The sequence below is a fragment of the Tahibacter aquaticus genome (assembly GCF_004363655.1).
GTDB classification, from domain to species: Bacteria; Pseudomonadota; Gammaproteobacteria; order Xanthomonadales; family Rhodanobacteraceae; genus Tahibacter; species Tahibacter aquaticus.
The window spans coordinates 1-57,671 of the sequence record NZ_SNZH01000017.1 but is presented as its reverse complement, the minus strand read 5'-3'; the positions used below and the strand labels follow the sequence as shown (position 1 = coordinate 57,671).

The 57,671-nt window shown below is 65.4% G+C and carries 50 protein-coding genes, 1 pseudogene and 1 riboswitch (1 of these 52 running past the window's edge); of the genes and pseudogenes, 27 read left to right on the top strand and 24 right to left on the bottom strand.

Annotated features, from left to right (window positions below; translation table 11 throughout):
- Positions 1–404, bottom strand: partial view of a heat-inducible transcriptional repressor HrcA gene (gene hrcA, locus DFR29_RS23055; protein WP_133820999.1) — the beginning only. The gene continues 655 nt to the left of window position 1, outside the view; only the first 404 of its 1,059 coding nucleotides appear in the window; its start codon is at positions 402–404; the stop codon falls past the left edge of the window.
- Between the two features lie 105 nt (positions 405–509).
- Between hrcA and recN the strand changes: the two genes are divergently transcribed.
- Entirely contained in the window at positions 510–2,183 is a 1,674-nt protein-coding gene (gene recN / locus DFR29_RS23050) for a DNA repair protein RecN (protein ID WP_133820998.1), read from the top strand.
- A 24-nt stretch (positions 2,184–2,207) separates the two neighbouring features.
- Here recN and DFR29_RS23045 read toward each other — a convergent pair whose 3' ends face one another.
- Entirely contained in the window at positions 2,208–3,758 is a 1,551-nt protein-coding gene (locus tag DFR29_RS23045; protein WP_166654282.1) for a radical SAM/SPASM domain-containing protein, read from the bottom strand.
- Positions 3,759–4,359: 601 nt separating this feature from the next.
- A riboswitch (cobalamin riboswitch) is annotated at positions 4,360–4,567 on the top strand.
- A 143-nt stretch (positions 4,568–4,710) separates the two neighbouring features.
- Here DFR29_RS23045 and btuB point away from each other — a divergent pair.
- From btuB to cobT, 8 genes and pseudogenes are all read left to right on the top strand, one after another.
- On the top strand, positions 4,711–6,567 hold the full coding sequence (gene btuB, locus DFR29_RS23040) for a TonB-dependent vitamin B12 receptor (protein ID WP_133820996.1): 1,857 nt from the start codon (positions 4,711–4,713) through the stop codon (positions 6,565–6,567).
- An 81-nt stretch (positions 6,568–6,648) separates the two neighbouring features.
- Positions 6,649–7,233 (top strand): hypothetical protein, encoded by a 585-nt coding sequence (locus tag DFR29_RS23035; RefSeq protein WP_133820995.1) that lies wholly within the window; start codon positions 6,649–6,651, stop codon positions 7,231–7,233.
- Positions 7,233–7,847, top strand: coding sequence for a cob(I)yrinic acid a,c-diamide adenosyltransferase (cobO, locus tag DFR29_RS23030; protein ID WP_133820994.1), 615 nt, complete (start codon positions 7,233–7,235; stop codon positions 7,845–7,847). Before DFR29_RS23035 ends, cobO begins: the two co-directional genes overlap by 1 nt.
- 45 nt (positions 7,848–7,892) lie before the next feature.
- Positions 7,893–8,789: an adenosylcobinamide-phosphate synthase CbiB gene (gene cbiB, locus DFR29_RS23025; RefSeq protein WP_133820993.1), complete on the top strand. Its 897-nt coding sequence runs from the start codon at positions 7,893–7,895 to the stop codon at positions 8,787–8,789.
- Positions 8,782–9,744 (top strand): annotated as a pseudogene (cobD, locus tag DFR29_RS29750) (threonine-phosphate decarboxylase CobD); the annotation flags it as partial. The gene cbiB and the pseudogene cobD, both read left to right, overlap by 8 nt.
- Positions 9,745–9,825: 81 nt before the next feature.
- Positions 9,826–11,319: a cobyric acid synthase gene (locus DFR29_RS29745; protein WP_208113694.1), complete on the top strand. Its 1,494-nt coding sequence runs from the start codon at positions 9,826–9,828 to the stop codon at positions 11,317–11,319.
- A complete protein-coding gene (gene cobU, locus DFR29_RS23015; RefSeq protein ID WP_133820991.1) occupies positions 11,307–11,822 on the top strand; it encodes a bifunctional adenosylcobinamide kinase/adenosylcobinamide-phosphate guanylyltransferase in 516 nt (171 codons plus the stop codon). Before DFR29_RS29745 ends, cobU begins: the two co-directional genes overlap by 13 nt.
- On the top strand, positions 11,822–12,877 hold the full coding sequence (gene cobT / locus DFR29_RS23010; protein ID WP_133820990.1) for a nicotinate-nucleotide--dimethylbenzimidazole phosphoribosyltransferase: 1,056 nt from the start codon (positions 11,822–11,824) through the stop codon (positions 12,875–12,877). Before cobU ends, cobT begins: the two co-directional genes overlap by 1 nt.
- A 154-nt stretch (positions 12,878–13,031) precedes the next feature.
- Here cobT and DFR29_RS23005 read toward each other — a convergent pair whose 3' ends face one another.
- Positions 13,032–13,712 carry a hypothetical protein gene (locus tag DFR29_RS23005; protein ID WP_133820989.1) on the bottom strand — a complete coding sequence of 227 codons (681 nt, stop codon included), beginning with the start codon at positions 13,710–13,712 and terminating at the stop codon, positions 13,032–13,034.
- A 123-nt stretch (positions 13,713–13,835) separates the two neighbouring features.
- On the bottom strand, positions 13,836–14,042 hold the full coding sequence (locus tag DFR29_RS23000) for a hypothetical protein (RefSeq protein WP_133820988.1): 207 nt from the start codon (positions 14,040–14,042) through the stop codon (positions 13,836–13,838).
- A 35-nt stretch (positions 14,043–14,077) separates the two neighbouring features.
- Between DFR29_RS23000 and DFR29_RS22995 the strand changes: the two genes are divergently transcribed.
- From DFR29_RS22995 to DFR29_RS22985, 3 genes are all read left to right on the top strand, one after another.
- Positions 14,078–14,275 carry a hypothetical protein gene (locus DFR29_RS22995; RefSeq protein ID WP_133820987.1) on the top strand — a complete coding sequence of 66 codons (198 nt, stop codon included), beginning with the start codon at positions 14,078–14,080 and terminating at the stop codon, positions 14,273–14,275.
- 48 nt (positions 14,276–14,323) lie between these two features.
- Positions 14,324–14,839 (top strand): hypothetical protein, encoded by a 516-nt coding sequence (locus DFR29_RS22990; RefSeq protein WP_133820986.1) that lies wholly within the window; start codon positions 14,324–14,326, stop codon positions 14,837–14,839.
- Between the two features lie 75 nt (positions 14,840–14,914).
- Entirely contained in the window at positions 14,915–15,160 is a 246-nt protein-coding gene (locus DFR29_RS22985; protein WP_133820985.1) for a hypothetical protein, read from the top strand.
- Between the two features lie 164 nt (positions 15,161–15,324).
- Here DFR29_RS22985 and DFR29_RS22980 read toward each other — a convergent pair whose 3' ends face one another.
- From DFR29_RS22980 to DFR29_RS22970, 3 genes are read right to left on the bottom strand one after another with little or no spacing between them, the layout of a single operon-like run.
- Positions 15,325–16,527 carry a sensor histidine kinase gene (locus tag DFR29_RS22980; protein ID WP_133820984.1) on the bottom strand — a complete coding sequence of 401 codons (1,203 nt, stop codon included), beginning with the start codon at positions 16,525–16,527 and terminating at the stop codon, positions 15,325–15,327.
- On the bottom strand, positions 16,524–18,041 hold the full coding sequence (locus DFR29_RS22975) for an ATPase domain-containing protein (protein ID WP_133820983.1): 1,518 nt from the start codon (positions 18,039–18,041) through the stop codon (positions 16,524–16,526). The genes DFR29_RS22980 and DFR29_RS22975 overlap by 4 nt, the downstream gene beginning before the upstream one ends.
- The gene (locus DFR29_RS22970; protein ID WP_133820982.1) at positions 18,038–18,466 is read right to left on the bottom strand and encodes a hypothetical protein; all 429 of its coding nucleotides are present in this window, start codon (positions 18,464–18,466) and stop codon (positions 18,038–18,040) included. The genes DFR29_RS22975 and DFR29_RS22970 overlap by 4 nt, the downstream gene beginning before the upstream one ends.
- A gap of 745 nt (positions 18,467–19,211) precedes the next feature.
- On the opposite strand from DFR29_RS22970, the gene DFR29_RS22965 reads away from it, so the two are divergent.
- Entirely contained in the window at positions 19,212–19,412 is a 201-nt protein-coding gene (locus tag DFR29_RS22965) for a CsbD family protein (RefSeq protein WP_133820981.1), read from the top strand.
- 247 nt (positions 19,413–19,659) lie between these two features.
- On the opposite strand, the gene DFR29_RS22960 is transcribed toward DFR29_RS22965, so the two are convergent.
- Positions 19,660–20,649 carry an LLM class flavin-dependent oxidoreductase gene (locus DFR29_RS22960; RefSeq protein ID WP_133820980.1) on the bottom strand — a complete coding sequence of 330 codons (990 nt, stop codon included), beginning with the start codon at positions 20,647–20,649 and terminating at the stop codon, positions 19,660–19,662.
- A 177-nt stretch (positions 20,650–20,826) separates the two neighbouring features.
- On the bottom strand, positions 20,827–21,732 hold the full coding sequence (locus tag DFR29_RS22955; protein ID WP_133820979.1) for a LysR family transcriptional regulator: 906 nt from the start codon (positions 21,730–21,732) through the stop codon (positions 20,827–20,829).
- A 131-nt stretch (positions 21,733–21,863) separates the two neighbouring features.
- Here DFR29_RS22955 and DFR29_RS22950 point away from each other — a divergent pair, with 131 nt between their 5' ends.
- Positions 21,864–22,727, top strand: coding sequence for a pirin family protein (locus DFR29_RS22950; protein ID WP_133820978.1), 864 nt, complete (start codon positions 21,864–21,866; stop codon positions 22,725–22,727).
- Positions 22,728–22,773: 46 nt separating this feature from the next.
- On the opposite strand, the gene DFR29_RS22945 is transcribed toward DFR29_RS22950, so the two are convergent.
- Both DFR29_RS22945 and DFR29_RS22940 read right to left on the bottom strand, forming a co-directional pair.
- Complete coding sequence (locus DFR29_RS22945) at positions 22,774–24,009, bottom strand: hypothetical protein (protein WP_133820977.1); 1,236 nt, start codon at positions 24,007–24,009, stop codon at positions 22,774–22,776.
- Between the two features lie 213 nt (positions 24,010–24,222).
- A complete protein-coding gene (locus DFR29_RS22940; protein ID WP_166654281.1) occupies positions 24,223–25,704 on the bottom strand; it encodes an NHL repeat-containing protein in 1,482 nt (493 codons plus the stop codon).
- Positions 25,705–25,849: 145 nt separating this feature from the next.
- Between DFR29_RS22940 and DFR29_RS29375 the strand changes: the two genes are divergently transcribed.
- The 4 genes from DFR29_RS29375 (at position 25,850) to DFR29_RS22920 (ending at position 31,442) form a co-directional block, all read left to right on the top strand.
- Positions 25,850–26,446 carry an ECF-type sigma factor gene (locus DFR29_RS29375; RefSeq protein ID WP_166654280.1) on the top strand — a complete coding sequence of 199 codons (597 nt, stop codon included), beginning with the start codon at positions 25,850–25,852 and terminating at the stop codon, positions 26,444–26,446.
- Positions 26,443–29,208, top strand: a complete 2,766-nt coding sequence (locus tag DFR29_RS22930; RefSeq protein ID WP_133820974.1) for a serine/threonine-protein kinase — start codon at positions 26,443–26,445, stop codon at positions 29,206–29,208. The genes DFR29_RS29375 and DFR29_RS22930 overlap by 4 nt, the downstream gene beginning before the upstream one ends.
- A 61-nt stretch (positions 29,209–29,269) precedes the next feature.
- The gene (gene sbcB, locus DFR29_RS22925) at positions 29,270–30,718 is read left to right on the top strand and encodes an exodeoxyribonuclease I (RefSeq protein ID WP_133820973.1); all 1,449 of its coding nucleotides are present in this window, start codon (positions 29,270–29,272) and stop codon (positions 30,716–30,718) included.
- Positions 30,719–30,758: 40 nt separating this feature from the next.
- On the top strand, positions 30,759–31,442 hold the full coding sequence (locus DFR29_RS22920) for a DUF2461 domain-containing protein (protein ID WP_133820972.1): 684 nt from the start codon (positions 30,759–30,761) through the stop codon (positions 31,440–31,442).
- Between the two features lie 264 nt (positions 31,443–31,706).
- Here the strand turns inward: DFR29_RS22920 and DFR29_RS22915 are convergent, their stop codons facing one another.
- Positions 31,707–32,627 carry a hypothetical protein gene (locus DFR29_RS22915; protein ID WP_133820971.1) on the bottom strand — a complete coding sequence of 307 codons (921 nt, stop codon included), beginning with the start codon at positions 32,625–32,627 and terminating at the stop codon, positions 31,707–31,709.
- 124 nt (positions 32,628–32,751) lie between these two features.
- Complete coding sequence (locus DFR29_RS22910) at positions 32,752–33,267, bottom strand: hypothetical protein (RefSeq protein ID WP_133820970.1); 516 nt, start codon at positions 33,265–33,267, stop codon at positions 32,752–32,754.
- A 409-nt stretch (positions 33,268–33,676) separates the two neighbouring features.
- Here DFR29_RS22910 and DFR29_RS22905 point away from each other — a divergent pair, with 409 nt between their 5' ends.
- Positions 33,677–34,534 carry a hypothetical protein gene (locus DFR29_RS22905; protein ID WP_133820969.1) on the top strand — a complete coding sequence of 286 codons (858 nt, stop codon included), beginning with the start codon at positions 33,677–33,679 and terminating at the stop codon, positions 34,532–34,534.
- Positions 34,535–34,543: 9 nt separating this feature from the next.
- Positions 34,544–35,767, top strand: coding sequence for a DUF4785 domain-containing protein (locus DFR29_RS22900; protein ID WP_133820968.1), 1,224 nt, complete (start codon positions 34,544–34,546; stop codon positions 35,765–35,767).
- Between the two features lie 229 nt (positions 35,768–35,996).
- Here DFR29_RS22900 and DFR29_RS22895 read toward each other — a convergent pair whose 3' ends face one another.
- The 3 genes from DFR29_RS22895 to kduI are packed head-to-tail and all read right to left on the bottom strand — an operon-like array spanning position 35,997 to position 38,727.
- A complete protein-coding gene (locus tag DFR29_RS22895) occupies positions 35,997–37,112 on the bottom strand; it encodes a cupin domain-containing protein (RefSeq protein WP_425598883.1) in 1,116 nt (371 codons plus the stop codon).
- Complete coding sequence (kduD, locus tag DFR29_RS22890) at positions 37,113–37,871, bottom strand: 2-dehydro-3-deoxy-D-gluconate 5-dehydrogenase KduD (protein ID WP_133820967.1); 759 nt, start codon at positions 37,869–37,871, stop codon at positions 37,113–37,115.
- Between the two features lie 7 nt (positions 37,872–37,878).
- Complete coding sequence (kduI, locus tag DFR29_RS22885; protein WP_133820966.1) at positions 37,879–38,727, bottom strand: 5-dehydro-4-deoxy-D-glucuronate isomerase; 849 nt, start codon at positions 38,725–38,727, stop codon at positions 37,879–37,881.
- A 184-nt stretch (positions 38,728–38,911) separates the two neighbouring features.
- On the opposite strand from kduI, the gene DFR29_RS22880 reads away from it, so the two are divergent.
- Positions 38,912–41,218 carry an Orn/Lys/Arg family decarboxylase gene (locus tag DFR29_RS22880; protein ID WP_133820965.1) on the top strand — a complete coding sequence of 769 codons (2,307 nt, stop codon included), beginning with the start codon at positions 38,912–38,914 and terminating at the stop codon, positions 41,216–41,218.
- A 22-nt stretch (positions 41,219–41,240) separates the two neighbouring features.
- Positions 41,241–42,143 (top strand): cation diffusion facilitator family transporter, encoded by a 903-nt coding sequence (locus DFR29_RS22875; protein WP_133820964.1) that lies wholly within the window; start codon positions 41,241–41,243, stop codon positions 42,141–42,143.
- 411 nt (positions 42,144–42,554) lie between these two features.
- Here the strand turns inward: DFR29_RS22875 and DFR29_RS22870 are convergent, their stop codons facing one another.
- The 5 genes from DFR29_RS22870 to DFR29_RS22850 all read right to left on the bottom strand — a co-directional run bounded on the left by DFR29_RS22870 (position 42,555) and on the right by DFR29_RS22850 (position 47,283).
- Positions 42,555–43,562, bottom strand: coding sequence for a LacI family DNA-binding transcriptional regulator (locus DFR29_RS22870; RefSeq protein WP_243746156.1), 1,008 nt, complete (start codon positions 43,560–43,562; stop codon positions 42,555–42,557).
- A gap of 113 nt (positions 43,563–43,675) precedes the next feature.
- Entirely contained in the window at positions 43,676–44,956 is a 1,281-nt protein-coding gene (locus DFR29_RS22865) for a TRAP transporter large permease (protein WP_133820962.1), read from the bottom strand.
- Entirely contained in the window at positions 44,956–45,450 is a 495-nt protein-coding gene (locus tag DFR29_RS22860; protein WP_133820961.1) for a TRAP transporter small permease, read from the bottom strand. Before DFR29_RS22860 ends, DFR29_RS22865 begins: the two co-directional genes overlap by 1 nt.
- Positions 45,451–45,478: 28 nt before the next feature.
- Positions 45,479–46,465 carry a TRAP transporter substrate-binding protein gene (locus DFR29_RS22855; protein ID WP_133820960.1) on the bottom strand — a complete coding sequence of 329 codons (987 nt, stop codon included), beginning with the start codon at positions 46,463–46,465 and terminating at the stop codon, positions 45,479–45,481.
- Positions 46,462–47,283, bottom strand: coding sequence for a 2-keto-4-pentenoate hydratase (locus DFR29_RS22850; RefSeq protein WP_133820959.1), 822 nt, complete (start codon positions 47,281–47,283; stop codon positions 46,462–46,464). Before DFR29_RS22850 ends, DFR29_RS22855 begins: the two co-directional genes overlap by 4 nt.
- A gap of 158 nt (positions 47,284–47,441) precedes the next feature.
- On the opposite strand from DFR29_RS22850, the gene DFR29_RS22845 reads away from it, so the two are divergent.
- Positions 47,442–48,800 (top strand): pectate lyase family protein, encoded by a 1,359-nt coding sequence (locus tag DFR29_RS22845; RefSeq protein ID WP_208113687.1) that lies wholly within the window; start codon positions 47,442–47,444, stop codon positions 48,798–48,800.
- 200 nt (positions 48,801–49,000) lie between these two features.
- On the opposite strand, the gene DFR29_RS22840 is transcribed toward DFR29_RS22845, so the two are convergent.
- Positions 49,001–50,101, bottom strand: coding sequence for a pectinesterase family protein (locus DFR29_RS22840; protein ID WP_133820958.1), 1,101 nt, complete (start codon positions 50,099–50,101; stop codon positions 49,001–49,003).
- A gap of 15 nt (positions 50,102–50,116) precedes the next feature.
- A complete protein-coding gene (locus DFR29_RS22835) occupies positions 50,117–52,963 on the bottom strand; it encodes a TonB-dependent receptor (RefSeq protein ID WP_243746153.1) in 2,847 nt (948 codons plus the stop codon).
- Between the two features lie 378 nt (positions 52,964–53,341).
- On the opposite strand from DFR29_RS22835, the gene DFR29_RS22830 reads away from it, so the two are divergent.
- The 3 genes from DFR29_RS22830 to DFR29_RS22820 all read left to right on the top strand — a co-directional run bounded on the left by DFR29_RS22830 (position 53,342) and on the right by DFR29_RS22820 (position 56,464).
- Positions 53,342–54,349: a sugar kinase gene (locus DFR29_RS22830; protein WP_133820957.1), complete on the top strand. Its 1,008-nt coding sequence runs from the start codon at positions 53,342–53,344 to the stop codon at positions 54,347–54,349.
- 74 nt (positions 54,350–54,423) lie between these two features.
- A complete protein-coding gene (locus DFR29_RS22825) occupies positions 54,424–55,101 on the top strand; it encodes a response regulator transcription factor (protein ID WP_133820956.1) in 678 nt (225 codons plus the stop codon).
- On the top strand, positions 55,088–56,464 hold the full coding sequence (locus DFR29_RS22820) for a sensor histidine kinase (protein WP_243746152.1): 1,377 nt from the start codon (positions 55,088–55,090) through the stop codon (positions 56,462–56,464). Before DFR29_RS22825 ends, DFR29_RS22820 begins: the two co-directional genes overlap by 14 nt.
- Positions 56,465–56,811: 347 nt before the next feature.
- Here the strand turns inward: DFR29_RS22820 and DFR29_RS22815 are convergent, their stop codons facing one another.
- Positions 56,812–57,135 (bottom strand): hypothetical protein, encoded by a 324-nt coding sequence (locus DFR29_RS22815; RefSeq protein WP_133820954.1) that lies wholly within the window; start codon positions 57,133–57,135, stop codon positions 56,812–56,814.
- A 126-nt stretch (positions 57,136–57,261) separates the two neighbouring features.
- Between DFR29_RS22815 and DFR29_RS22810 the strand changes: the two genes are divergently transcribed.
- On the top strand, positions 57,262–57,671 hold a 410-nt coding region (locus tag DFR29_RS22810), incomplete at its 3' end, for a hypothetical protein (protein ID WP_133820953.1).

The following is a 57,671-nucleotide window of genomic DNA, read 5'->3' as shown; positions in this document are numbered from 1 at the left end:
CGCGGCACGGTCACCACGCCGACGAAATGGGTCACCTGGGACAACAGCGACGAGGCGCTGTTGAGCAGGTCGGGCGTGGTGGCTCCGGCCGGCAGCTCGCGCCGCAGTTCCTCGACCTGGGGCTCGCCCAGCGGCCGCACTTCCAGCAGCGAATCGACGAACAGGCGATAGCCCTGCACGGTCGGAATGCGCCCGGCCGAGGTATGCGGCGCGGCGACCAGACCCAGTTCTTCCAGGTCCGACATGACATTGCGGATAGTCGCCGGACTCAGGTCCAGGCCGGACGACTTGGCCAGCACGCGCGAACCGACCGGCTGGCCGTCGGCGACGTATTTGGCCACCAGCGTGCGCAGCAGCTGGCGTGCACGCGGGTCTAGCGGCAGGGCGGAGTTGGCACGGGACATGGGCGGCAGCATAGCAGGCGGGACTGCCGTGCAAGATGGTGTCTTGGGCCATGAGACACAACCGCGCTAGAGTGCGCGCCCTCGTCACGCCACTCGGGTCTGGCAATGCTGCGATCGTTGTACGTCAAGGATTTTGCCATCGTCGGCGAAGCCGACATCAACTTCCAGGCCGGACTGTCCGTCGTCACCGGCGAAACCGGCGCGGGAAAGTCGCTGCTGGTCGATGCGCTGTTGCTGCTCAGCGGCGCGCGCTCGGACAGCAGCGTCATCCGCCACGGCTGCGACCGCGCCGAACTCACCGCCGATTTCGACCTGGCCGATGCCATTGCCGCGCGCGACTGGCTGGCCGCAGAAGAACTCGACGACGATGGCGCCTGCCAGCTGCGCCGGGTGATCCGCGCCGAAGGCAGCTCGCGCGCCTGGATCAACGGCCGCCCGGTCACCCTGGCCCAGCTTTCCGCCCTGAGCGAGCACCTGATCGAGATCCACGGCCAGCACGAACACCAGGCCCTGCTCGATCGCAACCACCAGCTTCAACTGCTCGACGCCTTCGGCGAACACGCCGATGCCCTCGCCGCAGTACGCCTGCCGGCCCGGCGCTGGCGCGAGATCGGCCAGCGCATGGCTGGCCTGAGCAGCCACGCCGACCACGGCGAGCAACTGGCCCTGCTCGAACGCCAATTGCTCGACCTGGACAGATACGCCCTCAGCGAAGCGCAACTGGCCGAACTCAACGAAATGCACAAGCGCCTGGCCAATGCCGGCCAGCTCGTCGCCGGCAGCAACAGCGTTGCCGAGCTGATCGACGGCGATAGCGAATTCGCCCTGCGCCGTTCGCTTGCCCGGGCGCGCCACGAACTGGCCAAGCTGGCCGAGATCGACCCCGGCCTGAACGCCACCGCCGAACTGCTGGAAAGCCTGGAAATCCAGCTCGGTGAAGCTGCCGACACCTTGTCGCGCTACCAGGACGGCCTGGAGCTGGACCCGGAACGCCTGCAGGAACTCGATGCGCAATTGTCCAAATTGCACGAATTGTCGCGTCGCCACCGTTTGCCCGTACACGAACTGAAGAACCGCGCCGAGGAACTGCGCGGCGAAGTCGATACGCTGCGCAACGCCGGCAGCCTGCTGCAGGAACTCGAACGCGAACGCACGGCACTGGCGCAGGACTACCGCAAGGCCGCGCAGACACTCACCACCCTGCGCCAGCAGACCGCGCAACGCCTGGGCCACGAAGTCAGCCAGCTGATGGGCGAGCTGGGCATGAGCGGCGGCCGTTTCGAGGTCGACCTGGAAGCCAGCAGCAAGGACGAGCCCGATGCGCTGGGCGCCGAGCGCTGCGAATTCCTGGTCAGTGCCAACCAGGGCCAAAGCCCGCGCCCGCTGCGCAAAGTGGCGTCCGGCGGCGAACTGTCGCGCATCAGCCTGGCCATCGAAGTGGCCGCGCTGGGCCTGGACGAAGTCGGCACCATGGTGTTCGACGAAGTCGATTCCGGCATCGGCGGTGCCGTAGCCGAAGTGGTCGGGCAGAAACTGCGCCGGCTCGGTTCCACCCGCCAGGCGCTGTGCGTCACCCACCTGGCCCAGGTCGCCGCGCAAGGCCACCAGCATTTCCGCGTCAGCAAGGCCAGCCGCGACGGCGAAACCTTCACCCGCATCGAAGCGCTGGACGACAAATCCCGCCGCGACGAGATCGCCCGCATGCTCGGCGGCATCGAGATCACCAAGGAAACCCTGGCCCACGCCAGGCAGATGCTGGAGCGCGCGGCCAAGGGCTAGTTTTCGCCGTGGCCTGGCGGACAGTCAGCGCGCGGTCTCCGTGGAAAAGTCCGCATGCGGGGCGAAAGTCTGCTCATCGTCGACATCGCGGTTGATGAACAGCGGACACCGCACGCACATGCCGGGTGCATTCCCGGCGACCATGTCCAACCGCAATGCGGCCAGACGCGGGTCATGCCAGACATCGTCGAAAGACTGTCCGGCCATTACGCCGAAAGGCTGGTCCGTATGGCAGTCCGGATAGGGGTAGACGCGCGCGCGCGCATCGATGTACAGCGAGTCGAAAGGCTTGTGACAGCGCACATGGCAGTAATCCCCCGCATGCACACCCAGGCTGACCCGGCGCTTGCCGATCAGCAGACGATGGTCGTTGCTGGCGCGCGCGATGACATGAACGACGAGGCCATCGGCCGCCTGCGGCAAATCCCGCCGATGCAGGGTGAACGACCAGCCGGCGCGAAAGGCGTGACGGTTATGGGGAAAGGCGCGTATCACATCGGGCCGCGTCGCGTTGTGGAAACGCGCGACACCCAGCGGCACCAGGCCGTCGGCGTCGATGTGTTCCCGCGGCTCGCCGGGCAGCGGATTGCGCGCCAGCGCAATGCCGGCGATCCCGCCTTCGGCCAGGGCCCAGCCCGACAGCTCGACCGACTCGCCGTAGAAATGGATATCACCGGCCGGTGTGTCGACGCTGCCATGCAGGACCGGCGCCGCCGTGGGGGGCGGCGAAGCGAGGAAACGTTTCAGCCAGGCGCCCACGCGCGCTCTTATTCCGCGGTCGGCGGGTTGCGCTTCGGCTGCGGCTGGTACTGCTGGCATTTCCACGCATTGCGTATGCGCCTCGAAGCCGTCGATGTCGAAAAAGTCGGCCGCGTTGAACAAGGTCACGCCCAGCTCCTGGGCACGTAACAATGCCTGGCGTATGCAGCGATTGGCATGCCGTTTGTCGTGCCGCGCCAGCGACTCGGCTTCCATGTCCAGCCCCTCGAACACGATCAGGTGGCGGAAAGCGACCGCATCCACGCCCAGTCTTGCCGCCAGTTCGATGATCTCGACCAGCTCTTCCACATTGCTACGCATCAGCGCGACGTTGAACTGCACCCGCGGCAGCGCGCTTTGCCGCAGCCGGCGTAGCTCCAGCACTTTCTCCACGTTCTGGATCGCCTTTTCAAGACTGCAGCCACGCAGGATATGGGCATAGGTGTGGCTGCGCGCCGCATGCACCGATACACATAGTTCGGTGACACCGCTGTCGACGATGGTTTCCGCCAGCTTGTCGGTGAGCAGGTTGCCGTTGGTCAGAAAACCAATCTCCGCGAAGCGATGCTCGCCGGCAATTCGCAGAATTTCGCCGAAATGCGGCGAGGCAGTCGGCTCGTAGGCTGCCGACAGGGTCAACTTGCGCGTATACGGTCGTATAGACTTGGCAATGGCTGCAAACGTCTCCGGCTGCATCAGCTGAGACCGCTGGTAGAACACTTCGTCGAAGCTGAAATGGCACATGATGCAGCGAAGATTACACTTGTTTACTATGTCGACAAGAATGGTGAGGGATTCCGGCTTCAGCGTAGACATCTCGCCAGCCTTGGCAACCACCTCCGCGCTGAACTGACCCTGCTGCGAAAGCCAGCCCGGTGCGGCGTCCAGCCCGCGCCCCGGATGCGGGCCCATGGACCTGGGCGCCAGGCGCAGCAAGCTGCTGCTGTTGCGAGATTTGGCAGCTGACGGCGCGTGCGATGCGCCACTGCCGCTGCCGGCCTGATCGGACTGAGTAGCGTCCTGCGACATTAGCCTTCCTCCCGTTGCGAATGCGGCAACGGTGATAGCCGATGGTTGCCGTCCACTGCCAGTGATACCTCAGGAAACTAAAAAAAGCCGTTAATCGCAGACATACCAATACAGAAGCTGGACATCCTGCGTGATTCGTACAGCCTTTGCCGCTGCTTCAATTGTCGGTTTGGCGTGATGCCGCGGTCGGCCAGCATGGGTATCGCAGGCCTGCCGCAAGAAGTGTCCAGGCCAGATCCTGTCTTACGCTCAGCGGCTTCGGCGCACGCGCGGAACAGCCAGCAGACGCCGCAGAGTCTGGTCGTCTGCGTCGCCGCCCAGTCGACGAGCCGCGTCGGCGCGCGTATGCATGGCGATGGCGAATTGGCGCACCGCATCACACTCTGTTAACATCCGCGCCGCTTGAGGTGGCATCCGGACGTTTTGGCCGTCCAGATGCTTAAACGGGAAGCCGGTGAACATCCCGGCACTGCCCCCGCAACGGTAAACGAGACAAGCGCAGCAAACGGCCACTGGATGCCATCCGGGAAGGCGCTGCGCGGGATCGAACGATCCGCTCGTGAGTCCGGAGACCGGCCTGCAAGCGATTCGCAGCGGCGTCGCTACGCCTTGCGGGTCCGGTGGTGCTGCGGAGGGCAGCGCCCGGCGAACGCGCTCCCACGCCCCGTTTTCCGTCGATTTCCTCCGCAGAACTAAGCTTCTTATCTGACGACCGCGCGGGTGAGCGCGGAGGAAACTCATGCACCGTACGATGTTGTACGCGGCCATCGCCGCGCTCCTGACCCTGCCTTCGGCCCCGCTGCTGGCCGCACCCGCTCCGCATACGCCGGAACTCGACGATGTCATCGTCACCGCCACCCGCACAGCGGTCACGGTGGACGAGAGCCTGGCACCCGTCAATGTCATCACCCGCGCCGACATCGAACGCCTGCAGGCCCGCTCGCTGATCGACCTGATGCGCGGCCTGCCCGGCGTGTCGATCGCCAATAACGGCGGTCCCGGCAAGGCCACCTCGCTGTTCCTGCGCGGCACCGAATCCGACCACGTCCTGGTGCTGATCGACGGCATCAAGATCGGTTCCGCCACCGCCGGCAATGTCGCCTTCCAGGATCTGCCGGTCGAACAGATCGAACGCATCGAAATCGTGCGCGGCCCGCGCTCCAGCCTGTACGGCTCGGAAGCGATCGGCGGCGTGATCCAGATCTTCACCCGCCGCGGCCGCGAAGCCGGCGTCACGCCGTACTTCAGCGCCACGGTCGGCAGCCACAACACGCGCGAAGCTACCGCCGGCGTGAACCTCAACGGCGAACAGGGCTGGCTTGCCGCCAACCTCGCCCATGCCGACACCGATAGCTTCAACTCCTGCCGCGGCAAGCCTTCACCGGGCGGCGCCGGTTGCTTCACCTACGAACCCGACGACGATCCGTACCGCAATTCCTCGGCCAGCCTGCGTGGCGGCTGGCGTTTCAGCGATGCGGCCGATATCGAAGCCAACGTACTGCGCGCCGAAGGCCGCAACGCCTACGACGGCAGCTTCGTCAACGAATCGCTGTACCGCGAGCAGGTAGTCGGCGGCAAGGTGCACCTGCTGCTGTCCGACAGCGTGAATTTCAACCTGATTGCCGGCAGCAGCCAGGACTATTCCGACAACTTCAGCAACGGCGTCTTCGTGTCGAAGTTCGATACCCAGCGCGACAACTACACCGCCCAGGCCGATATCGGCCTGGCCAAGGACCAGTTGCTCAGCGTCGGCGCCGACTACGTCAACGACGATGTCGACAGCACCACGGCCTTCGCCGAATCCTCGCGCGACAACACCGGCCTGTTCGTGCAGTACCAGGGCAAGGCCGGCCGTCACGATTTCCAGGCCAGCGTGCGCAACGACGACAACGAACAGTTCGGCAGCCATACCACCGGCGGCCTGGCCTGGGGCTTTGCCTTCAGCGACAGCCTGCGCCTGGTGGCCAACTACGGCACTGCGTTCAAGGCGCCGACCTTCAACGAGCTGTACTTCCCCGGCTACGGCAACGCCAACCTGCAGCCCGAATCCTCGCGCAGCATCGAGATCGGCCTGCGCGGCGACGGCGCCGGCGGCCGCTGGGACGTGCATCTGTTCGACACGCGCATCGACGACCTTATCGCCTACGACGCTGCCATCTTCGCCCCGGGCAACGTGGACGAGGCACGCATCAAGGGCGTCGAAGCCAGCTATGCCGTCGATCTGGCCGGCTGGGCCCTGAACTCCAGCCTGACCCTGCTCAATCCCAAGAACGTGTCCAGCGGCTTCAACGACGGCAATGTATTGCCGCGCCGCGCGCGCCAGACCGGCCGTATCGACCTGGACCGCCGCTTCGGCGACTTCGGCGTCGGCGCCACCGTGGAAGCCGCCGGCAAGCGCTATGACGACCTGGGCAACAACACCCGCCTGGGCGGCTATGCCACGCTGGATCTGCGCGCCGACTACGCGTTCAGTCCGGACTGGCTGATCCAGGGCCGGGTCTCCAACGTGGCAGACCACGACTACGAGACCGCGGCGTTCTACAATCAGGCCGGTCGTACCTATAGCCTCACCTTGCGCTACCAGCCCAAGCGCTAGACCGCAGCAAGGCTGCGGCGCGGAAATTCCGCGCCGCAGCCGCCTCCATCGCCGCATTTCCGTCCAGCTCAGGAGTAATGAATGAAGTTCCTGCCCACGCAAAAACAATCCCTGATCCTGCTGGCGCTGATGGTGCTGATGATGGCCACGCGCTTCCATCACTTCGGCACTATGCTGCACCTGCCCGACGCCTCCATGGCCATCTTCTTCGTCGCTGGCTTCTATCTCGCCGGCACGGTCGCCCTGCCCATCCTGATACTCGAAGCCGGCGTGATCGACTACATCGCCATCAGCATGGCCGGCGTCAGCGATTTCTGCGTCACGCCTGCCTATTCCATGCTGATCTTCGCCTACGGCGCGCTGTGGTACGGCGGCGTCCTGTTCGCCAGGAAGTTCTACAAGCCCAGCCTGTCGGCCGTGCTGCCTGCTGCATTGATCGCGCTGGCCAGCTGCCTGGTGTCGTTCCTGATCTCCAACGGTTCGTTCTACTGGATGGGCGGCCGCTATACCGACCCGAACTTCGCCCAGTTCGTCGAGCGCTTCTTCCAGTACATGCCCAGCTTCGTCAGTGTCTCCATGGCCTATATCGCCGCCTTCGGCGTCGTACATGCCCTGGGCGTGATCGCCCTGGGCGACAAGAGCGCCGCCGGCGAGCGCAAAATCTGATGAGCAACGACGACGCCGCGCAGGCCCAGCGCCATCGCGAACGCATGCAGCGCAAGAAAGCCCTGGTCGACGCGGGCATTGCCCGCGCCACCATCGAGCGCGGCGTTGTCGTCGTCACCACCGGCAACGGCAAGGGCAAGAGTTCGTCCGGCTTCGGCATGGTCGCGCGCGCCCTCGGCCACGGCTTCAACGTCGGCGTGGTGCAGTTCATCAAGGGCAGCTTCGCCACCGGCGAGGAAGCCTTCTTCCGCCGTTTTCCCGACGAAGTCAGCTACCACGTCATGGGCGAAGGCTTCACCTGGGAGACCCAGGACCGCGAACGCGATATACGCGCCGCCAGCGCCGCGTGGGATATTGCCGCCGGCATGCTGGCCGATGCCGACGTCGACCTGGTGCTGCTGGACGAACTGAACATCGCGCTGAAATACCAGTACATCGGCGTCGATGCCGTCGTTGCCGCCCTGGCCGCCCGGCCGCCGCAGCAGCACGTCGTCATCACCGGCCGCGCCGCGCCCCAGGCGCTGATCGACGTGGCCGACACGGTCACCGAAATGAACGTGGTCAAGCACGCCTATCAGGCCGGCATCAAGGCCCAGAAAGGTATAGAACTGTAAATCTGGCGCCCCGGCGCCTGCGCGCGGGCGCGGAGCCAACCCCTCGTGGCTGCATTCCTGCTACTCGGTGTACTGCTGGACCAGCTGCTGGGCGAGCCGCGGCGCTGGCATCCGCTGGTCGGCTTCGGCCGCCTCGCGCGCGCCGCCGAACAGCGCCTGTACGGCGACAGCTACGTCTGGGGCATCGCTGCACTGTTGCTGGTCGTCGTGCCCTGGGTGGCGCTGGCTGCCGTGCTCGCCCGCGCCGGCCTGTTCGGCCCGGTTTTCAGCATACTGGCGCTGTATTCCGCCCTGGGCCTGCGCAGCCTGCGCGAACACGCCTTGCCGGTAGCCGAGGCCCTGGAAAAGGCCGATCTGCCCGCCGCCCGCGCCGCCGTCGGCCACATGGTCAGCCGCGATACTGCCGCGCTGAACGAAAACCAGGTCGCCGCCGCTGCCGCCGAATCGGTGCTGGAAAACGGTAACGATGCGGTATTCGGCGCCCTGTTCTGGTTTGCCCTGGCCGGCGCGCCCGGCGTGATCGCCTATCGCCTGGTCAACACGCTGGATGCCATGTGGGGCTATCGCAATGCACGCTATACCCGCTTCGGCTGGGCCGCGGCGCGGCTGGACGATGTGCTGAATTTTGTACCGGCGCGCCTGGCTGCCCTTGCTTATGCGCTGTGCGGCAACGCTCGCCAGGCACTCACCTGCTGGCAGCAACAGGCGCCGCAGTGGGACAGCCCCAACGCCGGGCCCGTCATGGCGGCCGGCGCCGGTGCGCTCGACGTGACACTCGGCGGCGCGGCGCCTTACGAAGGCGAATGGCACCAGCGGCCCGTGCTCGGCTGTGGCCCGCCGCCGGACGCGCACGCCATTCGCCGCGCCCTGCATCTGCTTTACCGTGCCGTCGGCCTGTGGCTGCTGGCCGCGTTCCTGATCGGGAGTCTTGTAAATGCTTGAACATGGCGGCCGGCTGCAGCGCGCAGCGCGCGACTACGACATCGAACTTGCGCAATGGGTGGATTTGTCCACAGGTATCAACCCGGACGGCTGGCCCGTACCCAACCCGCCGCGCGCGCAATGGACCCGCCTGCCCGAAGACGAAGACGGCATGGAACACATCGCCGCGCAGTACTACGGCGCGCGCAGCGTACTCGCCACGGCCGGTTCGCAGGCCGCCATCCAGGCCCTGCCGCGCCTGCGCCCTGTCTGCCGCGTCGGCGTGATTGCGCCAGGCTATGCAGAGCACGCCCACGCCTGGCGCCGTGCGGGCCATGCAGTAGACGATCTGCCCGCGGCGCAATTGCTGGACAGTGCCGATAACTACGATGTCGTCGTGCTGATCCATCCCAACAACCCCGGTGGCGAACGCTTCGACCGCGATGCCCTGCTCGCCCTGCAGGCACGACTGGCGGCGCGCGGCGGCTGGCTGCTGATCGACGAAGCCTTCGTGGATACCACGCCGGAGCTGAGCCTTGCCGCCGAAGCCTGGCGCGAAGGCCTGATCGTGCTGCGCTCGCCGGGCAAATTCTTCGGCCTGGCCGGCGCACGCGCGGGCTTCGTCATTGCGGCAGAAGCCGTGCTGGCGCGCCTGCGCGAAGAACTCGGCCCCTGGTGTGTCGCTGCGCCGACGCGCTGGCTGCTGCGTCAGGCACTGGCCGACACCGCCTGGCAGGCACAGACGCGGCGCAGCCTCGCCGATGCCGCGCAGCGCCTGTACACGCTGCTGCAAGGGCACGGCCTGGAGCCCAGCGGCGGCTGCAGCCTGTTCCAATGGGTAAAAATAACCAATGCAGCAGAATTGCAGGACCGCCTCGCCCGCCATGCCGTACTGGTACGCCGCTTCGATGAGCCGGCCAGCCTGCGCTTCGGCCTGCCCGGCGGCGAGGCTGCGTGGCAGCAGCTGGACAACGCCCTCGCCCGCATCGGCCTGAACAACGCGGCGCAGGCCATACAAGTATCCGTGCCGCCGGACGCTGCCAAAGCCGCCGTGCTGATGGTGCAGGGCACTACATCCGACGCGGGCAAGACCACCCTGGTCGCCGCGCTGTGCCGCTGGCTGCACCGGCGCGGCGTGCGCGTCGCACCGTTCAAGCCGCAGAACATGGCCCTGAACTCCGCCGTCACCGTCGACGGCGGCGAAATCGGCCGCGCCCAGGCCTTGCAGGCCCAGGCTGCCGGCGTGCCGCCGCATACCGACTTCAATCCCATCCTGCTCAAGCCGACCACCGACATGGGGGCGCAGGTGATCATCCACGGCCGCGCCGTCAGCACCATGCAGGCGGCGCAGTATCACGACTACAAGCGCGTCGCCATGGATGCGGTGCTGCAATCGCACCGGCGCCTCAGCGCGCACTACCAGGCCATCGTCGTCGAAGGCGCCGGCAGCCCGGCGGAAATCAACCTGCGCGCCAACGACATCGCCAACATGGGCTACGCCGAAGCCGTGGACTGCCCGGTCATCCTGATTGCCGACATCGACCGCGGCGGCGTGTTTGCCCACCTCGTCGGCACGCTCGCCCTGCTCTCGCCCAGCGAGCGCGCCCGCGTGCAAGGCTTTGTCATCAACCGCTTCCGCGGCGACATCGCCCTGCTGCAGCCGGGGCTGGACTGGCTGGAACAGGAAACCGGCAAGCCCGTACTCGGCGTGCTGCCCTATCTGCACGGTCTGCATATCGACGCCGAAGACGCACTGCCCCGCGGCCGCAGCGGCAGCGCCGAATCGAAACTGCGCGTCATCGTTCCGGCACTGCCGCGCATCAGCAACCACACCGATTTCGACGTGCTGCGCCTGCATCCGCAGCTGGCCTTCGAATTCATCGGCCCGCAGCAGGCCATTCCTGGCGCCGACCTGATCGTGCTGCCCGGCTCCAAGGCCGTGCGCGCCGACCTCGCCTGGCTGCGCGACAACGGCTGGGAAGACGCCATCCGCCGCCACCTGCGCCTGGGCGGCAAACTGATCGGCATCTGCGGCGGCCTGCAGATGCTGGGGCAGAACATCGACGACCCGCACGGGCTGGAAGGCGCCCCAGGCCGCAGCAGCGGCCTGGGCTGGCTGGAACTCGACACCGTGCTGGAAGAAGAAAAGCAGCTGCGCACTGTCGCCGGCCGCCTGCTGGCACAAGCGCCGTCCGGCCATGAAACCTTGTCCATTAAAGTACAAGGATATGAAATACACTGTGGCGTCAGTACGGGCGCAGCACTGGCCAGTCCTTTGCTTCAGCTCGACGACGGCCGCACCGACGGCGCCCGCTCGGCCGACGGGCAGATCATCGCCAGCTACGTGCACGGCCTGTTCGATTCGCCGCCCGCCTGCGCCGCCCTGCTCGCCTGGGCCGGCCTGGCCCAGGCCGAGGGCGTGGACCGCAACGCCTTGCGCGAACAGGCTCTGGACCGCCTTGCCGACTGCGTCGAACAGCATCTCGACCTGGACGTACTGGAACGCCTGCTGCAACGGGCGCCGCTCAAGGAACCCGCATGCGCACCCTGATCCTCGGCGGCGCCCGCTCCGGCAAAAGCGCCCTGGCCGAACGCCTGGCCAGCGGCTTCGACGCCGTGCTGTACATCGCCACCGCCGGCGCCGGCGACAACGAAATGAGCGAACGCATCCTGCATCATCGCGAGCGCCGGCCCAGCCACTGGGGCCTGCGCGAGACGCCACTGGCCCTGGCCGACACCTTGCGCCAGGAGGCACATGCCTCGCGCTGCCTGCTGGTCGATTGCCTCACCTTGTGGCTGAGCAACCTGCTCTGCCGCGACGACGAAAGCCGCTACCGGCACGAACGCGCGGCGCTGCTCGCTGCCCTGGGCGAACTGCCCGGCGAGATCATCCTGGTCAGCAACGAAGTCGGCCAGGGTATCGTGCCGCTGGGCGCGCTGAGCCGCCGTTTCGTCGACGAAGCCGGCCGCCTGCACCAGGACGTTGCCGCGCTCAGCGACCGCGTCATCTTCACCATTGCGGGATTGCCGCAACTGCTCAAGGGAGAGCTTTGATGTCTTTGGATTGGCTGCATACCCCGGCCCAGGCCGTCAACGACAGCGCCCGCGCCGCCGCCCTCACCCGCCAGGCCTGGCTGACCAAACCGCCCGGGGCTCTGGGCGAACTGGAAACCCTGGCCGTCACCCTGGCCGGCCTGCAGGGCCGCGAATGCCCCGCAGTGGACAAGATCAATATTTCCATCTTTGCCGGAGACCACGGCATCGCCGACGAAAAAGTCTCCGCCTTTCCCCAGGCAGTCACCGGTGAAATGGTGCGCAACTTCGCCAACGGCGGAGCTGCCATCAGCGTACTCGCGCGCGAACTGCGCGCCGTCCTCGAAGTGGTGCACCTGGGCACCGTCAACGATCCCGGCCCGCTGCCCGGCGTACGCCGCGCCTGGATAGCGCCGCGCACGCACAACTTCCTGCACGCGCCCGCGATGGAACCCGCGCAACTTCAGCAGGCCCTGCACGCGGGCCGCGACAGCATCGCAACGGCCAGCGCCGCAGGCAGCGAGCTATTCATCGGCGGCGAGATGGGCATTGCCAACACCACTGCCGCATCCGCGCTGGCCTGTGCCCTGATCGACGTCCATCCGCACGACATCACCGGTGCCGGCACTGGCCTGGACGCCGCCGGCATGCAGCACAAAAGCCAGGTCATCGCCCATGCTGTCGCGTTCCATCGCGCGTACGCGCTCGATCCGCTGGAATCCCTGCGCCGCCTTGGCGGTTTCGAGATCGCCGCCCTCAGCGGCGCCTACATCGCCGCGGCGCAGGCCGGCATTCCGATACTCGTCGACGGCTTCATCAGCTCCGTCGCCGCGCTGGCCGCGGTACGCATCAACCCGAGCTGCCACGAGTGGCTGCTGTTCGCCCACTGCTCCGCCGAACGCGGCCACCTGCGCGTACTGGAAGCACTGCAGGCAAAGCCGCTGCTCGACCTGGGCATGCGCCTGGGCGAAGGCAGCGGTGCGGCCACCGCGGCAAGCATCGTACGGCTTGCCTGCGCCCTGCACGCGGGCATGGCGACGTTCGAGCAAGCGGGCGTGACCAACAAAGAACCGTGAACGCTGGGTGGCGGCCTACCCCAACCTGCGCGACCGCGGCCCGAATCGTCCAGGCGCATGCAGACGCGGTCTAGGCACGCAACGGCGGCGACTGCCCCGCATTCGGCGGCTTCTTTCCACCGCTGCGGCGGATTCTCCTGCGCACAGCCACGCGCTATTTCGATCCGGGCGAATCGACATAGCCTCCTGCGCTGGCCGGCGCGTTCGGATCGACCACAGCCAGCACGCAATCGATGTAAGGGGCAACGTCGTTCCAACTGCGCCCCTGCCGCCATAAGCCGATCAGCTGCCTCGATACGGCCACTACCGACGGCGTGTCTTGCAGGACGTGGCGGGTCAGCGCATTGGCGGTATCGGAGTCGTCATGGCGCGCACTATTCTGATGCGCATAGCTGTGGAACTCCTCGATACGTCCAGGTGCCTCGATACCGGCGAAGCCGGGGCAGCTGGCGCCGCTGGAGTCGCGGCGCGAGGCGTGGGCCAGGGAATAGCTGTCCTGCACCATGTGCAGGAGCACGCCCAGAGCGACCTCGCGCAGATGCTGGCGAGCCTCGACGATGCCGGTGGCAAACAGATTGGTCGCCGTCATCTCGCCCGGGAAAAACCCCGCGAAACCCGGCACATCCACTTCCCGCAGGTTGATATCCGTCGCAATGGCGCCGCTTGCGACACCCCAGAGGAATTGCGCCCAGATGCGCATGTTGTGCTGAGTGGCGCCGGCCGGTTCGCCCTCGTAAGCAGCCATGGCATGCATGAATTGAAGGTCGCCGTAGTGGCTGCGGGCCGAACCGGCGGCTTGCTCCAGCGCCGCATTCAGCGCCGTGACCGCCAGCACAAGCAATACGGCCGGTCGCGTCCATTGAGATACGTCGAGAAGACTCTGTGGAGGTGCCGGACGGCGTCACTGCGGCGGCAGCGAGTACAAGAACGGTTCGCTCGACACGTACCCAGATCGTGCTTAACCCGCAGCTAACATCAATACGCGCAGAGTCATGGTGACTGCTCCGAACTCCGCCTTCTCGCCGAGTTCCACCGCCTTCGCTATTTGCTCACCGTCTTTCTTCTCCGGCGACGAAAAATTCCGCCGGCAGGCGACATAAAAAATACCGGGCTCCGGTATTTCTCCCGTTGCGGCAGCAGCCGCGACGCTATCGAATCCATCCATTGCGGCGCCACAGATCGGCGTTGCAGGAGTCTTGCATGAATTCCCGTTCCAACAACGACAAGGTACGCGTCGTCAAACGCGCCACGCCCGTAAAAAGCTGGTCGCTTTTTCAAGCAGTGCGCCGCCTCAAGGACAGTCTGATCGATCTGTTCACGTTCACAGCTCCACCCAACCGGCGCCAGAAACTGGCACGAGTGGTCGCGCGCCGTTCCACCGGGCGGCCGGGAAAATAGTCCATGAGGCATCAGGACGGAACAGCAGCGATGAGCAATGTGGTTCATATGGACTTCAACACGCGGCGGCAATTGGCTGCCGGTGGCGTCATCCCTTTCCCGCTGGCACAAGATCCCAGCAGCATCCTGATGTATGACCACACGCTGTTCGCGGCGCAATCGTGCGCAGCCATTGCGCGTATTGGCGGCGATTTGTTCGATACCTTGCGTTCTGAGGCCAGCGCCACCCCGGTGAACCACCTCACCGTGGTTTCGGCGATTCGCAGCGCGGCGGCACGCTGCCACAGAGAGACGAATCGCATCGCTGCAGGCGCGCGCGTACACATCGCAAGGCAAGCACGAGGACTCGGCTTCGCCACACAGGTAGCCTTGGCCGACCTGCAGTTCGCCGGCATCCGCCTCAACGAACTTCCGGGCGACGAACGCAGCTACGAAACCGACTGGCTTCTGGCCAATGCGCAGGACATCGCACTGAGCATGCAGCAGCGAGACCAGGCGAAAGCCCTCGCGATGCATATGCAATATCCCGCCATTCTGCGCTCGTTCGATCTTTCCGCCGCCTAGTGCAGCGATCGGGTCATTCGCCGAACGATTTCAGCATCTTTCGAGTCGAGGCGTCATTGCTACCGTGGAAAACCCATGCCGAACCAACCGCTCGATTTCACCAGATTCAATGGTCCAGTGACGATTGCCGACATTCAGACGGCGTATCGGGACCAGCGCTGTGCCAGCGGCCAGCATCCGGATGCGGTCAAAGTGACTTCGTCCCAGTTCGAATCGATGCTCGCGTCAATGGAACAGGTGCGCTTCAAACAGATCAGGAAAGAAGCTGAGGGATACGAGATCCTCGGCCTGCCGGTTGAATTGGCGCAAGCCGACGCGTAGCGGCTACGCCGCCGCTTGCCACCCAGGGCCGCTCTTCCGGCGCCGGCCAACTGCACCGCATTCCGAAGTGACGTTACAAGCAACCCGACCAATACTCGCGTTGCGTTACACCGTCCATCGGCTCAAATTCTTGGTGCAAGATAGAAATCCAGATTCCGAACTATTCAGTGCTTCTCCAACGGAATCGAGAGCCGAAACTGACTGCCTTGATGGTGGCCTGCGCTCGTCGCGATCACCTCTCCGCCGTGTGACTGAACCAGTTCGCGTACCACGGTAAGGCCAATGCCCAGCCCTTCGCCGTTGAAACGCGGCGCATGCGCGTCCTGCACGAAAGGTTCGAAGATATGCGGCAAGGCGTCTGCCGAGATGCCGATACCGGTATCCGAGATGGTGATGAACAGGGTGGCATTGCTCACCGTCGCAGAGATATCGACGCTGCCTCCCTCGGGGGTGTACTTCGACGCATTATCCAGAAGATTGCTGACGATCTGGGTAAAGCGAACCGGGTCGGCCTGCATCGGGACTGGCGCTGACGGCAGATCGATACGCAGTTGCTGCTGGCGCGCAACGACGCTGGGCCGAAAGGCGTCGATCGATTCGCGCAGCAAAGCGATCATTTCTACCGTCTGCAGATCCAGACGCAGCTTGCCGCTGCTGATCCGCGCCAGGTCGAGCAAATCTCCGACCAGGCGTCCGATATGCGCCGCCTGTCGTTCGATGACGGCCTGAAGCTGCGGAAGCTCGCTCGCAGTAACACGGCTGATCAAGGATGCGGCCGTGCGCAACGGCGCCAGCGGGTTTCTGAGTTCATGTGCGGCAATGGTGAGGAATTCGTTCTGCACGCGTTGCGCGCGCTCGGCAATCGCCTGCGAGGCTTGTGCGGTGAGCGTCGACAACACCATCTGCTCGTTCGCTTCGCGCATATGCACACTTCTACCATCCGCACTGCTACGCGTCCGCCCACCGGCACTGTCCGTCGCACCGGCGCGACGGGCCATGCGCACAGCCGCGTGTAGCCGCTCCGTGACGATGAGGTGATCGATCGGCAAGGTGCGATCGGGCACTCCGCCCAATGTCTCATGGCCGGCCGAGTGCGGGGCATGCTGCAGCGCCAGGGCCGCCGTCTCCGCCTCCGAGCGCGCCATCAACGTGGAAATCACCAGGTGCGCGTTGGCTTCAACCAGCCAGGCATTCGTGTCGGCCAGCGACGCAGCTCGGCTTTTCTCCAGTACTGTCTCTGCCTGCACTACGTCCTGCTGCAAGCGATCGAACCGCGCCTGCAGCAGATCGGTGCGCTGCTGGATTTCGGCGAGGCGCCGCAGTGCGTCGCGCTGTTCGCTGTCGACCGTGGTCGGAACTCTGTTCATGACGAGGGCCGGAAGCCCTTCAACGTCGTCGTGACGCTGTTCATGTCATAGGCGATGCGCGCGCCAGCGTTATGTCGCGTAGGCCTGCCGCCGAGCAGTCCTTCGTGATCGGCCAGCGTGGCACCGATATGGATGCCTTCGTCGCCGATGGAAAACAGGCGCAGTTCGTCGGAATGCGCGCTCGCCCTGACCTTGACCACGGCCATCACCCGCAACAGCCGGCTATCCACTTCGATGTAGCGCTGAACGATGATGGCGTCGGTGAGGAATGCTGTGCCGTAGGGGCTGAAACGCAGATCGGTGTAGCGGTCTTCCAGCTCCGAGGTCATCAGCACCGACACGCCGAGCGCCGACAGGGCGTTGACGAGACGCGACAGCGATTCGCGGAAATCGTCGCGGAATGTCGGCGCCAAGGCCAGCTCGAATCCCGACAACGAGTCGATGACAACGCGAGTGGCGTTCAGACGGCGAATTTCGCCGGTGACAAGCAGCACGACCTCGTCGATGGACAGATCCGGCGCATGGCTGTCCACCACGGCGATGCGGCCGCTGGCAATCAACGCGGCCAGTGCCGGGTTGCGCGAACGGTTTGGATGCTGTTCGAAAACAGCGACAACGCTGGCTTCACCGCGACGTGCGCCTTCGAGCAGGAACGCATCGGCCAGGATGCTTTTGCCTGCTCCCGACGGCCCGGCGACCAACAGCGAGTAGCCCTGCGGCAGACCGCCACCCATCATGCCATCCAGCAGCGGAATACCCATCGCTACGCGTTCGAGCGGCGCCGACGCCGGTGCCTGCAGCGCGGTGATATCCAGCTGTGCCGGCGCGAATACGCTGAGGCCAGCCTGATCGATACGGAAGGTATGCAACCCAGGCAAAGTGGGCTGCCCACGCATCTTGACGATCTCCATCTTCCTTACCATGGAATTGCGCTGCACGCTCTGGCGCAGCCAGATCAATCCATCGGCAACCGTGAATACCGGATTGGCATCGGTTTCCAGCGCGTATTCGCCGATCAGGAACGTGGTTGCCTGCCAGCTGGTCATCAGCATGCCGAGTTGCTGGATGAACCGCTGCAAGGTGTTGTGCGTATTGCCGGTGCCGGTATTCGACAGCACGACCGAGCGGAACGAGTCGACAAATACGAAAGCCGGCGCGCGCTTTTCCACTTCTGCAGCGACGCGGGCCAATACCTGGTCCAGGTCGCCTTCGATCATGGCGTCGGCCAGGTTGAGGAAAAACACCGAGTCGTCGACGGCATCAGTGTCGAAAAAATCGAACTGCTGCTGATAGCGAAGCATTTTCAGCGGCGGCTCGCCGAGCACGGTCAGGTACAGCGCGGGGCGCTCGCGACTGGCCAGCGCAAACATCATCTGGTGCGCCAATGTCGTCTTGCCGCAACCGGGCGGCCCGGCAATGAGGTTGAACGAAAACTCGGGCAAGCCGCCGCCGAGTACCGCATCCAATCCAGGCACGCCGGTGGCCAGCCGGCGGATTGCAACTCTAGGGTTCATGCCGAAGTGTCCTGGGGCGGTTGGTTCGCTGAAACAATGGCCCACACGGAACGAAACAAGCGCTCGGTGAGCGAGGCGCCGATCAGGCCGATCAGCAAGCTGTGGAAGGTATCGATCAGAGCACCGCTGCCGCTGGCCGCCTTGTCGGCCGGCTGCTGTTCGAGCGTGGTCGCGAGGTTGGCCAGGTCCGGCAGTTCCAGTGCGTCGCTGTGTATCTGCGCCAGCCATCCATGGCGTTGCATCGCGACATGCACGCTGCGGCGAAACAGCGCATCGACACCGCGCCTGCCGATGATGGGCGAAAGGGCCGCATCGATACCGCGCCATATCTGCGTCGTAGTGTGCGCCAGGTCTGCGGATGTTGCTCCGTGTTCCAGGCGATGTACCAGGACGACAGTGAAGCGCTGGCTATCGGAACTTTCCACGGGAATAGACCAGAGCCGGCAACGGTGAGCCATCGATAGTATTCCCTGCCGAGGCCGGCGCACGTGATCGTCGACGATTTAATTGCACACAGCGATTGCGGAAAAATAAATGTATGGAATACAACGCGGCTCGTCGACCTATGTCAGGCGTGCCGCGCGAACGCGGCGGTGAAACAGCACTGTGCTGCGCTGGAATCGCGGAAATTGCGCAAGATAGTGTTCGCAGCCGATCCGGCGGCGAGTCTTGTGACTTTCTATTGCGGCGCCAGGTGGGTCGCCACAACGGGGGCTGCACCGATACAACGATGCCGCGTGTCGGCACACCGACAGCCGTTCTCTACAGCTGAAAAGGCCCTGCTTTTTCAAGATTCCGGGCGACGGCCGCTCGCGGACGCGACGATCCGGGACTATGATTGCCTACGCCCGGCGCAGCTACCACGCGCGGCGCACGCAAACGCCACCTCATCTGCAGCCGCTTTCGATAGACAGGCAAAGCGCCGACAGCGGCAGCGCACCGGAAATTGACCGGCGCCGGCGCGATTCCGCATTTTTCCGAACGGGCAGCGACGGCAGGGCCGACGCTGCAAGGCCGACCGGCCGGTATTTCCGGCCACGATCCAAAGTAACCCGCCGTTCCCCGGGGTTAATCATGAACTTGTTCCGCCGCCGGACCCTCGCCTTGAAGTGACTCAACCTGGGTTGAGCCGGGTCCTGCATTCCTTCCTGTATCGATAGCGAGAACATCATGACTCAAGAAATTCTCAGAACCCAATGGGCGCTGCTGTGCGGCAAATTGCAGCAGAAGTGGCCCAAACTGACCGATGCCGATGTGAACCAGTGCGATGGCCATCGCGACGTTCTCAGCACGACGCTGCAGAAGCGCTACGGCATCGCCAGGGAAAAGGCCGAGGCGCAGATCAAGGAGTTCGAGCGCGCACACCGCTAGGCGCATGGGCCTGGGTGCAATGCGCCGGCTCGATGCGGCGTGCGTCGCGTCGGCATTGCCGAGGCGGTCGGCGCATTGCATCAAAATTCATTTATCCACTACAGCGGGGCGAGATCGCGGTTCTGTTCTGTGGCGGCCGGGGCTGGAGGTGCACGGTCGCGATTTTCTGAAGCAATCGTGCGGAACTCCTTCGCCTGGGCGTTCGGCACTGTCGAGATAGCTCGATGCCGGGGGTGCGCCTTGCGGCTTACCCCAGCCTGCGCGCCTGTTCGGCGATGAGTTCGAACGATCGCAGGCGCAGGGCCGGATCGAATACATCCGAGACCACCATCAGTTCATCGGCGCCAGTGCGTTCGATCATCGCCTGCATCCCGGCGCGCACCGTGTCGGGACTGCCGACGATGCTGCAGGCGAGCATCTGCGACGCCTGGGCTTTTTCCTGCGGCGTCCAGTAGTCGTCGATATTCGCGATCGGCGGCTGTGTCAGCTGGCGCGCGCCGCGGAACATGTCGGTGAACGACATCTGCTGCGAGGTGGCCAGATAACGCGCCTCGGCATCGGTCGGCGCGGCGATGATGTTCACGCCGACCAGCGCATACGGTTTGTCCAATTGAGCCGACGGCTTGAAGCGGTCGCGATATACCTTCAAGGCCGTATCCAGCGCCTGCGGCGCGAAATGCGAAGCAAAGCCGTAGGGCAGGCCCAGTTCCGCCGCGAGCTGCGCGCCGTACAGACTCGATCCCAATATCCACAATGGCACCTGCGTGCCCGAGCCCGGCACGGCTTCGATGCGCTGGCCTGGACGGACCGGCCCCAGAAACGCCTGCAATTCCTGCACGTCCTGGGGGAAATTGTCCGCGTTGGAGGGATCGCGCCGCAGCGCGCGCAAGGTGAGCTGGTCGGTGCCCGGCGCACGGCCCAGGCCCAGGTCGATGCGGCCGGGAAACAGCGTTTCCAGCGTACCGAACTGTTCGGCAATCACGTAGGGCGCATGGTTGGGCAGCATGATGCCGCCGGCACCTACGCGTATCGTCTGCGTGCCGGCGGCCACATGCGCGATCACCAGGGAGGTCGCCGCCGTGGTGACGGTCGGCATATTGTGATGTTCGGCCACCCAGAAGCGGCGATAGCCCCAGGTTTCCGCATGGCGGGCCAGCTCGCGTGCCAGGTCCAGCGCCGTACGGCGGTCGGAACCCTGGCGCACGCGGCCGAGTTCAAGAATGGAAAGTGGAATCATTGTACTTCCTCGAGGCCGCAGCAATTCATCCCGTGGCCGCTGCCCGTCCGCCTCGCGGCAGGCGTACGACGCAATGCGAGCGGCTGTGGCGGCGCAGATTCACCGGCAGTACCCGGGATTGATCAAGGCAGATGCGGCTGCCTGCAGCGGTTTCAACCGGACGCGGCGCGATCCGCGCTATTCCTCATCCACCTGCCCGAACCGCTCTGCCAGAAAGTCGATCAGCTTGCGCACCGACGGCAACAGCCCGCGGCGCGAGGGAAACACCGCATGGACAATGCCGCTTTTCGGCGTCCAGTCCGCGACCAGCCGCAGCAGGCTGCCCTGGCGCAATTCCTCCACCACCATCATGGTCGGCAGCTGGGCAATGCCCACGCCGCTGAGCGCCGCCATGCGCAATGCAACCATGTCGTCGGTGACCAGGCGCGGCTGGTGATGGATGGTTGCTGCAGCCGCGTCCGGGCCGCTGAGCTGCCAGCTGTGTTCGCGATGCGGCGGACCGAAGTCGACGCTGGGCAGACCGCCGAGGTCTGCCGGCACGCGCGGCACCGGCCTGCCCGCCAGCAGCGCCGGACTGGCGACCAGGCACCAGCGCCGTTCGGCCAGCACGCGCAGTACCAGGTCGCTGTCTTCCAGCGGTGGCGGACGCACGCGGATCGCCACGTCGATGCGCTCGGCAATCACATCGACACGCCGGTTGGTCGCCTCCAGATGCAAGGTGACGCCAGGACACTGGGCCATGAAGTCGGCCAGCATCGGCCCCACGCTCTCCTGCAGCAAGGTGACCGGACAGGTCAGCCGTATGGTGCCGCGCGGCTCCGAGCGGGTCAGTTCGATCGCCTCCTGCGCCGCCTCGGCCTCTACCAGCATGGCCTTGCAGTGGGTGTAGTACTCCTGGCCGATCTCCGTCACCGAGAAGTGCCGCGTCGAACGCTGGATCAGGCGCACGCCCAGCCTTTCCTCCAGTAGCGCAATGCGTCGGCTCAGCTTCGACTTCGGCATGCCCAGGGCACGGCCGGCCGGGGTGAATCCTTGATGCTCGACGACCTGGGTGAAGTAATACAGGTCATTCAAGTCCTCCACTGGCCACCCCGGACATTGTTCTCAAAATAGAACACTGAGTATAAAACCAGCAGGCTACCGCAGCCATCGTTGCGGAATTAAGGTAACGGCCATTGAAGCCGGCCGCTGATGGCCGGCCAGCAGGAGATCCCATGAAGAAGATTCTCGGCGTCTACAGCGCTCCGCGGCCGCACTGGGTCGGCGACGGTTTTCCGGCCCGTTCGATGTTTTCCTACAACAGCCATGGCCAGCACCTGAGCCCGTTCCTGCTGCTGGACTATGCCGGTCCCATGAAGTTCGAGCCTGCCCTGCGCCCCCGCGGCGTAGGCCAGCATCCGCACCGCGGTTTCGAGACCGTCACCATTGTCTACGAGGGCGAGGTGGAACATCGCGATTCCACCGGCAGCGGCGGCACCATCGGCCCCGGCGACGTGCAATGGATGACGGCGGCGGCGGGCATTCTTCACGAGGAATTCCACTCGCAGCAGTTCACCCGCACCGGCGGCATGCTGGAAATGGTGCAGTTGTGGGTCAATCTGCCGGCCAAGGACAAGATGTCGGCGCCGCGCTATCAGACGCTGCTGAACGCGGAAATTCCCTCCGTGGAACTGGCCGACGGCGCCGGCAGGCTGCGTGTGATCGCCGGCGACTACAACGGCCATCGCGGCCCGGCGGCGACGTTTACGCCGATCGACGTCTGGGATATTCGCCTGAATGCCGGCCATTCCGCCGACTTCGAGCTGCCGGAAGGCCACACCCTGGCCATCGTCGTGCTGCGCGGCACGGTGCTGGTCAACGCGACCCAGATCGCCCGCGAAGCGCAGCTGGTGATGCTGGACCGCAACGGCAGCAGTATCCGCCTGGAAGCCAACAACGACGCCACCGTGCTGCTGCTCAGCGGCGAGCCTATCGACGAACCGATCGTCGGCCATGGCCCGTTCGTGATGAACAGCGAAGCGGAAATCCGCCAGGCCATGATCGATTTCAACGCGGGCAAGTTCGGCCAGATGCATTGAGCCTCGCGGCGCCGGCAGCACGAACTGCCGGCGCCGTGTACGGGCATCACTCGGCTGGCGGCGGTGTCACTTTTACACAAAGCGGATCTGGCTTATCGGCAATGGCCACCATCGCGAAGTCGGTTGCGCCGGTCACGCGGAAATACGCCGAGGTGTCATCGCCGCGATCGATTTCGACCTGCACTGCCTTGCCGTCGGCGCAGGCCAGGGTTGCGCCAAATTCGAACGACCCTTCTTTGCGCGCGATGCGCAGCTGTTCATGCTCGCGCTTCAGTGCCGGCAACTGCTGCTTGGCCGACCAGACCTGCGCTGCTGCCCAACTTGACACAATCCATTCGTCGACAAAGTCGCGCGCGGAATTCGCGATCGGCGGCACGCGCAGGGTCGTCGTCGTAGACACGTCGTAGCGCCGGATGAATTCGCGATTGTGCACGCCGCTGTCGATGCTGGCGCCATGGAAACGTAATTCGACATGGGTTGCATCCACGCTGAGGCGGCCGATGTCATCGCCGCCCCACCACATATCGTCCTTGCCGCTCAGCACGACCGCAGGCCGGTCGGCCTCGCTGCCCGGACGCAGCACCGCATAGTCGATCACCGACCAGCTTGAGCTGCACCAGGGCCGGATATGCGCCGCAGCCGCGAACCAGCGACCGTCGGCCGCAGGCGGCGAAACCGCGTAATGGAACGATCCCCAGGCGCCGTCGACGCGGCTGTAGCGCGGGCTGGTCCAGTTCACTACCCGATGCCAGTGGCCTTGCTCCACGGCATACAGCAGCCATAGCGCATCCGAACCGCAGGGAATGCCGAATTGCGCGACAACGCTGAGCAGAGCACCGTCGTGCAGCAGGGCCGATTCGAACTGCACGGCCGCAGCATCGGCGTCCCCGGCAGAGTTCGACGGCGTTGCGGCGACGGCCTCAGAAGGCATTGCCGGATCGGGCTTGATCGCGCCGCGGACGGCAGCGGCCAGTGCGGCGTCGAGCCCATCCGCCTTGGCCGATGCGCCGGCGGCCAGGCAGGCAACCTGGGCATCGACCAGGGCAAGCAGACGCGTTTTCAGCGTGACGATGGCAGCACTCGCCACGGGCTGCAGATCGGTGTCGAGATCGGTATTGGCCTCGATCGCACTGCGCACGATCTCGCGCGGTTCGGCAATGGCGGCCGCGGCCTGCTGTACTGCCTCGGCCGAACAGATCGGCCCGGCTGTCGCCAAAGCGGGCAGCAACGCAAGACAGCCGGCAAGCACAGGCAACGGAAACTTCGCGAAGAGGGTTTTCATCGGCGCAACGATAGCTGATTTGACGACCGTGCCCCGCCGCGAACAGGTCTTCCGCGCAAGCGCCACTGGCGCACAAAGAAAGGCGGCGGAGCACGCTCCGCCGCCCGTCCGCCAGCGGAACCGGCCGCCGTATCGGCCGCTCCGCCACTGCGCTCCTGCGCGCCCCTTCCCGAAGCGCCGCAGAAGCCTCGCTCGCACGCTCGCTTCACACCATCAGAATTCGCTGGGGTCCAGATCGTCGGCAAAAATCCGGTCCGGATCGCCGTAGGCGCGCAACACCGCAAAATCGTCCTGGGCGGTGCCGCTGCGCAGGGCATAACCGGCGGCGAGGATATTGCCGCTGGGTTCTATCGCCAGTGCGCGCGACTCTTCGGTCGTTGCCGAAATCGTGACGACCTTGCGGCCCTGCCCATCGCCGAAACCGAAATCGGGCTGGCCTGCTGCGGTCAGCCGCGCGACGAAGAAATCCTTGGCTGGCGCACCGCTGGTCACATTGGTCGCATAGCCCGCAGCGACGATCTTGCCATTGCCCTGCAAGGCCAGCGCCCGCGGTTCGTCGTAGTTCACGCTGCTGCTGAATTTGACCAGGGTGCGGCCGTTCGTGCCGAAGCCGGTATCCAGACTGCCGTCGTTGCGCAGGCGCAGGAAGGTCAGGCCGCGGTCATTGCCGGTACCGACCAGGACCAGGCGGCCGGCATCGTCGACCACACCGCCGCGCAGGTCCGAAGCGCCGCTCTGCACACCACCGCTGCTAACGGCGCTGAAGGTCACGCGGCCAGTGCCGCTGCCGAAACTGCTGTCGAGGGTGCCGTCGCGGGTCAGGCGTGCAACGAAGGCATTGTTGCGGCCGAAGGTGTAGCCGAAGACAGTGATGCTGTCGTTGGCCGGCAGGTCGCCGGTCTGGGTCAGGGCTATGCCGTTGACGTAGTCGCCGGTCTGCGGATCGGCGGTATTGGAGCCTGGCAAGACCACATAACCGGTATTGCTGCCGCCGAAGGCGAGATCGAGCTGGCCGTCGGCGGTGAAGCGGGCGACGGTAGTGCGGCGGTATTGGAAACTGCCGACGGTGACCAGGCTGTTGCCAGCGACGATGATCTTGCCGTCGCGCTGCACCACCACGTAGCGGCCTTCGTCGTGCGTGCCGGGGCCGACCACGTCCAGCCGTACATAGCCGGTACGTCCGCCGCCGCCGATGCTGGCCTGGCCGAAATTCGTATCCAGGCTGCCGTTCGGGCGCAGCTTGACCAGGGCAAAGTCGGAATACGCGCCCGGCGCCAGCACGCCGACCGCGAGGATGCTGCGGTCGCGCAGCCATTTCACCGAATACGCTTCGTCCACATTGCCGCTGAGGTCGATCTGCACCAGGCCGCCGATGCCGAAGCCCGGGTCCAGGCGGCCGTCCGGCAGATAGCGCGCCACAGCAAAATTCGGCGAGCTGCCCGGGCCGCTGGCATTGCGTCCGACCACGACGCCGGCAGCGAGAAAACGCCCATCCGGCATGGCGGCGACGGCGTTGATTTCCTCGCTGCTCTCGAAGAAGTCGGTGGTCAGCTTGCCGGCGCTGCCAAAGTTGGGGTCCAGTTCGCCCGGCGGGCCTTGTTGCGCCAGTAGCGGGTTTGCGCCCAGCAGGGCAATGGCAGCGACCAGTGCCTTCTGGCACCAGTGCAAACCGTATGGTCTCTTCGTATGCTTCACGGTGTTTTCCTCGAACGTCGCCGAAAGGCGCAACAGTTGCCGCAATTGCGATCTGCAATGCAGCGGTGGCGCTTGCCAACCGAGGACGCAGGCCCGACGCAAAAGCTGTCACCGAACCCTGTCTACGGACGCCAGGAGCCATCACGTGCCCGTCAGCGACAACCCCGACCATGCCGGCGAGCCGGCCGTTGCCGACCACGAAGTCACCCGCCTGCTGCTGGCCTGGAACAAGGGCAAGCCCGGCGCAGCGGACGAACTGACCGAACTGGTCTACGCCCAGGTGCGCGCCATCGCCGGCAAGCATCTGCGCCAGTTCGACGGCAAGGTGACCCTGGCGCCGACCGAACTGGCCAACGAGTTGTTCCTGCGCCTGCTCGGCAAGGAATTCGACTGGCGCGACCGGCGCCATTTCTTCGGCGTCGTCGTGGCGGCCATGCGCAATCTGCTGATCGATATGGCGCGCGCCCGCGGCAGCGAGAAGCGCGGCGGCGGCCAGGTACATGTGACTTTGTCGTCGGCCGAAGACCAGCCCAGCGAATCGCGCGAACCCGACCAGCTCAACGGCGCGCTGGATGCGCTGCGCGAGATGGACCCGCGCAAATGCGAGGTGATCGAGCTGACCTATTTCCTCGGCCTCAAGCGCGAGGAAATCGCCGCGACGCTGGACGTTTCCCTGGCCACGGTCGACCGCGAGCTGCGTTTCGCCCGCGCCTGGCTCAAGGAGCGGCTGGAAGAAGCATGAGCGACGCGCGCTGGCAGCGTCTGCAGCAGCTGTTCGACCAGCTGATCGAGTTGCCCGCGGCGGGGCGCGACGCCTGGCTGGCGCAGCAACTCGACGCCGACGACGAACTCAAACAGCAGGCCCTCAACCTGGTACGCGCCGACGAGCGCCAGAACGCCACGGTCACGCGCCAGTTCGGCTCGGCCGTGGCCGAGCTGGCACCGACACCGGCCAGCGGCCTGATGCTGGGGCCGTACCGCCTGCTCTGCGAAATCGGTTCCGGCGGCATGGGCACGGTATTCCTGGCCGAGCGCGCCGATGCAGAATTCGACCGCCAGGTGGCGATCAAGCTGATCCGCGGCATTCCCACGCGCGACGCGGCCGAGCGGCTGCGGCGCGAGCGGCAGATCCTGGCCAAGTTGGAACACCCGCATATCGCCCGCCTGCTCGACGGCGGTACCAGCGCCGACGGCCAGCCCTATCTGGTGATGGAATACGTCGACGGCGAGCCGGTCACGCGCTGGTGTCGCGAGCGCAAAACGCCGCTTACTGCGCGTCTGGAACTTTTCCGCAAAATATGCCTGGCCGTGCAATACGCGCATCAGCGCCTGGTCATCCACCGTGACCTCAAACCCGCCAACGTACTGGTACGCCGAGACGGCGAGCCGGCCCTGCTCGATTTCGGCATCGCCAAGCTGCTCGACCCGAACAGCAGCGGGCGCCAGGAAGCCACCCATGCGCAGTGGTTCACGCCCACGTACGCGGCGCCGGAACAGCGCCGCGGCGATGCGGTCAGCACCGCCACCGACGTCTATGCGCTGGGCCTGCTGCTGTACGAACTGCTGACCGAACGGACGCCGGCGAGTGAAGCCGGCGGCGAGTTTGCCGCCGGCGTGCCGACCCGGCCGGACGGCAGCCGCGTGCCACACGAACTGGCACTGATCGTCGGCCAGGCTACCCATGCCGACCCGGCCCGGCGCTACCTCTCGCCGGAAGCCTTGTCCGAAGACCTGCGCCGCTATCTGCGCGGACGGCCAGTGCTGGCGGCGCCCGACAGCTGGATCTACCGCACGCGCAAATTCCTGCGCCGGCATCCGCTCACCGCGGCCGCCATCGTCGTCGTCGTCCTCATGACCGCGCTGTTCACCCTGCGCCTGGCCAGCGAGCGCGATCGTGCCCTGCGCGCAGAAGCCGAAGCGCAGCGCGAATCGGCTACTTCGCGCCATGTCGTCGACTATCTGGTACGCCTGTTCGACGCGGCCGCGCCGGATAACGCCGGCAATACCAGCCTGTCGCCGCGCGAACTTATCGACCGCGGCCAGCGCGACATCGACACGCGCCTGGCCAACGAGCCGGAACAGCGTTCGCGCCTGCTCGCCGCATTCGGCCGCATCTATACCGAACTGGGCGATCCCGACAGCGCGGCAGCCGTGTTTCGCAAGGCCGCCGACAGCGCGCGCGAGCTGGGCAACGCACACCAGGAAGCGGTATTCCTCAACGAACAGGGCTACGTGCTCAACCTGGCCGAGCGGACCGAGGAAGCCGAACCAGTACTGCAGGACGTGTTGCGCAAACTCAATGCCGTCGCGCCCGACGACCACGCCGAGCTGATCGACGCCCATTCCACCCTGAGCCTGGTACAGGCCCGCCTGGGCAATCTGCCCGCAGCCCTGGACAACGCCCGCCTGGCGCGCGAACGCGTGGCGCAGCATCCGGAGGTCGGTTACACCCAGGTATCGCGCAGCCTGACCGCCTCGGCAGAAGCGTATATGCGCAGCAACCAGCTCGATCTCGCCGAAAAAAGCGCCCAGCAGGCGATCGACCTGCTGCGCCGGCAACTGCCGGCCGACTCGGCCGAAGTCGTTTCCGCCACCGGCTTCATGACCGACATCTACGAACGCCAGGGCCGCCACACCGAACGCGAGCAATTGCTGCGCCAGATGCTGCAGACGCGCCTGCGCACCCTGGCGCCGGACAGCGCCTGGGCCATCACCGCCCGCAACAACCTGGCGCAGTCTATTTATCTACAAGGCCGCATACTGGAAGCGCTGCCGCTGTTCCGCGAAAACCTCGACCACCTGCGCCGGCGCGGCCAGCAGGAAAGTCCCAGCTACTCCATCACTGCAAACAACCTGGCCAGCCTGTCCGAGCAGGCGGAAGACTTCGACGCCGCCATCGCCCTGTTCCGCGAGGCCTATACGCAAAGCCTGCCGCGCGACGGCAAAGCCGCCTCGCCACGGCTGTCGATGTTCCGCCAGAACTACGGCCGCAGCCTGATGCTGGCCGGCCGTCTTGACCAGGCTTTTCCGCTGCTCGATGCAGCCATCGAAAACTCGCTGGAAGACCAGACCGAACGCGCCCGGCGCCTGCTGCACCTGGCCGAATGGATGCGCCGCAGCGACAAACCGGCCGAGGCCCAGCGCTACGTCACCCAAGCCGGCGCTGCCTTCGCCGGGCAGCTGCCGGCGAGCCATCCGCGCCAGGGCGCGGTAGCGCGCACGCGCGGTCTGATCCTGCAGCAGCAGGGCAAGCTGGAAGCCGCCGAAGTACAACTGCGCCAGGCGCTGGACCTGTTGCGCAAAGGCATAGGCCTGCAGGCCAATCCGACCCTGGATTGCCAGATCCACCTGGCCGAGGTACTGCTTGCCCGCGGCAACACCGCCGAAGCGCAGCAGCTGCTGCAGAACAGCGCCGCGCCGCTGGCACAGCGCTTCGTCGACGGCGCGCCGCTGCGCGCACTGCATGCGCAACTTTTGCAGAAACTCGGTCAGGCCGGCGGCTGAGCCGCGTCGCCGGCCGCGCATGGCTGCGTGTAAGCTGGCCTGCCTGGACCCACGCACAATCATGAGCCCAAGCCACAGCGCCAGCTATCTCTGGCACGACTACGAAACCACCGGCGCCGATCCGCGCCGCGACCGTCCCTGCCAGTTCGCCGCCATCCGCACCTCGCTGGAACTGGACATCATCGGCGAACCGGTCGAACTGTTCTGTACGCCGGCACCCGACGTGCTGCCGCATCCGCAGGCCACGCTGATCACCGGCATCCTGCCGCAGCAGCTATTGCGCGACGGCGTAACCGAAGCAGTCTTTGCCGCGCGCGTGCACGAGGAAATGGCCGTGCCCGGCACCTGCGTCGTCGGCTACAACTCGCTGCGCTTCGATGACGAATTCACGCGCAACCTGCTGTACCGCAATTTCTACGAGCCATATGCGCGGGAATGGGAAAACGGCAATTCGCGCTGGGATCTGATCGACCTGGTGCGCATGTGCTATGCCCTGCGTCCCCAGGGTATCGAATGGCCGCGCCGTGACGACGGTACGCCAAGCTTCCGCCTGGAGGACCTGGCGCGGGCCAACCGTCTGAGCCAGGAGCGCGCCCACGATGCGGTTTCCGACGTACATGCGCTGATCGGCCTGGCCCGTCTGGTGCGCCATGCCCAGCCGCGCCTGTTCGATTTCTACTTCGCCCTGCGGCGCAAACAGCGCGCTTTCGAACTGCTCGATGTCGCGCACGCCACGCCGGTAGTGCACGTGTCTTCGCGCTTTCCCGCCAGCCGCGGCTGCCTGGCCGTCGTGCTGCCGCTGGCGGTACATGCAAGCCAGCCCAATGCCGTCATCGTCTACGACCTCGACGCCGACCCGGCCGAGCTGCTGCAACTGGATGCCGACGCCATTGCCGACCGCGTATTCAGCGCCCGCGCCGACCTGCCGGAAAACGTCGAACGCATTCCGCTCAAGCTGGTCCACGCCAACCGTTCGCCGGCGCTGGCACCGCTGTCGGCGCTGAGCGGTGTCGACCACGAGCGCATCGGCCTCAACCTGGAGCGTTGCCTAGCCCATGCGGAACGGCTACGCGGCCAGCCTGGCCTGGCGGCCAAGCTGCAGCAGGTCTTCGCGCGCAGCTACGACGACGCCAAGCCCGACGCCGAGCTGGCCCTGTATGCGGGCTTTCTCAACGATGCCGACAAGCGCCTGCTGCGCGACGTACGCGCCACGCCGCCGGAACAACTGGCCACGCGCACCTTCGCTTTCCGCGATGCGCGCCTGGGCGAACTGCTCTGGCGCTACCGCGCGCGCAACTGGCCGCAGAACCTCAGCGCCGACGAGCAGCTGCGCTGGCACGCATTCTGCCGCGAGAGGCTGAGCAACAAGACCGAACTCACCACATTGACCTTCGACGAATACTTCGCAACGCTGGCCACGCTGCGCCAGGATCCGGCCGTCGCCACCCGCAGCGCGCTGCTCGACGCGCTGGAAAGCTGGGGCCGCGAGCGCCAGCGCGAACTTTCCTGATTATTTTCAATTTCCACTCATTTAATTATTCCAGGCGCGCATGAGCACCTATTTCAGCAATGCCAGCTTCAAGTTCCTGACCGACCTGGGCCGCAACAACAACCGCGAGTGGTTCCTTGCCAACAAGCCGCGCTACGAAGCCGAACTGCGCGGGCCGTTCCTGCAACTGCTGGGCGACCTGCAGGCGCCGTTGGCCAAGATCAGCACGCACTACCGCGCCGACACGCGCAGCCAGGGCGGCTCGCTGTTCCGCCAGCACCGCGACACGCGCTTCACCCACGACAAAACGCTTTACAAGACCTGGACCGGTGCCCGCCTCTACCATGAAAGCAGCAAGGGTATCGCCGCGCCGGTGTTCTACCTGCATATCCAGCCCGGCGGCTGCTTCGCCGGCGGCGGCCTGTGGCATCCCGAATCCGCCGTGTTGAAAAAAGTGCGCGATTTTCTCGCCGACAACCCCGCCGGCTGGAAGAAGGCCACCCAGAGCAAAGCCTTCCGCGATCATCTCGTCCCCGGTGGCGAAAGCCTGGTCCGGCCGCCCCGCGGCTTCGATCCGAACCACGAACTGATCCGGGACATCCAGCGCAAGGACTTCGTCGCCTCGGCCGATTTCGACCAGGCATTGGCGACGTCGGCGGAACTGAAACCGTTCCTGGTCGATACCTTCAAGCGCGTGGCGCCGATGATCGATTACCTGTGTGCGGCGATCGATCTGGAGTTCTAGCTACGCCCTATGCACTTTGCGGTGCAATTCGCTGGCGCTCATCGCGCCCTGCAAAAGCGCGGCGTCGCCAGCGAAAGTGCTCTGCGTAGGGCGCGATGGGCAACGCAAATTGCGCCGAATGGCCTTGCGCGCCACATTGGATGCCGTTGCGTTCAGAGAAAGGAGAATGGCCGCTGTCGCTATGGTTTGTGGACGCGAAGCGAAAGTCCCCGTGCACAACACGCCGGAAAGACTTGCGGTGCTAAGGTTTCAGCTGCACCGCCACTACTGCGGAAGCACGCAGACCGTTCCATTCGTCGGGTCCCACGTGCAAGCAATGACGCCGGCACCACTACCAGTGCCGGTGATTCTGATGCCTAACGAACGCATATATTCGATAAAAGCGCTCATATCGCTGGCGTGACCCGGCGCGTAATACCAATTCCCTACATAGCGGTTGGCGGCGTTGTACTCGGGCAGCGGGTGACCGGTACTGTCCTTTGCCGAGCCGTCAACATAGACCGCGTTCTCGCCCAGTCTGGACTTCACCGTAATTTTCGAGCCGTCGTAGAAAACCAAGGTAATCGTGAAAACAACCTCCTGGGCAAGCAACACGAAAGACGGCGTATTTGCCAGTATGCGCACGGCTGGTCCGGCCAGCTCAGGCATGGCGGTCTGAAAGATTTCCGGCGTCGAGGATAAATCCAGAATCTGGGTCCGTAGCACCATATCGGAGAGGAAATCGTGCGCCGATGGCCGATTCGCCGAACCGACATAGGGCGGGTTGAAGTCGCGGTGGGCGATGACGACCGACACCGTTCGCTTGAAACTGCCACCGGTCGCGTGCCAGATCTGACTCATATCCGCAGCCACTGCGCTCAGTTCGGCCGGTACGGAAAGCTCATCCGTCTGCAGCGTGCAGCCAGCGCCTGCCGCTTCTTGTACGTCGACAATTTCTGTACCAACAGACGCGTCTTTTTCGTTCATTGCATTGGGTGCGGACCCGCAGTAGTTGCGATAGATCCTGATGGCACCGTTGGCGGGATTCCATACGATGTGGTTCTGGGAACTGGCGCCGAATTGCCGCGCCATCGCGTACATTTGCGCATCGCCACACCCTTGACACTGCGCTGTCTTAGCCAAAACAGCAGGCGTGCACAATATGAATGCAAAAAGAGCCGCCGCAATCCTTGACAACGAATCCATGGAATTATCCCTTTATTCCCCGATTGTCCGCGATGCTACGTACCCGCTTTTTGAACTACAAGTTCGCCACCGTACGTCTAGCCGTACCATTGCTTGGCCACTCTCACATCCTGTCGGAACGGAGCTACCTCACCCGTTTGTAGGACACGGCAACTTCGGGATCGCCACGGCCCGGCTTTGTCGTCGATGATGCATTTTCCACATACGTCTCGCTACGCCGATACCCGTCGCCGCCATCCCACTGCAGCCAGAACGACTGCTGGTGCGACTTTCCCGCCAGACCAAGATTGCCGCCGTCGAGCAATTCGAACTGCAACCGCCCGCCTTTCTCGCCGACCAGTTTCAAGCGCGGCTGCGTACCCTGGGGGCAGTAATGCGTGGCGAGCAGATCGTCGCCGTCAACGTAGTACAGCGTCAGCGATTCGCGCCCGGGCGCCAGCGCCCAGGTTTCCACCAGTACGGTGCCGCCCGCGCTGAGGCGGTAGTTGACGCTGTGGCGGCGGCCATTGGCGAATACGCCCTCCCAGTCACCGACGAGGCCGCCAAGCCGGCCGAATACCTCATGTGCATTCGCAGCAAAAGCCACATTACTGCATTGCAACAGGATGGCCAGGCAGAGACTGACCGCACGGTGTTTCATTGTCCGGAACTGGAAACGCTGCATGGAACGATGACCTCCTGATTGGCGTGGTTTTCGCGCGGTAACCGGCGTTGCGCAGCACAGTCTGGCAGTTCGCCGCGGTGCTGCGCGGACCGGCTCTGCTGCGCCGCGCCAAGCCGAGCGCACACCGCGCCGCTCGGAAATTCCGCCCCCGTATACCTTGCAACTATTCCCGGCTGTCGCATCAAACAAACGTTTGACACCGGCTTATGACGGTTGCTACGTTGCGCGCCGCCGACGCGTTGTGTGGGAGGGCATGGCCCGGCGGATCTATCTATCGCGCTCCGGTTTTGCCCGGTAGCAGCACGGATGCTCACCCTGTACCAGGCAATGCCGCAGCTTGACCGCGGCTCGACACGATCCAGCCCGAGCCGCATCGGGAGGGAAAATGGTTCGTCTTGCTTTGGCGCTCTCGCTCGCCCTGGGAGCCGCTTCTTCTGTATCGGCCGCCGCCACCGGCGTCGCTTTCGTACACGGCACGGGTAAACAGACCGATGCCTATAACGACTACTGGCAGCCGGCCTTCGTCAATTCGGTACGGCAAGGCTTGCCGGACCAGTCCAACTACGTCGTGATCAATTGCGACTTCGAACAATACATGTGGGACAGCCGCGCCGCCGGCTGCCTCGCCACGCAGCTGACCAGTTTCATCAATGCCAAGGGCATCACCGACCTGGTCGTGCTGACCCATTCCAACGGCGGCAACGTGATGCGCTGGATCCTGTCGAATCCGACCTACGACAGCCGCTATCCGAACATCATCAGCAAGATCCGCTGGGTCAACGCACTGGCGGCGTCCAGCGCCGGCACGCCGCTGGCCGATGCGACCATGAACGGCAATGTGTTCGAACAGGCGCTGGGGTGGCTGCTGGGCTACAAGTCCGACGGCGTGCGCATGCAGCAGCTGAGCTGGATGGCACAGTACAACCAGAACAATCTGCTCGGCACCGCCGGCCGGCCGGCCCTGCCCAAGGGCTTCTGGAACGTGGTCGGTACCGATGTGGATTCCTCGCCGTTCGACGGCGACAGCTGGTGCGGCGGCTATACCTTGAACGTCGGCCTGGAAACTACGCAGAACTGGCTCGATGGCTGTTCCGACGGGTTTCTCAATTGCACCAGCCAGCAGGCGGCGGGACGTACCTGGTTCCGCGACATCGATCGCATGGCCGGCCGTGAACCGCTGTCCCACAACCAGAGCCGGCGCGCCTGCTTCGGCCTGGACGTCATCCTGCGCGACGATATCTGAGGCCAGCCCATGTCGAACCTGAAATCTGCGGCACTGGCCGCCTGCATCACCCTGGGCCTCGTCTCTCTGGCCCAGGCCGCCGATCTGCGTCTGGCCGCGGCCGGCAGCAACGACCAGGTCGTCACGCGCCTGGCAACGGCTGACCTGTCCAAGCTCAGCGCCACGCTGGACCGCGTGCCGGTGCGCACCTCCTGGGCACTGGATCCGGCCGAAGCGCTGGCCGACCGCCCGGTACCGTTCGTGCAGCAAAGCCGCGAATACTGGCTCAATGCCGACGAGGCGCAATTGCGCAGAGGTGTGTCGCTGCCGACCACGGCTACTGCCGCGCTGATCCGCATTTCTCCCCATAGCAACAATTCCACCGCGCTGAGCATCGACGACGTGCAGTTGCGCAGCAACGGCCAGCAGTTCGACGGCCGCGCCGCCACCCAGAGCGTGGCCGAGACCGCCGCGCTGCGCGCCGCCGGTATGGACGTGGCCGAAGGCACGGTCGTGGTCAAGCTCGCCCCGGCCGTGGGCAAGGGCCGCATCGAGCTGGCCGCGCCGGCGGCCAAGGGTAATTACCTGATCCACGTGTTCGAGCCGACCAGCAGCCAGGTGCTACGCCTGGGCGCGACGCGCGATACCGTACTCGGCGGCAGTACTGTGCAGATCGTGGCCCATCTCGACGGCGCGCGCGCGGCCAGTGCCAAGGGCATCCTGACCGCGCCCGACGGCCACACGCAGAGCTTCGACCTGAGCCCGCAGCGCGACGGCAGCTGGCAGGCGGACGTGACGCCGGATGCGGCCCATGCCAACGGTCCGGGACTGTGGGAAGTGCATGCATTCGCCAGCGGCAGCGCGGATGGCGTTGCCGTATTGCGCGATGCCAAGACGGCGATTGCCGTAGCCGTGCCGACCGCGCGCCTGAGCGGCACGGTCACGCCGGAACGCCTTCGCGGCGGTGCGCTTAGCCTCGGCGTCGGCGTGGAAGTGGCCAGCGCCAGCCGTTATCAGCTGTCCGGGGTGCTGTATGGCACGGCTGCCGACGGTACGCGCAAACCGGCCGCCTATGCGCAGTCGGCGGCGTGGGTCGAAGCAGGCAGGGACAGCCTGGTGCTGGAATTCGATGCGCAGGCATTGAATGGCGCGGGCTTGAAGGCGCCGTACGAGTTGCGCGATCTGCGCCTGGGCAATCAGGCCACGTTGAGCACGATAGAACGGCGCGAGCGCGCGGTGGCGGAAATTCGCTGAAGCTATGCCGGCATTCGCAGGGTGCGATGAGCAAAGCGAATTGCACCGTCGAGGTGCCAGCGAATTCCTGCGCCGCAAAACGCCGAGGTAAGTCAAAAGCCGCGAACCAAGCCCTTCCCTTCAATCAAGGGGAGGGCTTCAGGCACGCTTCGGGTTCACTGCTGCCGATTCCTTCACGCGGCCATGCGCAACCTTACGACCCTGCAGCCAAAACGTCTGCAGTGAATCGCTAGCCACTGCCCTTGCGGTAACCAATCAGGATCACCAGCGCTTCCTCGCCGGTCTGGTAGATCGCATGACTGCTGCCGATGCGCGTCAGCAAGGCATCGCCCGGCCCGACCTCGTGCAAGACACCGTCGAGCACGTAGCGCCCACGCCCGCTCAGCACGTAGTAGACCTCGTCCTTGTCGTGCCGGTGCAGGCCGATGCCTGCGCCCGCCGGCAGGATGCGCTTGCGCAGCACCATGTCCAGATCGGCCACATCGTCGAAGAAGGCATCGGCTTCGGAACTGCCGCCACCGCCGTGCGGTGAGGCTTGCCTGCGGCGATAGTCGCCGGCCCGGGCAACGCGGGACGACGCATTTGCCGCCTCGTTCCAGTCCGGCTGGCCGCAATCGGTATCGCGCCGCAGCCGTGTCGCGGCCAGCAGCTGTTGCTGCACCAGCCCCTTCAGCACCAGGCAGGCCACGGCTGCCGCGCCGCGCTGGTGAAAATGCGTGTTGTCCTTCAATCCCTGTGCGGGCAGGTGCAGATAGAAATCGCGCGAGGCGTCTTCGCCCAGGCCGGCCAGCCAGCGCAAGCTGGCCAGGTTCAGATCGACCAGGGCCACGCCCTGACGCCGCGCCAGCGCCCGCACCGCCTCGGCATAGGGGCCGTGCAGGTCTACCGGCCGGCCGTCGACGAAATGCCGCCGCGCCACCGGCGTCAGCAGCACGGGCACGGCACCGCTTCGCCGCGCAAGTTCCACATAGTGCATAAGCCACATGGGGAATTCGGACTGCGGCGCGTTGTAGCGGGCCGGATCGTCGAATTTCTCGTCGTTGTGACCGAACTGGATCAGCAGCAGGTCGCCGGTGCGCAGGTCGGCAGCCACGTCGTAGATCCAGCCTTGCTGGATAAAGCTGCGCGAACTGCGCCCGCTCTGCGCGCGGTTGCGCACGTCGACAGCGGCGTCGAGATAGCCCGGCAGTTCCTGGCCCCAGCCACGCCGCGGCCAGCGCGAGGCATCGTATTCGCTCGCGGTGGAATCGCCAGCGATGACCAGGCGCAGCGGCGGCGGCAGGCGCTGCTGCGCTGTCGCCGTGGCGGCGAGCAATCCCAGCAGCAGTGCCGCGATCCGCCGCACTCAGCGCGCCAGCCAGCCACCGTCCACCGGCAGCACGGCGCCGTGAACATAGTCCGACGCGCGCGAGGCAAGGAATACCGCCGCACCGCCCAGGTCGGAGGGCTCGCCCCAGCGCGCCGCCGGTATGCGCGCGAGGATGTCGCGGTTGCGCTGCTCGTCGTTGCGCAGGGCTGTGGTATTGCTGGTGGCGAAGTAACCCGGCGCGATCGCGTTGACGTTGATGCCCTGGCTGGCCCATTCATTGGCCAGCAGGCGCGTGACGCCAAGCAATCCACTTTTACTGGCAGTATACGAAGCCACACGGATACCGCCCTGGAACGACAGCATCGAGACGATGTTGACGATCTTGCCGCCGCGCCCCGCAGCGATGCAGTGACGTGCAAACGCCTGCGCCAGGAAGAAGGCCGTCTTCAGGTTCACGCCCATTACGGCGTCCCAGTCGTCCTCGCTGAAATCCAGCGCCGCATTGCGCCGGATGGTGCCGGCGTTGTTGACCAGAATGTCCGGCGGCCCGAGCTGCGCGGCCACCTTGTCGATCGTCGCGGCGAGGCCGTTGCTGCGGTCGAGATCGGCCTCTATCCAGCACAGGCGGCGCCCCAGCGCCTCGACCTGCTGTGCCGTCGCATCCGGTGCCGAACGCCCCAGCGCCGCAATGTCGGCACCGGCGGCGGCCAGGGCCAGGGCGATGCCCTGCCCCAGGCCGGTATTCGCGCCGGTGACGACGGCGACGCGGCCACTCAGATCGAAGGGATGGCTCATGCGTGCCTCACTTGAGCTGGCAGATGTCGAGCACGGCCATATCGGTGTAGTCGAGGTTTTCCCCGCCCATGGCCCAGATAAAACCGTAATTCGCCGTGCCCGAACCCATATGGATGGACCAGGGCGGCGATACCACCGCCTCGTGGTTGGCGACGACGAGATGCCGCGCCGCGTCGGGCTCGCCCATGAAATGGAAGACGCGGTCGTTCGCGCCCAGGTCGAAGTAGAAATACACCTCGCTGCGGCGATCGTGCAGATGCGGCGGCATGGTGTTCCAGACCGAACCGGTATTGAGCAGGGTGAGGCCCAGCAGCAGCTGGCATGACTTGCACGTCGCCGGCACGATGTACTGGTAGATGGTGCGTTCGTTCGAGGTCGCCAGCGCGCCGCGCTGCAGCGGCACGGCGCTGTCGATGGAAATATGCACAATGTCGTAGCGCACATGCGCCGGCGTCGACGCCAGGTAGAACAGCGCCGGTGCGGCGGCATCGACCGATTCGAACGATACCTCGCTGCAGCCCATGGGCAGGTACAGGGCGTCGCGCGGCTTCAGCTCGAAGGTCTGACCGTCGACATGGATGCGGCCCGTGCCCGTGCCCACGTTGACCGCGCCGAGTTCGCGCCGCTGCAGGAACGGCTGGCCGGCCGCCGAGGCGGGTTCGGTCTGCGCCGGCAGCGCAATCGCCTTGCTCAGCGGCGCGGCGCCGCCGATCACGAAGCGCTCGTAGTGGGTGTAGTTCAGCACCACTTCGTCGGCGACGAACAGGTTGGGCAGCAGGAAGCGTTCGCGCAGCTGCTCGTTGCTGACGCCTTGCATCGAGTCCGGGTGGCAGGCGTGATAGGTCTTGCGATACATGGGTTAAGGCCCTCTGGCGGCGGTCGGCCGCGCTGCTGGTGTCGACGTGGCGCCGATAGTAGCCCGTTTTCGTGCATTTGGTAACCGGTGTCATGGACTCGCGGAAATGCTCGCCCACAGTTCCGCGCGCAAACGCTAAGCTATTGAACGACAATCGCTTATCTCGCGCTTTACAGGGTATGCCATGTATTTCAATTCGCTCGACTACCCCATCGTCATCATCGATGCCGACTACGACTCGCCGCGCATCGCCGGCATCCTGATCCGCGCCCTGGCCGAGGAAATCCGCCAGCACGGCCAGCGCGTGCTCAGCGGCCTGACCATGGACGATGCCGAAGCCGGCGCCCGCACCTACAACGCCGCTTCGGCCGTGCTGATCTCCATCGACGGCAGCGAAGACAGCGCCCATCAGTTCGAGCGCCTGCACACCTTCCTGCAGACCCAGCTGGTGCTGCATGAAGACCTGCCGATCTTCCTCTACGGCGAACGGCGCACCGTGGAGCAGATCCCGACCAAGCTGCTGAGCATGGTGCATGGATTCACCTTCCTGTTCGAAGACACCAAGAGTTTCATCGCGCGCCAGGTGCTACGCGCCGCCGACGAGTACATGAACAACCTGCTGCCGCCGTTCTTCAAGGCACTGATCACGCATGCGGCACAGTCCAACTATTCCTGGCATTCGCCCGGCCATGGCGGCGGGGTGGCCTTTACCAAATCGGCGGTCGGCCGCGCACTGCACCAGTTCTTCGGCGAAAACACCTTGCGCAGCGACCTGTCCGTATCGGTGCCGGAGCTGGGCTCGCTGCTCGACCACACCGGCCCGGTCAAGGCAGCGGAAACCGAAGCGGCACACAACTTCGGCGCCGACCACACATTCTTCGTCACCAACGGCACCTCGACGGCGAACAAGATCATCTGGCACGGCACGGTGGCACGCGGCGACGTGGTCTTCGTCGACCGCAACTGCCACAAATCGCTGCTGCATGCGCTGATCATGACCGGCGCGATACCGGTGTACTTCCGTCCCAGCCGCAATGCCCACGGCATCATCGGGCCGATCAGCCTGGACCAGTTCTCGCCCAAGGCCATGGCCAAGGCGATCGCCGCGCATCCGCTGGCGAGCAAGGCCGCCAAGAGCGGCAAGAGCGGCAAGAGCGTGCGGCCACGCATCGCCGTGGTGACCAATTCCACCTACGACGGCCTGTGCTACAACGCGGAAAAAATCGCCGAGGACATCGGCAGCGGCGTCGACTACCTGCATTTCGACGAAGCCTGGTACGCCTATGCGGCCTTTCACGAGCTGTACGAAGACCACTACGCCATGGCCAAGGGCAAGCCGCGCGACCAGGACGCCATCCTGTTCGCCACGCATTCCACGCACAAGATGCTGGCCGCGTTCTCGCAGGCCTCGATGATCCACGTGCGCAACAGCCGCACGCGCGCACTGGACGTGGACCGCTTCAACGAAGCCTACATGATGCACACCTCCACTTCGCCACATTATGGCCTTATCGCCTCCTGCGACATCGCCTCGCGCATGATGGAAGGCCGTGCCGGGCGCAGCCTGGTCGAACAGATGCACAACGAGGCCATCGCCTTCCGCCGCGCCATGCTGCATGTGGGCGGCGAGCTGGAAAAGAACGACTGGTGGTTCCAGGTATGGCAACCCGACGCGCTGCGTGCGCGTTTCGACGAAGGCGAGCGCGCCGCCCTGCCCGTGTCGACCCGGCAGAACGACTGGAAACTCGCCCCCAAGGCGGCCTGGCACGGCTTCGGCGACCTGCCCAGGGACTACGTGCTGATCGACCCGATCAAGGTCACCTTGCTCACGCCGGGCCTGTCCATGGACGGCAAGACCGCCCGGCACGGCATTCCCGCCTGCGTCGTCAGCCGTTTCCTCTGGGGCCGCGGCATCACGGTGGAGAAGACCAACCTGTATTCGTTCCTGGTGCTGTTCTCGATGGGCATCACCAAGGGCAAATGGAGCACCCTGACCACCGAACTGCTCGCGTTCAAGGCGCTGTACGACGCCAACGCGCCGCTGTCGCAGGCGCTGCCGTCGCTGATCGCGGAATTTCCACAAAGTTACATCGGCATGGGCCTGCGCGACCTGTGCAGCGCCCTGCATGCCTTCAACAACGAGCACAAGGTCGCCTCGGTCATGCGCGAGATGTACGTCGACCTGCCCGAACCGGCGATGATCCCCGCCGACGCCTACGACCGCCTGGTACGCGGCGACGTCGAGCGCGTCGAGATCGATGCGCTGCAAGGCCGCATCGCCGCGACCATGCTGGTGCCCTACCCGCCCGGCATCCCGACCATCATGCCCGGCGAACGCTTTGGCAGGCAGGACTCGGCCATTCTCGAATCCCTGCGCATCGCCCGCGCGCAGAACTACCGTTTTCCCGGCTTCGAATCGGATATCCACGGCCTGATCGCGGAAAAGAGCGATGCGGGGACGCGCTATCTTGTCGAAGTGCTGAAGCACTAGCGACAGCCGCTGCGGAGCCGCCATGGATACCTCGCAAGAACAGATTCAACTGCGCCTGTCCATCGTTGCGACCCTGGTCGTCGGTGCCACCTGCGTGGCCGTCGGCCTGATCCTGCAATCCCAGGCCATCGCCTTCGATGGCTTCTATTCGCTGATCGACGTCGTGCTGACCACGGCGGCACTCGCCGTGTCGCGCCTGATCGCCAGCGAAGGCAGCCGGCGCTTCCAGTTCGGCTACTGGCACCTGGAACCCCTGGTCGTTGTCTTCAACGCCGCCGTGATGGCGATGACCTGCGCCTATGCCGCCGTCACCGCGCTGCAAGACCTGCTCGGCGGCGGCCATGAACTCGCCTTCGGCATCGGCGCGGCCTGGGCCGCCCTGGTCGGCGTGTTCAGCCTGGGCATGGCGGCGTACATGCGGCACAAGGCACGCCAGCAGCAATCGGCCTTGCTGGTTCTGGACGCGCGCGGCTGGCTGATCGGCGGCTGCATCAACTTCGCCGTGCTGCTCGGCTTTGCCGTCGCCGCTCTGATCGCCGACAGCCAGTGGCAGCCCTGGACGCGCTTTATCGATTCCACTGTCCTGTTGCTGCTTACGCTCAGCCTGCTGCCCTTGCCGTTGAGCAGCTTGTGGCGCGCCTTGCGCGAAGTGCTGCAACTCGCACCCGATGCACTGGATACCAAAGTACATGCGGTAATGAACGAGATCGTCGCGGCGCGAGGCTACCTCGACTTCCGCAGCTACGTCGCCAAAGTCGGCCGCATGCGTTTCATCGATATCAGCATCCTGCTGCCGGCCAATGCCGTGCTGGGACAGATGGCCGACGTCGATGCGGCGCGCGCAGAGATTGCGACACGCCTGGGCAGCGACATCCGTGCCGAGTGGCTGACCATCGTGTTTACAGCCAAGCGCGAGTGGCTTTGAAGCGTTCGGCCCGCGCGTAACTCGCAGGGCGCGATGAGCGCAGCGAATTGCGCCGTCTGATGCGGATATATGTCGGTGACGTGGCGATGCGCCGGAAGTGGAAATTCCTTCGGGGCGCATTCCCTGGTGTTGCGATACGTCGATGTTGCGATACGTCGATGTTGGGATTCGCCGTTGGCTGCAACCACAGCATCCGGGATGTCCTGGGAGAATCCGCCGCCAGGCGCACAAACAACATCTGCCAACGGCGGAATCCTTCCCCAAAAACCCGATGGCAAAGCACAACACAGCACCGCCCCTCACCCCAACCCTCTCCCCCGAGAGCTGTCGGGGGAGAGGGAGCAAATCAAATTCCACCACCGCGCAAACCACCCATAACGCACCGCAACTCAACGCAAAATAGTCAAAAACTCAAACCGGCGACTGACAGGACTCCCTCACCACCAGATGCGGCGCAATCAACGGCACACTCCGCGCCTCCCCATCCGCCGCAATCAGCATGGCCGCCGCAAACGACCCCATGTCGCGGATCGGCAGACGCACCGAACTCAGCGAAGGCCATAGCCGTGCCGCCAGCGGACTGTCGTCGAAGCCGACCACGGACAGTTGCTCGGGAATCGACAGGCCCATGCGGAAGGCCGCTTTGTATACACCGGCCGCCATCTCGTCGTTAAGGGTGAAGATCGCCGTCGGCCGCGGCTCCAGCGCCAGCAGTTTCTCGGCGCAGGCGACGCCGGATTCAAAGGTATAGCCGCCTTCGACGACATGCGTCGCCGGCAGTTCCAGCCCACGCTTGGCCAGCGCCTGCAGGAAACCCGCGCCGCGCTCGCGCGTGGACAGATAGCGCTGCGGGCCGGTGATCAGACCGATATGCCGGTGCCCCAGCGACTCCAGATAATTGGCGACTTCGACCGCGCCCTGGCGGTCGTTGGTTGCGATCATGCGTGCCGGCTCGTCCAGCGACACCGCTGCAATGCGCGCATAGCGGCAACCGACCTGCTGCAGCATTTCCACCAGCGCGCTGTCTTCGGACACGCGCGGCACCAGGATCACGCCGTGCAGGCGCTGCTGCAGCACGAAATGGCGCACGCCATCGATGTAGTCGTCGCTCTTGCTGTCGCAGGGGTGGACGACCAGCTCGAAGCCGGAACCGCGCAGGCTGTCCAGCGCGCCTTCCTGCATGTTGACGATGTATTGCGCGTTCGGGTTGTCGTAGACCATGCCGATCAGGAACGACTTGCGGAACGCCAGTCCGCGCGCCATCGGGTCGGGCACGTAGCCCACTTCGCGGATCAGCGCCTCGATCTTCTCGCGCGTCTCCTGCTGCACCAGCGGCGAGCGGTTGATCACGCGCGACACGGTTTTCTTGGACACGCCGGCCAGGCGCGCAATGTCGTTGATGGTGCCGCCGCCGTTCATGGTCGGCGGCGAGTCAGACGGGTTCACGTCGCGGGAGCGTCGGGTCATGCGGTTCCATCCAGGTAGCGCCGGCAATTCTAGCCGCTAGCCGTCCATGCGCGTACGCAAATGCTTCACTTCAGCACCCGCGGCAGCCACAGCGACAGCTCGGGCACGAAGGCAACGATCATCAACACCGCCAGTGCAGCCAGGTAGAACGGCCAGATCGTGCGCAGCGCCTCGCCGATGGTGATCTTGCCGATGGCGGTGCCGACGAACAGCACCGAGCCTATGGGCGGGGTGATCAGGCCTATGCCGCCCTTGAGGATGAGAATCACGCCGAAATGGATGGGGTCTACGCCGATGGACTTGGCCACCGGCAGGAAGATCGGCGTGCAGATGATGATCAGCGGCGCCAGGTCCATGAAGGTGCCCAACAGCAGCAGGATCACGATCATCAGCAGCAACAGCAGCTGCGGGCTGGCATCCAGGCCGCGCAGCAGGTCGACGGCGGCCGCGGGCACCTGCAGATAGGCCAGCAGCCAGCCGAAGCAGGCGGCCGAGGCGATCACGAACAGGATCATGCCGGTGGTGCGTGCCGCATGGCGCAAGGTCAGCACGAAATCGGCGATGGACACCTGGCGGTACAGCAAGGTGGTCACCAGCAAGGCATAGCAGACCGCGATCGCCGCGCTTTCCACCGCGGTGAAGATACCGGCACGGATGCCGACGAAGATCAGCGCCACCAGCAGCAGGCCCGGCAGCGCCGCGATGAAACGGCGAAAAACCGCGGAAAAACCCGGAAACGCCTCGACCGCGTAGCCGCGCCGGCGCGCGATGATCCAGGCGGTCATCATCACCGTCAGGGTCAGCAGCAGGGCCGGTATCACGCCGGCGGCGAACAGGTCGGCAATGGAAAGCCCTCCGCCCGCAGCAGCCGAGTACAGAATGAGATTGTGCGAAGGCGGCACCAGCAGCGCGACCAGGGCGGCGGTCATGGTCACGTTGACGGCGAAATCGCGATCGAAGCCGCGCTGCACCATCTGCGGGATCATCGCGCCGCCGATGGCCGATACATCGGCGATGGCCGAGCCGGAAACGCCGCCGAAAAACAGCGAAGACAGCACGCTGACCTGGCCAAGACCGCCGCGCAGATGGCCGACCAGGGAACTGGCCAGGGCAATCAACCGATCGGAAATACCGCCGCGCAGCATGATTTCGCCGGCAAAGATGAACAGCGGTATCGCGATCAGCGAGGCCGCGCTGGCGCCGGAAGCAGTCTGCTGCACCAGCACGATCGCCGGCATGCCGACAAACAGCAAGGTCATCAGCGACGAGCCGAGCAAGGCGAACGCCACCGGCACGCCGGCCAGCAGCAGCACCAGGAAACTCACGAACAGCAGGGTCGCGGCCATCAGCGCGGCTCCACCGCGGCAGCCGGGCTCGCGCGCAATTGCAGCAGCGCAAACAGGCAGATCAGCGCACCGCCCAGGCTCAGCGGTGCAAACAGGATGCCCTGGGGCAGCACCGTGCCGGCCATGCGCACAGGCCAGCCGTCCAGCAGCAGCTGCGCACCGCCCACCGCCAGCACGCCGCCCAGTCCGGCACTGACCAGGCTGGCAAAGATTTCCAGGCCGCGCCGCAACGCCGGCGGCGCCAGGTGCACCAGCAGCGGAAAACCGAAATGGGCGCGCTGCTGTACCGCCGCCGCCGCGCCGAGGCACATGGCGGTGTTCAGCAGCAGCAGGGCCAGCGGTTCGGTCCAGCCGGGTGAATCGTTCAGCACATAGCGCGCGACGACCTGCCAGGCCTGTACCGCGGTCAGCGCGACCAGGGCGGCGCCGGCAATGCCCAGGGCCAGGCGCGACAGCTGCGCCGCCAGGCCGGTTTCGGATTGGGTGGACTGCATCGTTCCTCCGGTTCGTGGCGACGGCGGCTCAGGCGAGCGCGCGTATGCCCGTATAGAATTTTTCCACCTGTTCATCTTTTCTGTAGTGCGCCAGCACCGGTGCGGCGGCGCTGGCGAAAGCCTCGCGGTCGACTTCGTTCGCCGTGACGCCATGCGCCAGCACGTAATCGCGTGCGTCGGCTTCAGATTTGTCCCACAGCGAACGCATGTACGGCACCGAGCGGCGCGCGATGTCGAACAGGCGCTCGCGATCGTCCGGGCGCAGCAATTCCAGGCGCCGGCGCGACAGCAGCAGCGCCTCGGGCGACCAGGAGTGGCGGCTGTACGACCAGTAGCGCGCCGCCTCGAACTGGCGCGTGGTGTGGAAGCTTTGCCAGTTGTTTTCGGCACCGTCGATCAGATGCGTCTGCAGCGCCGAATACACTTCGCCATAGGGCAGCGGCGTCGGGTTGGCGCCCAGGGCACGCACCAGGCTCATGAAGATGTCCGACGGCGGCACGCGGATCTTCAGGCCGTGCAGATCCTGCGGCGACACGATGGGACGCTTGGTGTTGTAAAAGCAGCGCGCACCGGAATCGTAGAAGGCCAGGCCGACCAGATCGCGCTGGCCGAACGCGGCGAGGACTTCCGCGCCGACCTCGCCGTCCAGTGCGCGGCGCAGATGGGCGGTGTCGTCGAACACATTCGGCAGGCAGAGAATGCGCGTGGCCGGAAACGGGTTGTTCAGCGCGGCCATGTTGACCCGCGCAATATCGATCGCGCCGAAGCGCGCCAGGTCGATCAGGTCGGATTCGCGGCCGAGCTGGCCCGAGTGATACAGGCGCAGGCCGACGCGGCCCTCGGTTTCTTTTTCCAGTTGTTCGCCGATCCAGCGCAACGCTTCCACGGTCGGGTAGCCGCGCACATGGACGTCGGTCGCGGCCAGCTCCAGGCGCGCCGGCACCGGCGCCTGCGCCAGTGCCCCGCCGGCCAGCACCAGCCCGGCGCCGGCAATGAATTGACGCCGGGAAATCACGACACGGCTCCGGCAACCACGGCGCGGCAGCGGATACGCCCCTGCGCGCCGAAATCGACCACACTGTGCTGGCCGCTGCGAATATCGTGGATACCCGTGGCCGCACCGGTGGTGATCAGCGTGCCGGCGGCGAGAAAACGCCCGCAACGGCCATTGCGCGACAAGGCGAAGGCCAGCGCCGCCAGCGGTCCGCCGGCCAGGCTGGCCGCGCCGCCGCGGCCCTGCAGGCGGCCGTCTATCCAGGTACTGCAGGCCAGTCCTTCCATCGCCACCTCGTGCCAGTTTGCTATCGCCGGTCCCAGCAACAGGCCGGCATTGTTGCCGCAGTCGGCCACCACCGCGAGGGGCCCGATCTCGTTGATCTGCGCCAGCGGGCTGCCGGCCAGTTCCACTCCGACATGCAGTGCCGCCACCGTCGCCGCGGCCTGTTCGGGCGTCCATTCGCGCGACTGCGGCACCACGTCGACGCCCAGGCGGAACACGTATTCGGCCTCGACCGCGGCAAAGCCGCCGGCAATGACGGCAAATTCCAGTTCTTCACCTTGGAACAGCTGTACGCGGTCGGCGAAGATGGGTCCGACCAGGCGCGGATCGCCGCCGTGGTCGCGCCGCTCCGGGGCGATATAGCCCACCTTCCAGCCTGCTACCGGCCTGGGCCAGCGCCGTATCGCCGCATCCTGGCAGACATAGGCGGCTTCCAGGTCGGCCGGCAAAGGCCCGGGGAACGCGGCCAGCGCCTGTGCCGACAGCCGCGCCGTGATCAGGGTGGCGGCGATGGATTCCGCCGGATTTTCGCCGCCGCGCAGCGGATTGGACATGCCGGACCTCAATGACTGGGAAAACCCCGTTTTTCCTGCGCCGATGCGCTGCACCGGGCCTGTGGGCTGTATAAAGGAAACCGGTGTCATTTACAATCCGGACTCGCCTGTCCGGCCCACTTCGCGTTCAATCGGCACACTATTCGGAGGTTTATTTCGTGACCCGGCTATCGCCAACCGCCCTGCTGCCGCGCCTGCGGCAAACCCTGGCCCTGAGCGCACTGGGCCTGTTCCTCGCCAGCGCCGCGACAGCCGCTGCCGAACAGGCAGCCCCGCTCGCCTTTCCCGGTGCCCAGGGCTGGGCTGCCCATACCCCCGGCGGCCGCGGCGGCAAGCTGATCAAGGTAACCACGCTCAAGGCCAGCGGCCCGGGTTCGCTGGCCGAGGCGCTGAACACGCCGGGTCCGCGCGTCGTCGTGTTCGAGGTGGGCGGCACCATCGATCTCAACCGCAGCGAAATCAATATCCGCGAACCCTTCCTGACGGTAGCCGGCCAGACCGCGCCTTCGCCCGGCATCACCCTGATCCGCGGCGGCATCGATATTTCCACCCATGACGTAGTGCTGCGGCATATCCGCATCCGCCCCGGCGAGGCCGGCGTGCAAAAAGGTGGACATTGGGATGTCGATGCCTTGTCCACCCTGACCGGCGCGCACGACGTCATCGTCGACCACTGCAGCCTGACCTGGGCTACCGACGAAAACCTGTCCGCTTCCGGCGCGCGCTTCATCGGTGCCGGGCCGGACGACTGGTGCAAGGCGGTGTCGCACCGCATCACCTTCAGCAACAACCTCATCGCCGAAGGCCTGGCCAACGCCAGCCATGCCAAGGGCGAACACTCCAAGGGTTCGCTGATCCACGACAACGTCAGCGACATTTTGATCATCGGCAACCTGTACGCACACAACTACGAACGCAGCGCCTTGTTCAAGGGTGGCGCACGCGGCCTGATGGTGAACAACCTGATCTACAACCCCGGCCCGCGCGCCGTGCACTACAACCTGATCCAGGAGGAATGGGGCAGCCATGCGCGCCAGACCGGCCAGCTCGGCCTGATCGGCAACGTGCTGCGGGCCGGGCCGTCGACGCCGCAGGACGTGGCCTTGTTCATGCTCGGCGGCTCCGGCGATCTCGACCTGTACCTGCACGACAATATCGCGGTCGACCGTCTCGGCCGGCCGCTGCCGGAGCTGGGCCGCTACACCACCACACCGGCGCGCTGGAACCTGCAGAAAAAAGCCGCGCCCCTGCCCCATGGCGTCACGCCGATCGCCGCCAGCGCGGTACAGGACGCAGTATTGGAAGACGTCGGTGCACGGCCCTGGGATCGCGACCCCATCGATGCGCGCATCGTGGCCGATACCGTCGAAGGCCGCGGCAAGATCATCGACAGCGAGACCGAAGTCGGCGGCTATCCGGGCGAAAACGCCAGCTATCGCGCGTTCGACGAAAGCGAGTGGGATATGGATACCTTGCTGCCGCGCAAGGGCTGGCCGGAAAAGCGGCGGCCAAAGTAAGGCCCTGCCTGTTGTGCAGGGTGCGATGAGCGCGGCGAATTGCAGCGTCGGTGGGCAATCTGCTGCGGCAATTCCCGTCTGCCTCGCCGCGCCATTCGCGTTGCTCATCGCGCCCTACGGTTCGTATCCTCGTCGGGTGCGATGAGCGCAGCGAATTGCACCGTCGCGGTCTTCGCCTGGCAACGATGCCGGACAATGCCTCAGCGAAACGGCTGATACCGCCGCAACCTTCGCGCCGTATCCGCCTCTATGCGCGGCCGTGATTCGGCCTGTATCGCGCCAGGTCCCCGGCTGTCGGCTTCGCCCAGGCGCGCCTGCGCCGGCTCGAACATCACGCGGCTGCCGTCCCGGGCGCTGTAGGCCATCGCGTCCCAGCCCTGCGCATCGATATGCGCATCCATCCAGCAATCGATGAACGCCGAACTGCCCTGCACGGCGGGGTCGCCGTAACGGCCGTCGGCGAACTGCCGCGTCGGCCGCCACGGCCGTCCCAGTGCGACGCTGGCATCGGCCACGCCGGCTTCGCGTACCAGGTTGCAGCGACGCAGCAGCAGGCCTACCGCCTGCCCGGCCCGCGTCGACGGCGCGGTGAGATAGCCCTGGCGCGGTTTGCCCGGCCGGTGCCGCGAGACAATCTCGCAATCGTCCAGCACGCACTCGCCGGCACCGAAGATAAAATCCACACTGCCGCGAATGCGACAACGCCGCAGCCAGCTGCGGCCGGCTTCGGCGAACACGGTGTCCTGGTGGCCGTCGATGTCGCAGTCTTCCAGCAATACCCGGTCGGAACCGGCATCCAGCATCAGCGCCACCGCCTGTGCACCGTTGGCGCCTGTGCTTTGCAGTACCGGATGAGCGAGATGGCCGAGATAGTCGAAACGGTTTTCGATGGTCAGCGAACGTGCGCGGAAGCCCGCTGCGCGCACGATCACGCTGGCGCAGCCCCAGGTGCCCCAGGGCTCGCCGTCGTCGCGCATATGCCCTGCCGCACGATCCGATCCAATGCGGCACTGAGTGCGATGCGCGCCGAACAGATGGATGTTCGGCCGCTCGATCACCAGTTTCTCGTCCCAGACTCCGGCATCGATGCCGATGCGGAACGGGCGCGTACCGCTGGCCGGCGCCGCGGCGATCGCCGCGGCAATGCTGTCGAAGGCCGGCGCGTCGGTACTGCCGTGCGTACGCGTCACCCGTGCATCCAGCGTTGGCGCGGGACGGCGCAGGCTGCAGCCGGGCAAGCTCAGCCCGGCCAGCGACGCTTCGATCAGGAAGCGCCGCCGGGCCAGACCGCCCTGTTTCATCGGTGCATTCACGCGTCAGTTGCGCAGGCGCACGCCGATGAAGAACTCGCGCCCGGTGTGGTCGTAGACCGAGGAACGATCGCCTGTGGCATCCACCCACTGGTCGTTGAACTCATCGGTCAGGTTGACGGCCTCCACGGTGAATTCCACATGGTCGTTCAATTTGTACGTTGCCATGAAATCCACATTGGTCGTTCCCTTGGTACCTTCGATGTTGTTGTTGTTGCGTCCCGGCACGGTGGTGAGATAGCCGTTGCGGAATGCCGTGGACACGCGTGCGGTAAACGCGTCTTTCTCGAAGTACAAGGTCGCGTTGTAGGCGTTCTTGGAAAGGCCGGTCAGGTCGGTCTTGAGCGAGGACGCGCCGGTTGAGGTGACGTACTGGATCTTCGACTCCACGTAGGTGTAGTTGACGATGGCGCCGAAGTGGCTCCAGAAACCCGGCAGGAAGGTGAAAGGCTGCTGGTAGGACAGCTCGACACCGCGCAGCTTGCCGCCCGGCGTGTTGGTCGGAATGTTGAACTGGAAGTCGTCCGTGGGCGATGCGCCGGTGCCTTCGAGCAGGCTGGCTGGCAGGCCCGAAGTATTGAACGGACGGATTTCCCGCGAGGTCTGCACGAAGGAATCGATGTCCTTGTAGAAGAACGCCGCGCCCAGCACCGATTCCGGCGCGAAATACCATTCCAGGCCCAGGTCGAACGTCTTGGCCCGGAACGGATCGAGGTAAGGATCGCCGCCGGTAACGACGCGGTTGCCGCCGCTGACGCTGACGCTGACGCCCGGCGTGAGATTGCCCAGGCCCGGCCGCGACACCACTTTTGCCGCGCCCAGGCGCAGCAGCAGGTCGTCGCTGAGATCCCAGGCCAGGTTGAACGAGGGCAAGGTGTCGGAGTATTCGCGCTCTACCGTGGTCAGGGTCGGACGGCTGTTGATGATGGCGAAGCCAGTCGATTCCTGTTCGGTACGCACATAGCGCACGCCGAAATTGCCGCGCAGCGGAATGCCAAAGGTGGAAGTCTGGAAATCGCCCTGCACCCAGCCGCCGCGGTCGCGTTCTTTCACGTCGCGGTTGTTGCCGATGGCGCCCGAGGCCGACGGCGACAGGCTGAAGGTGCCCTGCCCGCCGTAGATGTTGAACAGCTCGGCGAAGCGGTCGAGATCGGGAATCAGGAAGGTATTCGGCGTGCCGGCCGGCTGGCCTAGGTTGTTGCCGAACACCAGCAGCCGCGTCAGATCGGACAGCGAAGTACCGGCCGGTAGATTGGGCACGCTCACTTCGGAAGCGCGGCGCGATTCGGTAGTGGCGAATTTGTACGCCTTGAAATCCAGGCCGCCCTTCAGGCTGAAGTTCGAGCCCACGTCCCAGTCGAAATTGAGCTGCTGGTTGGTGAACAGGTTGGCCGTCGTGTTCGGCCGCAGGCGGATTTCCGACAGGCCGTTGGCGAAGTTCCAGTTGCCCGGATCGCGTACGTCGAAGCCGTAGTCGATCAGCGGCAGGCGGTCATTGCCGCGGTAGTCCCAGGAGTAGCCGTCGGTATTGGCCCGGTCCAGGGTGATGGTGGTCTGGATCGGGTTGTCGAAGTACGAGCGCGAATGCCCGACCAGGGCGTTCATGCGGAAGCTGTCGCTGAACTCGTGGTCGATATTGAGGTTGGTCTGCTTGAACGTGGTCGCCAGTTCGTCGTAGCGCGATTCCGCACGCACATCGACATCGTCGAATACGCCGTAGACGAGATTCCCGCGCGCATCGATGGAACCGTCGCGCACGATGGTCTGGGGTTTGCCGGCGGCGCCGCTGCGGCTGAAGGAAATCGCTTCGAGAAAGTTCTCGCTGCGCTTGGCATCGAAGTCGGCGTAGAGCATGTCCAGCGACAGCAAGGTGCGGTCGCTGGCCTGCCATTGCAGCGCACCGGTCATGCCCAGGCGTTCCTGCTCGTGCTGCAGCACGCCGTAGCGCGGAATGCGCGGATGGAATACCCCGGCGCCGTTGGCCTGGATGAACGGCGATGCGGCATTGAAGCCGCCGCTGCTCGGGCCGTTGTCCCAGCGCACGCTGGAGGCGCCTTCCTGCACCAGTTCGCGGTCGCTGTAGGCGATGGAGAACAGCGCACCGAAGCGGCCGTCGAAGAAGGTATTGCTGACCAGGGCCGAGGCGCGCGGATTGGTTTCCTTGGACAGGTCGTTGTAGCCGGCCTGGGTGGAGCCGACCAGGGTGAAGCGGTCGAAATCGAACGGCCGCGGCGTATGCAGATCGACGGTCGCACCGAGCGAACCTTCCTGCACCTCGGCCGATGCGGTCTTGTGCACTTCAATACGATTGAACAGTTCCGAGGCGAATACGTTGAAATCGAAGCCGCGGCCGCGGTTGTTGCCGCCGGAGGAATCGGTACCGCCCGTTGTGGACAGCCCTTCCATGCCGTTGATGCGCACGCGGGTGAAGTCCGGCCCCAGGCCGCGCACCGAGATCTGCCGGCCTTCGCCCGCATCGCGGGCGATGGAAATGCCCGGTATGCGCTGCAGTGATTCGGCCAGGTTCAGATCGGGAAACTTGCCGATGTCCTCGGCCATGATCACGTCGGTCTGGGTAGTGAATTCGCGCTTGGCTTCCAGCGCCTGCACCAGGCTTTGCCGGTAAGTCACCACGATCTCGCCCAGCTTCTCGGTGCTCGCCTTATCGGCGGCAGGCGCCTGCGCCTCGGCACCGGCATCGGCGGTTTCTGCCGTCGCCGCCGCGGCGTCTGCATCTGGCTGCGCCGGTTCCACGGCGAGCAGACGTAACGGCAAGCCGTACAAGGAAATCAGAATTGCGCCCGACAGCGTTGTCAGCAGCGGACGACCGTTGCGGCTAATGCGCTTCCCCACGTCTACACCCTCCTGTAGCGGCCCTGGGCGACCGCAGTGCGGTCGCAGTAATTTTGCATGACACCGGTAGCAATTTGAGATAGTTATGCGCAATGACACCGGTGGACAAGGAGCCTAGCAAACACCGCAGCGCAGCAACAAGAGTAGGCAAATGCGGCGAAACAAGGTCGGCTACCAGGCGCCGGCGGCACCTGCCACCGCCTCGAAAATTCATAATAAATTCGTTGTAAAACATAATGATAGGAAATTTTTTGGAAAGAAGCGGCAACATCTGTCCACTCGTGCGCAAGGGGACAATGCAGCGCAACAAAGCCCGTTTTACCCGACGCAACCGTACGCTCCACCTTCACTACACTGCTTCCATCCAGCGAGGAATTCATGTCCAACCGCATTCTCTGTTTCGGCGAACTGTTGCTGCGCCTGGCCAGCCCCGGGCGCGAACTGCTGCTGCAGTCGCCGCGGCTGGACGTGCACATCGGCGGCGCCGAGGCCAACGTCGCGATCGCCCTCGCCCACTTCGGTCATGCGGTCGGCATGATCGGCAGCGTCGCCGACAATAGCCTGGGCCGCGCCGCCATCGCCGAGCTGCGCCGCCAGGGCGTCGACGCGCGTGCCGTGACAGTCCGCCCCGGCCGCATGGGACTGTATTTCCTCGAGACCGGCGCCCTGCAGCGCCCCAGCGAAGTGCTGTACGACCGCGCCGATTCCGCGTTCGCGCGCACGCCGGCCGCAGCCTATGACTGGCCCGTGCTGCTGCGGGGCGCGCAATTGCTGCACCTGTCCGGTGTTACGCCGGCATTGGGCCAGGCCTGTGCCGATACGGCAATCGCGGCCGCGCGCGCTGCGCGTGCGCTTGGCCTGCAGGTGGTATTCGACGGCAACTTCCGCGCCAAGCTGTGGCAGGCCTGGCAGAGCGATGCAGCGTCCATCCTGCGCGAGCTGCTGGCCTGTGCCGATACGCTGTTCGCCGACCATCGCGATATCAGCGTGGTGCTGGGCCGCGAATTTGCCGGCGCCGAGGCCGACCGCGCCGCAGCCGCTGCCGCATTCGATACTTTTCCACACGTGCGCAATATCGTCAGCACGCGGCGCCTGCAGCACAGCGTCGACCGGCACGATCTGGCGGCGCAGTGGTTCACGCGCCGCGGCGAAATCCAGCTGCCGGCCCAGCGCCTGGACGGCATTGTCGACCGCATCGGCGGCGGCGACGCCTTTGCCGCCGGCGTGCTGCATGGCCTGCAGCACGGTTGGGACGACGAACAGAGCCTGCGCTTCGGCCTCGCCGCCGCCTGCCTCAAGCATTCCCTGCCCGGCGATTTCCTCGCCCTGGACGAGGCCCGCGTGCGCAGCCTGATGGACGAGGCGCGTTTCGACGTAAGGCGGTAGTCGACCGGCCGAATTGCGCCGCGCCGCCCGGCAGGGGAACATAGCCCACCGCCAAGCGCTGTCACTGCCTGCCCATGCCTCGCGTGCTCACCATCGAAGACGACGTCGTCACCGCGCGGGAAATCGTCGCCGAGCTGACGCGTCGCGGCCTGGTCGTGGACTGGGCCGAGGATGGCAGCAGCGGACTGGAGCGCGCCCGCGACGGCGGCTACGACGCCATTACGCTGGACCGCATGCTGCCCGGCCTCGACGGCCTCAGCCTGGTCACCCGCCTGCGCGAATGCGGCGTGCAGACGCCGGTACTGATGATCAGCGCGCTGTCGGACGTGGACGAACGCGTACGCGGACTGCGCGCCGGCGGCGACGATTACCTGACCAAGCCGTTCAGTCCGGACGAGATGGCAGCCCGGGTGGAAGTGCTGCTGCGCCGCCATGGCACTGCGGCGCGGGAAACCCAGCTGCGCGTGGCCGACCTGGAACTCGACCTGATCGGCCGCATCGCGCGCCGCGCCGGTGCCGAGCTGGAACTGCTGCCGACCGAGTTCCGCCTGCTTGAGTTCCTGGTGCGCCAGTCGGGCCAGGTCGTCACCCGTACCATGATTTTCGAAGCTGTCTGGGGCTACCACTTCGACCCCGGTACCAATGTGATCGAAGTGCATATCGGCCGCCTGCGCCGCAAGATCGACCTGCCCGGCATGCCGGCGTTGATCCGCACGGTACGCGGCTCGGGGTATCTGCTTGAAGCTGATTGATCTGTGGCGCGCCAGCACGACGCGCCTGCTGCTGGTCTACGGCGGCCTGTTCGCGCTGTGGTGCGTTGCCCTGGTCGGCGTGATCCAGTGGGACACCACGCGCTATCTGTCCAACGTGGTCGACGTGAAACTGGACAATATCTCGCGCTATTTCCAGACCATCGACCGCTCGCGCCTGCCCGAGGCACTGGCCGCGACCCAGGCGCTGGACCTGCGCGACGTACTTTCCCATGGCGTGTTCGACGCTCAGCACAATCTGCTGTCGGGCAACCTGGCACGCATACCCGACGAGCTGCCGCTGGACGGCAAGGTACACCTGCTCACCCAGGGCGTGCAGCGCGTCGAAGGCCATCATGCGGTGCGCGCACGCGGCATCGCCGTACACCTGACCAGCGGCGAACTGCTGGTATTCGCCCGCGATACCAGCGTGGTCGATGCGGTCGGCGCCATCATCCAGCGCGCCATGTTCTGGGGCCTGCCGCTGATCGTGATTCCCGGGCTGATCGGCGCGCTGCTGCTGAGCCGCCACCCGCTGCGCCGGGTACGCGCGATCGAGACCGCGGTACAGCCGATCATGCGCGGCGACCTGCGCCAGCGCCTGCCGGTGTCGCATCGCCGCGACGAGCTGGACCTGCTCGCCGGCATCGTCAATACCATGCTGGCGGAGATCGAGCGCCTGATGGGCGAGGTCAAGGGCGTCTGCGACAACATCGCCCACGATCTGCGCACGCCACTGACGCGCCTGCGCACCCAGTTGCACCGGCTGCAGCACGAAACCGGCCAGGACGATCCGCGCGCGGCCCTGATCGAACGCACCATCGCCGATGCCGACGCGCTGCTTGACCGCTTCCGCGCCCTGCTGCGCATTTCCGAGCTGGAAGACATGCACCGGCGCGCGGGCTTCGACCAGGTCGACCTGCTGGCCACGCTGCGCCATGTGCGCGAAATCTACGCACCGCTGGCCGAAGACAAGCAGATCGCATTCAGCCTGGATACGCCGGGCCAGCTGCCGGCGATACACGGCGATCCGCACCTGGTGTTCGAAGCCATATCCAATCTTGTAGACAACGCAATAAAGTTCACACCACCACAAGGCAGCGTGCGCGTACGCACCAGCCTGGACGCCGGCGGCGGGCCGCGCATCGACGTGATCGACAACGGCCCCGGCATCCGGCCCTGCGACCGCAGTGCGGTCGTGCAGCGCTTCTATCGCGGTGCCAGCGAACTGCAGGAAGCTGGCCAGGGCCTGGGACTGGCCATCGTCGCGGCGATCGTACGTCTGCACAGTTTCCGCCTGGAAATCGGCGAATGCAGCGGCGGCGGCGCCAAAGTGTCGATGCTGTGCTGGGCCAGCGTCGAATAGCGGGAGATTCGTCCGCGGCAGCGCAACAATGGCAGGCGGCACAGCGACCTCGTTGCGCTGGGGATTTTCCGCGGATGCCGATGAGCGCAGCGAACTGCGCCGCAGCGCGAGCCGGCGACGCAGCGGATTCGCGCAAGGCGCCAGTGGCATTCGCGGCAACCCGGTTGCCACGCGCGCTGGCATCGACACAACACGCATGCGTATTCGCCAGTGTTCTGCGGCAGCGACCATACATGCCTGCACGGACAAATCCCGCGGCAGCACCGGGCCAGCGGAAAGCATGTGGGGCATTTTCTCCACTGCCAGTGTGACCGCGTACCGGTTTCAGCGGCCTAATTAGAAATTCTTCAGATTTCTTTTAGCGCAATATGCCGCATTTTCTTCGATGCTTTGACTGCTGCACGGATGCGCACAACAACAACGTTGAACCGTTGGCACAAATTCAACAGTTGTTGCGACCACACTGCGACGATTGCACGGCATACGGACCCGCTCCACTTTCCCGCTTCTGCCACCACCGGCAGTCGCGCAGAGTGCAGCAGCCACACACGCTGTCGCAGCAGGTCTAGGTCAGGGACAGGCACCAGCGGCAACCGGGCGACAGGGGCCCGACCTTCACCCAGCCCACGCCAGTCCAGCGGGACAGCGCGGCGTATTGCCTGAATTTCCATTGCGCCATTCGCCCTGATGCACTGCGGCGACGCACGGCAGCGCCTGCTCCTCAGGCCTGCTGCGCCGCAGCAACAACGTCAGCCGACATGGACACGCGGCATTCATCAGCAAGGGAGACACCCCACATGCGTACAGCACTTTTTCTTTGTATAGGTCTTGCCCTTTCGCTTTCCACCCAGGCCGCCGAAGAGCGCTGCCTGGTGTCCTTCGACGCCGCGCAGCAGGATGTCTGCAGCAGCAAGGTGTCGGTCGCCCATCCCAGCCTGGAGCCGCTGGCCAAGGCCGAAGAGTTCAAGAACTCCACGCTGCGCCTGGTCAAGTTCGACGGCCCCATCGACGAGGGCCGCCGCGCCGCGATTCAAAGCCGCGGCGGACACATCCTCGGCTATGCGCCGGAATACGCCTACATCGTGCGCATGCCGGCCGGGCTGGACGCCAGCATGCGCATGATCCGCGGCGTGGTCTGGTCGGGTCCGTTCCTGCCGGCCTTCAAGGTGGACGTGAACATCGCCAACGAACTGCAGTTCGGCAATAT

Bases quoted from the DNA above. Each gene is read 5' to 3' on its own strand.
- DFR29_RS23035 (WP_133820995.1), top strand. From the start codon at position 6,649: ATGAAGTTCCTGCCCACGCAAAAACAATCCCTGATCCTGCTGGCGCTG.
- kduI (WP_133820966.1), bottom strand. From the start codon at position 38,727: ATGTATCGCAAGACCTATCACGCCTGCCACCCGGACTCGATGCAAGGC.
- DFR29_RS22950 (WP_133820978.1), top strand. From the start codon at position 21,864: ATGAAGAAGATTCTCGGCGTCTACAGCGCTCCGCGGCCGCACTGGGTC.
- DFR29_RS22815 (WP_133820954.1), bottom strand. From the start codon at position 57,135: ATGGAAATTCAGGCAATACGCCGCGCTGTCCCGCTGGACTGGCGTGGG.
- DFR29_RS22920 (WP_133820972.1), top strand. From the start codon at position 30,759: ATGAGCACCTATTTCAGCAATGCCAGCTTCAAGTTCCTGACCGACCTG.
- sbcB (WP_133820973.1), top strand. From the start codon at position 29,270: ATGAGCCCAAGCCACAGCGCCAGCTATCTCTGGCACGACTACGAAACC.
- DFR29_RS22990 (WP_133820986.1), top strand. From the start codon at position 14,324: ATGGACTTCAACACGCGGCGGCAATTGGCTGCCGGTGGCGTCATCCCT.
- DFR29_RS22865 (WP_133820962.1), bottom strand. From the start codon at position 44,956: ATGGCCGCGACCCTGCTGTTCGTGAGTTTCCTGGTGCTGCTGCTGGCC.
- DFR29_RS22945 (WP_133820977.1), bottom strand. From the start codon at position 24,009: ATGAAAACCCTCTTCGCGAAGTTTCCGTTGCCTGTGCTTGCCGGCTGT.
- DFR29_RS22930 (WP_133820974.1), top strand. From the start codon at position 26,443: ATGAGCGACGCGCGCTGGCAGCGTCTGCAGCAGCTGTTCGACCAGCTG.
- DFR29_RS22870 (WP_243746156.1), bottom strand. From the start codon at position 43,562: ATGAACGGCGGCGGCACCATCAACGACATTGCGCGCCTGGCCGGCGTG.
- DFR29_RS22995 (WP_133820987.1), top strand. From the start codon at position 14,078: ATGAATTCCCGTTCCAACAACGACAAGGTACGCGTCGTCAAACGCGCC.
- DFR29_RS22830 (WP_133820957.1), top strand. From the start codon at position 53,342: ATGTCCAACCGCATTCTCTGTTTCGGCGAACTGTTGCTGCGCCTGGCC.
- DFR29_RS29745 (WP_208113694.1), top strand. From the start codon at position 9,826: ATGGTGCAGGGCACTACATCCGACGCGGGCAAGACCACCCTGGTCGCC.
- cobT (WP_133820990.1), top strand. From the start codon at position 11,822: ATGTCTTTGGATTGGCTGCATACCCCGGCCCAGGCCGTCAACGACAGC.
- DFR29_RS22960 (WP_133820980.1), bottom strand. From the start codon at position 20,649: ATGATTCCACTTTCCATTCTTGAACTCGGCCGCGTGCGCCAGGGTTCC.
- DFR29_RS22905 (WP_133820969.1), top strand. From the start codon at position 33,677: ATGGTTCGTCTTGCTTTGGCGCTCTCGCTCGCCCTGGGAGCCGCTTCT.
- DFR29_RS23045 (WP_166654282.1), bottom strand. From the start codon at position 3,758: ATGTCTACGCTGAAGCCGGAATCCCTCACCATTCTTGTCGACATAGTA.
- DFR29_RS22965 (WP_133820981.1), top strand. From the start codon at position 19,212: ATGACTCAAGAAATTCTCAGAACCCAATGGGCGCTGCTGTGCGGCAAA.
- DFR29_RS22850 (WP_133820959.1), bottom strand. From the start codon at position 47,283: ATGTCCAATCCGCTGCGCGGCGGCGAAAATCCGGCGGAATCCATCGCC.
- DFR29_RS22825 (WP_133820956.1), top strand. From the start codon at position 54,424: ATGCCTCGCGTGCTCACCATCGAAGACGACGTCGTCACCGCGCGGGAA.
- recN (WP_133820998.1), top strand. From the start codon at position 510: ATGCTGCGATCGTTGTACGTCAAGGATTTTGCCATCGTCGGCGAAGCC.
- DFR29_RS22880 (WP_133820965.1), top strand. From the start codon at position 38,912: ATGTATTTCAATTCGCTCGACTACCCCATCGTCATCATCGATGCCGAC.
- DFR29_RS22910 (WP_133820970.1), bottom strand. From the start codon at position 33,267: ATGAAACACCGTGCGGTCAGTCTCTGCCTGGCCATCCTGTTGCAATGC.
- DFR29_RS22975 (WP_133820983.1), bottom strand. From the start codon at position 18,041: ATGAACCCTAGAGTTGCAATCCGCCGGCTGGCCACCGGCGTGCCTGGA.
- DFR29_RS22875 (WP_133820964.1), top strand. From the start codon at position 41,241: ATGGATACCTCGCAAGAACAGATTCAACTGCGCCTGTCCATCGTTGCG.
- DFR29_RS22980 (WP_133820984.1), bottom strand. From the start codon at position 16,527: ATGAACAGAGTTCCGACCACGGTCGACAGCGAACAGCGCGACGCACTG.
- cobU (WP_133820991.1), top strand. From the start codon at position 11,307: ATGCGCACCCTGATCCTCGGCGGCGCCCGCTCCGGCAAAAGCGCCCTG.
- DFR29_RS22985 (WP_133820985.1), top strand. From the start codon at position 14,915: ATGCCGAACCAACCGCTCGATTTCACCAGATTCAATGGTCCAGTGACG.
- DFR29_RS22915 (WP_133820971.1), bottom strand. From the start codon at position 32,627: ATGGATTCGTTGTCAAGGATTGCGGCGGCTCTTTTTGCATTCATATTG.
- DFR29_RS22840 (WP_133820958.1), bottom strand. From the start codon at position 50,101: ATGAAACAGGGCGGTCTGGCCCGGCGGCGCTTCCTGATCGAAGCGTCG.
- kduD (WP_133820967.1), bottom strand. From the start codon at position 37,871: ATGAGCCATCCCTTCGATCTGAGTGGCCGCGTCGCCGTCGTCACCGGC.
- DFR29_RS23000 (WP_133820988.1), bottom strand. From the start codon at position 14,042: ATGGATGGATTCGATAGCGTCGCGGCTGCTGCCGCAACGGGAGAAATA.
- btuB (WP_133820996.1), top strand. From the start codon at position 4,711: ATGCACCGTACGATGTTGTACGCGGCCATCGCCGCGCTCCTGACCCTG.
- cobO (WP_133820994.1), top strand. From the start codon at position 7,233: ATGAGCAACGACGACGCCGCGCAGGCCCAGCGCCATCGCGAACGCATG.
- DFR29_RS22900 (WP_133820968.1), top strand. From the start codon at position 34,544: ATGTCGAACCTGAAATCTGCGGCACTGGCCGCCTGCATCACCCTGGGC.
- DFR29_RS22860 (WP_133820961.1), bottom strand. From the start codon at position 45,450: ATGCAGTCCACCCAATCCGAAACCGGCCTGGCGGCGCAGCTGTCGCGC.